The 57,244-nt window shown below is 70.7% G+C and carries 53 protein-coding genes and 1 pseudogene (2 of these 54 cut by a window edge); 35 read left to right on the forward strand and 19 right to left on the reverse strand.

The window, feature by feature from the left end:
* Positions 1-648: the 3' portion of a DUF427 domain-containing protein gene (locus tag ORV05_RS06920; RefSeq protein ID WP_268757609.1), read on the forward strand. Its footprint begins 108 nt before the window's first position; only the last 648 of its 756 coding nucleotides appear in the window; its start codon lies off the left edge, out of view; the stop codon is at positions 646-648.
* 66 nt (positions 649-714) lie between these two features.
* Positions 715-1,425: an MBL fold metallo-hydrolase gene (locus tag ORV05_RS06925; protein ID WP_268757610.1), complete on the forward strand. Its 711-nt coding sequence runs from the start codon at positions 715-717 to the stop codon at positions 1,423-1,425.
* Positions 1,426-1,539: 114 nt separating this feature from the next.
* Here the strand turns inward: ORV05_RS06925 and ORV05_RS06930 are convergent, their stop codons facing one another.
* From ORV05_RS06930 to ORV05_RS06945, 4 genes are all read right to left on the reverse strand, one after another.
* A complete protein-coding gene (locus tag ORV05_RS06930) occupies positions 1,540-2,646 on the reverse strand; it encodes a glycerate kinase (RefSeq protein WP_268757611.1) in 1,107 nt (368 codons plus the stop codon).
* Between the two features lie 207 nt (positions 2,647-2,853).
* Entirely contained in the window at positions 2,854-3,342 is a 489-nt protein-coding gene (locus tag ORV05_RS06935) for a hypothetical protein (protein ID WP_268757612.1), read from the reverse strand.
* Positions 3,339-4,094, reverse strand: a complete 756-nt coding sequence (locus ORV05_RS06940; protein ID WP_268757613.1) for an alpha/beta hydrolase — start codon at positions 4,092-4,094, stop codon at positions 3,339-3,341. Before ORV05_RS06940 ends, ORV05_RS06935 begins: the two co-directional genes overlap by 4 nt.
* 122 nt (positions 4,095-4,216) lie before the next feature.
* Positions 4,217-5,137 (reverse strand): MarR family transcriptional regulator, encoded by a 921-nt coding sequence (locus ORV05_RS06945; protein WP_268757614.1) that lies wholly within the window; start codon positions 5,135-5,137, stop codon positions 4,217-4,219.
* Positions 5,138-5,330: 193 nt separating this feature from the next.
* Here ORV05_RS06945 and ORV05_RS06950 point away from each other — a divergent pair, with 193 nt between their 5' ends.
* The 4 genes from ORV05_RS06950 to ORV05_RS06965 all read left to right on the forward strand — a co-directional run bounded on the left by ORV05_RS06950 (position 5,331) and on the right by ORV05_RS06965 (position 8,379).
* A complete protein-coding gene (locus ORV05_RS06950; protein ID WP_268757615.1) occupies positions 5,331-5,579 on the forward strand; it encodes a hypothetical protein in 249 nt (82 codons plus the stop codon).
* The gene (locus ORV05_RS06955) at positions 5,576-6,952 is read left to right on the forward strand and encodes a serine hydrolase domain-containing protein (RefSeq protein ID WP_268757616.1); all 1,377 of its coding nucleotides are present in this window, start codon (positions 5,576-5,578) and stop codon (positions 6,950-6,952) included. Before ORV05_RS06950 ends, ORV05_RS06955 begins: the two co-directional genes overlap by 4 nt.
* Before the next feature lie 126 nt (positions 6,953-7,078).
* Complete coding sequence (locus ORV05_RS06960) at positions 7,079-7,852, forward strand: lysophospholipid acyltransferase family protein (RefSeq protein ID WP_268757617.1); 774 nt, start codon at positions 7,079-7,081, stop codon at positions 7,850-7,852.
* Between the two features lie 20 nt (positions 7,853-7,872).
* The gene (locus tag ORV05_RS06965) at positions 7,873-8,379 is read left to right on the forward strand and encodes a polyadenylate-specific 3'-exoribonuclease AS (protein ID WP_268757618.1); all 507 of its coding nucleotides are present in this window, start codon (positions 7,873-7,875) and stop codon (positions 8,377-8,379) included.
* 170 nt (positions 8,380-8,549) lie between these two features.
* On the opposite strand, the gene ORV05_RS06970 is transcribed toward ORV05_RS06965, so the two are convergent.
* Entirely contained in the window at positions 8,550-9,638 is a 1,089-nt protein-coding gene (locus tag ORV05_RS06970) for a 3-deoxy-7-phosphoheptulonate synthase (RefSeq protein WP_268757619.1), read from the reverse strand.
* 257 nt (positions 9,639-9,895) lie between these two features.
* Between ORV05_RS06970 and ORV05_RS06975 the strand changes: the two genes are divergently transcribed.
* Positions 9,896-10,921, forward strand: a complete 1,026-nt coding sequence (locus tag ORV05_RS06975; protein ID WP_144593273.1) for a 6-phosphofructokinase — start codon at positions 9,896-9,898, stop codon at positions 10,919-10,921.
* A 52-nt stretch (positions 10,922-10,973) separates the two neighbouring features.
* Here ORV05_RS06975 and ORV05_RS06980 read toward each other — a convergent pair whose 3' ends face one another.
* Complete coding sequence (locus ORV05_RS06980) at positions 10,974-11,798, reverse strand: group II truncated hemoglobin (RefSeq protein WP_268757620.1); 825 nt, start codon at positions 11,796-11,798, stop codon at positions 10,974-10,976.
* A gap of 35 nt (positions 11,799-11,833) precedes the next feature.
* Here ORV05_RS06980 and ORV05_RS06985 point away from each other — a divergent pair, with 35 nt between their 5' ends.
* Positions 11,834-12,184: a winged helix-turn-helix transcriptional regulator gene (locus ORV05_RS06985; RefSeq protein WP_268757621.1), complete on the forward strand. Its 351-nt coding sequence runs from the start codon at positions 11,834-11,836 to the stop codon at positions 12,182-12,184.
* 18 nt (positions 12,185-12,202) lie between these two features.
* On the opposite strand, the gene ORV05_RS06990 is transcribed toward ORV05_RS06985, so the two are convergent.
* On the reverse strand, positions 12,203-12,781 hold the full coding sequence (locus ORV05_RS06990) for a TetR/AcrR family transcriptional regulator (protein ID WP_268757622.1): 579 nt from the start codon (positions 12,779-12,781) through the stop codon (positions 12,203-12,205).
* Between the two features lie 91 nt (positions 12,782-12,872).
* Between ORV05_RS06990 and ORV05_RS06995 the strand changes: the two genes are divergently transcribed.
* The 8 genes from ORV05_RS06995 (at position 12,873) to ORV05_RS07030 (ending at position 21,991) form a co-directional block, all read left to right on the forward strand.
* Positions 12,873-13,754, forward strand: coding sequence for an SDR family oxidoreductase (locus ORV05_RS06995; RefSeq protein ID WP_268757623.1), 882 nt, complete (start codon positions 12,873-12,875; stop codon positions 13,752-13,754).
* Positions 13,755-13,983: 229 nt separating this feature from the next.
* Entirely contained in the window at positions 13,984-14,649 is a 666-nt protein-coding gene (locus ORV05_RS07000; protein ID WP_268757624.1) for a DUF2461 domain-containing protein, read from the forward strand.
* Between the two features lie 67 nt (positions 14,650-14,716).
* On the forward strand, positions 14,717-16,141 hold the full coding sequence (pyk, locus tag ORV05_RS07005) for a pyruvate kinase (protein WP_144589083.1): 1,425 nt from the start codon (positions 14,717-14,719) through the stop codon (positions 16,139-16,141).
* A gap of 35 nt (positions 16,142-16,176) precedes the next feature.
* On the forward strand, positions 16,177-17,085 hold the full coding sequence (tesB, locus tag ORV05_RS07010) for an acyl-CoA thioesterase II (protein ID WP_144589081.1): 909 nt from the start codon (positions 16,177-16,179) through the stop codon (positions 17,083-17,085).
* A gap of 283 nt (positions 17,086-17,368) precedes the next feature.
* The gene (locus ORV05_RS07015) at positions 17,369-18,220 is read left to right on the forward strand and encodes a helix-turn-helix domain-containing protein (protein ID WP_268759726.1); all 852 of its coding nucleotides are present in this window, start codon (positions 17,369-17,371) and stop codon (positions 18,218-18,220) included.
* A 67-nt stretch (positions 18,221-18,287) separates the two neighbouring features.
* A complete protein-coding gene (locus tag ORV05_RS07020; protein WP_268757625.1) occupies positions 18,288-18,479 on the forward strand; it encodes a DUF397 domain-containing protein in 192 nt (63 codons plus the stop codon).
* A gap of 165 nt (positions 18,480-18,644) precedes the next feature.
* Positions 18,645-18,836 carry a hypothetical protein gene (locus tag ORV05_RS07025; protein ID WP_268757626.1) on the forward strand — a complete coding sequence of 64 codons (192 nt, stop codon included), beginning with the start codon at positions 18,645-18,647 and terminating at the stop codon, positions 18,834-18,836.
* 104 nt (positions 18,837-18,940) lie between these two features.
* Positions 18,941-21,991 carry a helix-turn-helix transcriptional regulator gene (locus ORV05_RS07030; RefSeq protein ID WP_268757627.1) on the forward strand — a complete coding sequence of 1,017 codons (3,051 nt, stop codon included), beginning with the start codon at positions 18,941-18,943 and terminating at the stop codon, positions 21,989-21,991.
* A 57-nt stretch (positions 21,992-22,048) separates the two neighbouring features.
* On the opposite strand, the gene ORV05_RS07035 is transcribed toward ORV05_RS07030, so the two are convergent.
* The gene (locus tag ORV05_RS07035) at positions 22,049-23,653 is read right to left on the reverse strand and encodes a succinic semialdehyde dehydrogenase (protein WP_268757628.1); all 1,605 of its coding nucleotides are present in this window, start codon (positions 23,651-23,653) and stop codon (positions 22,049-22,051) included.
* Positions 23,654-23,747: 94 nt separating this feature from the next.
* On the opposite strand from ORV05_RS07035, the gene ORV05_RS07040 reads away from it, so the two are divergent.
* Entirely contained in the window at positions 23,748-24,119 is a 372-nt protein-coding gene (locus ORV05_RS07040; protein ID WP_268757629.1) for a hypothetical protein, read from the forward strand.
* A 60-nt stretch (positions 24,120-24,179) separates the two neighbouring features.
* Positions 24,180-24,515, forward strand: a complete 336-nt coding sequence (locus ORV05_RS07045; protein ID WP_268757630.1) for a hypothetical protein — start codon at positions 24,180-24,182, stop codon at positions 24,513-24,515.
* 50 nt (positions 24,516-24,565) lie between these two features.
* Here ORV05_RS07045 and ORV05_RS07050 read toward each other — a convergent pair whose 3' ends face one another.
* Positions 24,566-25,351: a hypothetical protein gene (locus ORV05_RS07050; protein ID WP_268757631.1), complete on the reverse strand. Its 786-nt coding sequence runs from the start codon at positions 25,349-25,351 to the stop codon at positions 24,566-24,568.
* Between the two features lie 223 nt (positions 25,352-25,574).
* Complete coding sequence (locus ORV05_RS07055; RefSeq protein ID WP_268757632.1) at positions 25,575-26,174, reverse strand: TetR/AcrR family transcriptional regulator; 600 nt, start codon at positions 26,172-26,174, stop codon at positions 25,575-25,577.
* Between the two features lie 99 nt (positions 26,175-26,273).
* On the opposite strand from ORV05_RS07055, the gene ORV05_RS07060 reads away from it, so the two are divergent.
* The 7 genes from ORV05_RS07060 (at position 26,274) to ORV05_RS07090 (ending at position 31,871) form a co-directional block, all read left to right on the forward strand.
* On the forward strand, positions 26,274-27,422 hold the full coding sequence (locus tag ORV05_RS07060) for an acyl-CoA dehydrogenase family protein (protein WP_268757633.1): 1,149 nt from the start codon (positions 26,274-26,276) through the stop codon (positions 27,420-27,422).
* 26 nt (positions 27,423-27,448) lie between these two features.
* Positions 27,449-28,591 carry a CaiB/BaiF CoA transferase family protein gene (locus ORV05_RS07065; protein WP_268757635.1) on the forward strand — a complete coding sequence of 381 codons (1,143 nt, stop codon included), beginning with the start codon at positions 27,449-27,451 and terminating at the stop codon, positions 28,589-28,591.
* Between the two features lie 203 nt (positions 28,592-28,794).
* Entirely contained in the window at positions 28,795-28,962 is a 168-nt protein-coding gene (locus tag ORV05_RS07070; RefSeq protein WP_186382629.1) for a hypothetical protein, read from the forward strand.
* A gap of 315 nt (positions 28,963-29,277) precedes the next feature.
* Complete coding sequence (locus ORV05_RS07075) at positions 29,278-29,760, forward strand: helix-turn-helix transcriptional regulator (protein ID WP_268757636.1); 483 nt, start codon at positions 29,278-29,280, stop codon at positions 29,758-29,760.
* Between the two features lie 189 nt (positions 29,761-29,949).
* The gene (locus ORV05_RS07080) at positions 29,950-30,864 is read left to right on the forward strand and encodes a lysozyme family protein (protein ID WP_407652775.1); all 915 of its coding nucleotides are present in this window, start codon (positions 29,950-29,952) and stop codon (positions 30,862-30,864) included.
* Positions 30,865-30,889: 25 nt separating this feature from the next.
* Entirely contained in the window at positions 30,890-31,303 is a 414-nt protein-coding gene (locus ORV05_RS07085; protein WP_268757638.1) for a hypothetical protein, read from the forward strand.
* Between the two features lie 208 nt (positions 31,304-31,511).
* Positions 31,512-31,871 (forward strand): DUF3817 domain-containing protein, encoded by a 360-nt coding sequence (locus tag ORV05_RS07090; protein WP_268757639.1) that lies wholly within the window; start codon positions 31,512-31,514, stop codon positions 31,869-31,871.
* Here the strand turns inward: ORV05_RS07090 and ORV05_RS07095 are convergent.
* From ORV05_RS07095 to ORV05_RS07115, 5 genes and pseudogenes are all read right to left on the reverse strand, one after another.
* On the reverse strand, positions 31,837-32,661 hold the full coding sequence (locus ORV05_RS07095; RefSeq protein ID WP_268759727.1) for a spermidine synthase: 825 nt from the start codon (positions 32,659-32,661) through the stop codon (positions 31,837-31,839). The two genes, ORV05_RS07090 and ORV05_RS07095, sit on opposite strands and share 35 nt — an antisense overlap.
* A gap of 99 nt (positions 32,662-32,760) precedes the next feature.
* Positions 32,761-33,144: pseudogene (gene speD / locus ORV05_RS07100) on the reverse strand (adenosylmethionine decarboxylase); the annotation flags it as partial.
* Positions 33,044-34,174 carry a type III PLP-dependent enzyme gene (locus ORV05_RS07105; protein ID WP_268757641.1) on the reverse strand — a complete coding sequence of 377 codons (1,131 nt, stop codon included), beginning with the start codon at positions 34,172-34,174 and terminating at the stop codon, positions 33,044-33,046. The pseudogene speD and the gene ORV05_RS07105, both read right to left, overlap by 101 nt.
* Before the next feature lie 12 nt (positions 34,175-34,186).
* Positions 34,187-35,782: a solute symporter family protein gene (locus ORV05_RS07110; protein WP_268757642.1), complete on the reverse strand. Its 1,596-nt coding sequence runs from the start codon at positions 35,780-35,782 to the stop codon at positions 34,187-34,189.
* A 5-nt stretch (positions 35,783-35,787) separates the two neighbouring features.
* Positions 35,788-36,201, reverse strand: coding sequence for a DUF485 domain-containing protein (locus tag ORV05_RS07115; RefSeq protein WP_268757643.1), 414 nt, complete (start codon positions 36,199-36,201; stop codon positions 35,788-35,790).
* A gap of 846 nt (positions 36,202-37,047) precedes the next feature.
* Here ORV05_RS07115 and ORV05_RS07120 point away from each other — a divergent pair.
* The 5 genes from ORV05_RS07120 (at position 37,048) to icmF (ending at position 46,458) form a co-directional block, all read left to right on the forward strand.
* Positions 37,048-41,181 carry a sensor histidine kinase gene (locus tag ORV05_RS07120; RefSeq protein WP_268757644.1) on the forward strand — a complete coding sequence of 1,378 codons (4,134 nt, stop codon included), beginning with the start codon at positions 37,048-37,050 and terminating at the stop codon, positions 41,179-41,181.
* The gene (locus ORV05_RS07125; RefSeq protein ID WP_144590690.1) at positions 41,178-41,621 is read left to right on the forward strand and encodes a roadblock/LC7 domain-containing protein; all 444 of its coding nucleotides are present in this window, start codon (positions 41,178-41,180) and stop codon (positions 41,619-41,621) included. Before ORV05_RS07120 ends, ORV05_RS07125 begins: the two co-directional genes overlap by 4 nt.
* Positions 41,622-41,628: 7 nt before the next feature.
* A complete protein-coding gene (locus ORV05_RS07130; RefSeq protein WP_268757646.1) occupies positions 41,629-42,456 on the forward strand; it encodes a DUF742 domain-containing protein in 828 nt (275 codons plus the stop codon).
* Positions 42,437-43,051, forward strand: coding sequence for a GTP-binding protein (locus tag ORV05_RS07135; protein ID WP_144590688.1), 615 nt, complete (start codon positions 42,437-42,439; stop codon positions 43,049-43,051). The genes ORV05_RS07130 and ORV05_RS07135 overlap by 20 nt, the downstream gene beginning before the upstream one ends.
* Positions 43,052-43,119: 68 nt before the next feature.
* Complete coding sequence (gene icmF, locus ORV05_RS07140; RefSeq protein ID WP_268757647.1) at positions 43,120-46,458, forward strand: fused isobutyryl-CoA mutase/GTPase IcmF; 3,339 nt, start codon at positions 43,120-43,122, stop codon at positions 46,456-46,458.
* 148 nt (positions 46,459-46,606) lie between these two features.
* Here the strand turns inward: icmF and ORV05_RS07145 are convergent, their stop codons facing one another.
* The gene (locus tag ORV05_RS07145; protein WP_268757648.1) at positions 46,607-47,317 is read right to left on the reverse strand and encodes a class I SAM-dependent methyltransferase; all 711 of its coding nucleotides are present in this window, start codon (positions 47,315-47,317) and stop codon (positions 46,607-46,609) included.
* Between the two features lie 116 nt (positions 47,318-47,433).
* Here ORV05_RS07145 and ORV05_RS07150 point away from each other — a divergent pair, with 116 nt between their 5' ends.
* A complete protein-coding gene (locus tag ORV05_RS07150) occupies positions 47,434-48,261 on the forward strand; it encodes an LLM class F420-dependent oxidoreductase (RefSeq protein WP_268757649.1) in 828 nt (275 codons plus the stop codon).
* The gene (locus ORV05_RS07155; protein WP_268757650.1) at positions 48,258-49,073 is read left to right on the forward strand and encodes an LLM class F420-dependent oxidoreductase; all 816 of its coding nucleotides are present in this window, start codon (positions 48,258-48,260) and stop codon (positions 49,071-49,073) included. The genes ORV05_RS07150 and ORV05_RS07155 overlap by 4 nt, the downstream gene beginning before the upstream one ends.
* A gap of 1 nt (position 49,074) precedes the next feature.
* Here ORV05_RS07155 and ORV05_RS07160 read toward each other — a convergent pair whose 3' ends face one another.
* On the reverse strand, positions 49,075-50,031 hold the full coding sequence (locus tag ORV05_RS07160; protein WP_268757651.1) for a serine hydrolase: 957 nt from the start codon (positions 50,029-50,031) through the stop codon (positions 49,075-49,077).
* 116 nt (positions 50,032-50,147) lie between these two features.
* Complete coding sequence (gene kstR, locus ORV05_RS07165; RefSeq protein WP_268757652.1) at positions 50,148-50,789, reverse strand: cholesterol catabolism transcriptional regulator KstR; 642 nt, start codon at positions 50,787-50,789, stop codon at positions 50,148-50,150.
* Between the two features lie 91 nt (positions 50,790-50,880).
* Between kstR and ORV05_RS07170 the strand changes: the two genes are divergently transcribed.
* From ORV05_RS07170 to ORV05_RS07180, 3 genes are all read left to right on the forward strand, one after another.
* On the forward strand, positions 50,881-52,941 hold the full coding sequence (locus tag ORV05_RS07170; protein ID WP_268757653.1) for an acyl-CoA dehydrogenase: 2,061 nt from the start codon (positions 50,881-50,883) through the stop codon (positions 52,939-52,941).
* A 119-nt stretch (positions 52,942-53,060) separates the two neighbouring features.
* Positions 53,061-55,814, forward strand: coding sequence for a DEAD/DEAH box helicase (locus ORV05_RS07175; protein ID WP_268757654.1), 2,754 nt, complete (start codon positions 53,061-53,063; stop codon positions 55,812-55,814).
* A complete protein-coding gene (locus ORV05_RS07180) occupies positions 55,811-56,947 on the forward strand; it encodes an SWIM zinc finger family protein (protein ID WP_268757655.1) in 1,137 nt (378 codons plus the stop codon). The genes ORV05_RS07175 and ORV05_RS07180 overlap by 4 nt, the downstream gene beginning before the upstream one ends.
* Positions 56,948-56,968: 21 nt before the next feature.
* On the opposite strand, the gene ORV05_RS07185 is transcribed toward ORV05_RS07180, so the two are convergent.
* On the reverse strand, positions 56,969-57,244 hold the 3' portion of the coding sequence (locus ORV05_RS07185) for an alpha/beta hydrolase (RefSeq protein WP_268757656.1). The gene runs 966 nt beyond the window's last position; only the last 276 of its 1,242 coding nucleotides appear in the window; its start codon lies beyond the right edge, outside the window; the stop codon is at positions 56,969-56,971.

Consider the following 57,244-nt stretch of genomic DNA (forward strand, 5'->3'; position numbering starts at 1 on the left):
TGGGAGGTGCCCTACTACCCGACGTACTACATCCCGCGCGAGGACATCGCGGCAGGCGTGCTGGTGCCTTCGGGCAACACCCACCACTCGCCCAGTCGCGGGGACGGCAAGCTCGAGACGGTCCGGGTGGGGGAGCGGGAGGCCGCGGACGCCGCGCTGGAGTACGCGGACTCCCCGATCGAGGATCTGCGCGGTCACGTCCGGCTGGACTTCGCCGCGATGGACGCGTGGTTCGAGGAGGACGAGGAGATCTTCGTCCACCCGCGCGACCCGCACACCCGCGTGGACGTCCTCGCCAGCTCCCGCCATGTGCGGGTCGAGATCGACGGGGTGACGGTGGCCGATTCCCGCAGCCCCCGGCTGCTGTTCGAAACCGGCCTGCCCACCCGGTACTACCTGCCCAAGACCGATGTCCGGCTGGACCTGATCGAGCCCAGTGACACGATCACCCGCTGCCCGTACAAGGGCGAGGCGGAGTACTACTCGGTGCGCATCGGTGATCGCGTGCATCCCGACATCGCCTGGTACTACCGGATGCCCCTGCCCGAGAGCCAGAAGGTGCAGGGCCTGGTGGCCTTCTACGACGAGAAGGTCGACGTCTACCTCGACGGCGTGAAACAGGAGCGCCCGAAGACCGTGTTCGGCTGAGCGCTCGAGGTCGGGATCCCGCACCGCCACGCGGACCACGTCGACGGCAGGCTCTAGTCTGCTGGCATGTCCGACCGCCTGTACTTCCGCCAGCTGCTCTCGGGGCGCGACTTCGCCGTGGGCGATCCGATCGCCACGCAGATGGTCAACTTCGCCTACCTGATCGGGGACCGCGAGACGCGGGAGGCGGTGATCGTGGACCCCGCCTACGCGGTCGGCGATCTGCTGGACGTGCTGGCCGCGGACGACATGCGGCTCGCCGGGGTGCTCGCCACGCACCACCACCCCGACCACGTCGGCGGCACGATGATGGGTTTCACCCTCCACGGGCTGGCCGAACTGCTCGCGCGCGAACCGGTGCCGGTGCACGTCAACCGCGCAGAGGCCGAGTGGGTGCAGCGTGTCACCGGCGTGTCGAAGACCGACCTGACCCCGCACGACCACGACGACGTGGTGCACGTGGGCGAGATCCCGATCCGGCTGCTGCACACCCCCGGGCACACGCCGGGCAGCCAATGCTTCCTGCTGGAGGGGCGGCTGGTCGCGGGCGACACGCTGTTCCTAGACGGCTGCGGGCGCACCGACTTCCCCGGCGGGGACGCCGAGGCGATGTACCACAGCCTGCGGCGGCTCGCGGAACTGCAGGGCGATCCGGTGGTGTTCCCCGGCCACCAGTACTCGGCCGCCCCGTCGGCGCCGCTTTCGTCGGTGCGGGAGAACAACTACGTGTACCGCCCGCGCTCGCTAGACGAGTGGAAGGCCATGTTCGCCGGCTGAAACACCGGCGGCCAGCCGGGCTGGGGCGAGCCGTGAAGGGCCCCTTCACGGTCGTATTTGCAGTCGTATTTGCTGTGAAGGGACCCTTCACGGCCAACGCCTGCCGCCGCCCGGTCAAAGCCAGTCGGCGGCGACGCGGGCGGCCAGCCGCTCCAGCAGCGGGGCCGTTTCCGCCATGCAGCGCGTGACGTCCGGCTCGAGGTCGGTCAGCGCGTACGCGGCGGAAAAACCGTGCTCCTGCAGGGTTTCCGGGGGCAGCGCGAGACGCCCGGCCATCGCGACGACGGGGATGCCGAGCCGCCGTGCGGCCTCGGCGACCCCGGCCGGGCCCTTGCCCCGCAGGGTCTGCTCGTCGAAGGATCCCTCTCCGGTGATCACCAGGTCGGCTCCGGGCAGCTTGGCCTCGAAACCCGTCATCTCCAGCACCACGTCGATTCCCGGCCGGAAGCGCGCGTGCAGGAGGGTGAGCGCCGCGTAGCCGGTGCCCCCGGCGGCACCGGCGCCCGGGGCGTCCGCCATCGCCGGATCGACCACGTCCGCGAAATGCCCGAGCGCCGAGTCCAGCAGAGCGACCTCCTCCGGCGTGGCGCCCTTCTGCGGCCCGTACACCGCCGCCGCGCCCTGCGTACCCAGCAACGGATTGTCCACGTCGCTGGCCACGATGATCTCGGCCTCCCGCAGGCGTGGGTCCATCCCGGTGAGGTCGACGTGCGCGAGATCGAGCAGCGCCTTCCCGCCCAGGGGGAGTTCGCGGCCGCCGTCGTCCAGCAGCTTGGCACCCAGCCCCCGTACCAGCCCGGAGCCGCCGTCGGTGCTCGCGCTCCCGCCCAGGCCCAGCACGATCCGCGTGCAGCCGTCGGCGAGGGCCCGGCCGATCAGTTCACCCACACCGACCGTGTTCGCCGTCAGCGGGGCGAGGACACCACCGGGAAGCAGGCTCAGTCCGGACACGGCGGCCAGTTCGACCACGGCCACCGCGCCCTGGCGTGCGTAGCCCGTGCGCACGCGCTCGCCGGTGGGGCCGGTCGCCTCGGCCGGGACGAACTCGAACCCGGCGGCCACCGCGGCCGCGGCCGTCCCGTCCCCGCCGTCGGCGATCGGGCAGGCCAGCGTCTCGGTCCCGGGCACCGCGCGACGCAGCCCGGCCGCCACCGCCTCGGCGACCTCCTTCGCGGGCAGCGATCCCTTGAACTTGTCGGGGGCGATGATCACACGAGCCATGCGAGGACCCTAGGACCTGTGTCGAAGGTGGCGGAACCTGACGCGGTCCCTCGCTGTGGGATCGCCTCCTCATGAATGCCAATTCACGAAGCGCTGGCAGTGCTGTTCTTGCGAGGAACCACGTCAGAACCCGCGGCGGTGCAAGCTGACGGCCCACCGCAAGCGGCTCCGCCGCTTGAGACACGCCCTACTAAGGGATCCCGGGTGTCACACCTGGGCTCCGTTGCTGGGATCGGCCCCGTCGGGCGGGCCCTGCTTGACCCGCAACAGGAGCAGTGCGAGCGCGATCACCAGGGAGAGGATGCCCAACGGGGTGCCCATGGTGGCGCTCAGCCCGATCAGCCCGGGCGCGATCAGCAGGAACAGGCCCACCAGGAAGAACAGCAGCACGACGAAGGCGCCCTTGCCAGGCCTGGGCAGCGGCGGCGGTTCCGGTGGCACGAAGTGCTCGTTGTCCTCGGCCGGATCGTCGCCGAGGACGACGTCGTCCCAGGGCGTTCCGCCGCCGCGCCAGGACGGGTCCCGGTCCGGCGGCGGGACGGCGCCTGCCGGGCGCGGCGGCTGGGGCGCTTGGGGCGGTTGCTGTGGTTCCAGCGTTTCCTCGTCGAACTCGCCGACGCCCTCCGCGCGCAGATCGGCGACGATCGCCGCGAACGCGGCATCCACGTCCTCCGGATCGGTGCCGTGCGAGCTCATCGGGATCCCACCTGCTCCTGTACGAACTCGACGCTGCGCTGGAAGATCAGCGGGGCGTCCTGGTCGAGCGTGGCCACATGGAAGCTGTTTTCCAGCACTACCTCGGTGAGCCACTCGCTGCGCACCCCGGAACGGATGAGCGCCGCGTTCACCGGTTCCACCACATGGTCCACGGCGGACCGGAACAACAATAGCGGCTGCGTGACTTTTGGCAGGTCGGCGCGGACGATCCGCCACAGTCGGGCGAGGCTCGCCGCGGCGCGCACCGGGGTCCGGCGATAGGCCAGTTCCGTCACGCCGGGTTTGGCGATGTCGTTGCCGATGGCGGCGACCGAGGGCAGCACCTTCGACAGCACCGGCAGCAGCTTGGCGTCCCACCGCAGCGTGGTGACCGAGGGGTTCACCAGCACCAGGCCGCGGATCTGCTCGCCGAACTCCTCGGCCAGCCGCAGGGCCAGGGTGCCGCCCATCGACATGCCGAACACGAACACCGAATCGCAGGAGTCGAGCAGGGCGAGCAGTTCGTCGCGCACGCAGGCGTACCAGTCCGGCCAGCCGGTGCGGTTGCAGTCCTGCCATCTGGTGCCGTGACCGGGCAGGAGCGGGCAGCGGACGGTGAACTCGCGCGCGGCCAGGTACTCGGCCCAGGGGCGCAGACTCTGCGGCGTGCCGGTGAAACCGTGGCACAGCAGGACGCCGATCCGCCCGGAACCGCTGTGGGTGAAGGGTTCCGCACCGGCGAGTACGGGCATGGTCGGCCGCCCTTCCGTGGACTTCGTCGATCAGGCAGATGATCCGGTTGTGCCGTCCATGGTCCCATGCGGGGGCCGATCCGAACATGCCCGGCGCACCTGCGGTGCCGCGCTGGTGTCACTCACGTCCCGAGTGCTTCGCGTTGAGCCGGGCTGAGGCGGTCCGTTCTGGCGATGAGGGTGTAGGTCCCGGGCCCGATGGTCCGCAGGGCGAGTGGATCGGCGATGGCCGGGCGACGGTCGATCGCCTCCAGTGCGGCGACAGTGCGGTCCGGAGGCCAGCCGAGTGCGGTGGCCAGCGTGGCGAGCGTGAGCGGCCGGCCGGCGTGCACGAGTGCGGCGAGCACGGTCAGTGCGTCGTGGGCGACGGCCTCGGCGACGAGGCTGTCGCTCATCTGTTCGCTGAGCCAGGCGAAGAACCGGCCCATTTCGCCGAGCCGGGCGCCAACGGCGGTTTCGGCGCCGAAAATCTCGATGCCCCGCTGCGCGGCCGCCGCGATCTCGCCGTGCGCGCCGGTGTCGGTCTGCCACGCGCGGAGCCAGACGCCGTCCCCGACGAAGTACCGCTCGCGGCGCCCACCGGGGTCCGGTCGGCGCACGACCAACTCCATGGCTTCGAGGTGGCCGATGGACTTGGACACCGACGCCGGGCTGACCCGGAGCCTGCGCACCAGATCGGCTGCGGTCAGGCCGTCGGCGTCCGCGGTGAGCAGGCAGACGAACACCCGCGCGGTCATCCGGGGCAGGCCGGTTGCGGCCAGCAGGGTCGCGAACCGCTCCACGAAGCCGCGCACCACCTCGGTCTGCCCGTCGGCCGTCGACTCGGCGGGGCGGGCCGTCTTGCGCCGCCGGGCACGATGGCCGGCGGCCTGCTGGGCGCGCTCGGCCAGGTAGGCGCCGGATGCGCCGTTCCGTGCCACCTCGCGGCTGATGGTGGACGTCGGACGGCCGAGCCGTCGGCCGATCTCGGCATACCCGAGCCCTTCGGCCAGCCAGGCCGCGATCCGCCGTCGATCCTCGTGGGTCAGCCTGCCTCCGGGCACTGGCGCACCTCTCCTCCTTGCGTTCACCCACAGTACAGTGCAACGACCGGTCGAGTGAGTTGCATTCATTCACAATTCTGTTGCAACGATTGGCGCTTAAGCTGTGGTTTTGTGGGCCAATTCGTTGACGCTAGTTGAAACGCAACGTAGCTTTTCCTCATTCGGAAATGAGGAGGACACGAGGATGCACGTCATGGCGCTGTCGACCGTCTCGGACGACGGCAGGTTCTGGAGCGGCCTGAAGCAGGCACACGCCGATCTCCCCAAGGGTGCCGAGTGGAAGGTGGCGGTCGCGAGCAAGAACGGGGCCAAAGCGGTCAACGTCATCACCCACGACTCCGTCGAGGGCGTTCGGCAGTTCTTCGAGACACACGCCGGCGCCTACGCGACGACGGAGTACTTCGAAGCGGACGCCGCGAACGCGGTCGGGCTCCCCCGATGAAGATCGACGTGCCGGGGATTCGCGCCCGCCTCGCCCGGTTCCTGACCGAGTACGGGATCCCGGGCGCCTCGATCGGCGTGCTCCACGATGGGGAGGTGGCCGAATTCGCGGTCGGCGTCAAGAACGTGGAGACGCGGGAACCCGTGACGACCGGCACCGTCTTCCAGTGCGGCTCCATGACCAAGACATGGACGGCGCTGGCCTTCATGCAGCTCGTCGACGAGGGGAGAGCCGACCTGGACGAACCGGTGCGAACCTACCTGCCCGGCTTCGCGGTAGCCGATCTCGAGGCGAGCGCCAAGCTCACCCCTCGGCATCTGCTGCACCACACCAGCGGTATCGAGGAGGCCTACGGCGATCCCGGCGAAGACGACGATGTCTACGAGCGCATGGTCGGCAACATCGCCGACGCGCCCCAGGTTTTCCCGCTGGGCCACACCCACGGCTACAGCGCGGCGCTGGGTTACGCGATCCTCGCCCGCATCCTGGAGGTGCTCGACGGTAAGCGCTGGGACGACGTCATGCGGGATCGTCTCTTCGATCCCCTGGGCCTGACCAGTACGAACAGTCGGCGCGAGCAGGTGGACGAGACCCGGGCCGCGACCGGGCACCTGATCCGTTCGCCGGACGAGGGCGCCATCGTCACACCGGTGGACCACCTGCCGCGTGCCTTCGGGCCCGGCGGCAACATCACCTCGACGACCGGGGAGGTGCTCTCGATGGCGCACGTCCTGCTCAGCGAGGGCACGGCGCCCGGCGGAAGGCGAATCGTGTCCGCCGAGAGCATCCGGGAGATGATGCGTTCGCGGGTTTCCGTGCCGGACCCGTACCTGTTCGGTCCGGAATGGGCGCTCGGTCTCATCGTGTGCGACTGGCACGGTGAAACCGTTTACGCCACCGACGGCAGCACGATCGGCCAGAACGCCCGGCTCCGGCTCCTGCCGGACTCGGACACCGCCGTCGTGATGCTGACGAACGGCGGCCCGCGGGAAAGCTTCTACCGCAAGGTGTTCAACGAGATCCTGACCGACCTCGGCGCGGCCACCATCCCGGACCTGCCCGCACCGGACCCGGCACTGGACCTCGACCCGTCCAGGTACGAGGGCGTCTACGAGCGCCCAGGTGCACGGTACGAGGTGTTCGCCGACGACGGAACGCTGCACCTCACCCTGGTCCTCGACCCGATGCAGGCACAGTTCCTCGGGAAACCGGACCGCATCGGATACGAGTTGCTCCCGGTGAGCGAGACGCATTTCCTGATGCCACCCGCGGATCCGCTGGAGGACACCCAGACCGTCGCGATCTACGGCTTCGCGAACGGAGCCGCCGGGTACCTGCACACCAACAGCCGGGTGCACCCGCGAACAGGGTGACCGCCCCGGCGATCTTGCGCGCTGTGACATCCCGCGCACGCCGTGCCCGCGGCGTTGTGCGGGGCGCCGCATCGTCCGTACGCTGGATCGGCGAGCCGATCCGGGCAGGTTGGAGGCCATGTCGCGGTGCTGTACCGGTTGTTGAAATACGTGCTCCTGGGCCCCTTGCTCAGGCTGCTGTGGCCCGCCAAGGTCACCGGCGTCGAGAACATCCCGGCGACCGGCGGGGCGATCCTGGCCGGCAACCACCTCGCGGTGGCCGACTCCTTCTTCATGCCCCTGCGCGTGCGGCGCCGGGTCACCTTCCCTGCGAAGTCCGAGTACTTCACCGAGAAGGGGTTCAAGGGACGGCTGAAGAAGTGGTTCTTCACCGGGATCGGCCAGATCCCGATCGACCGGTCCAGCGGCTCCGCCGCGCAGGCCGCGCTGGACACCGCGATCCGGCTGCTCCGGGAGGGGCACCTGCTGGGCATCTACCCGGAGGGCACGCGGTCGCCGGACGGCCGCCTGCACAAGGGGAAGACCGGTGTGGCGCGGATCGCGCTGGAGGCCGGGGTGCCGGTGATCCCGGTCGCCATGATCGGCACCGACAAGGTCAACCCCATCGGGTCCAAGATGTGGCGGCCGCACCGGCTGGAGATCCGCTTCGGCAAGCCACTGGACTTCTCGCGCTACGCGGGTCTTTCCGGCGACCGGTTCGTCGAGCGCTCGATCACCGACGAGATCATGTACGCGCTGATGGAGCTGTCCGGCCAGGAGTACGTGGACATCTACGCGGCGCGGGCGAAGGAACTCATGGCCGCCGAGGCGGCGGGCGTGCGCCCGTCGGTGCCCTCGCAGGCGGATGGGGCCGCCGAGTCGGCCGAGGCCGCGGGGGTCCCCAGGGCGAAGGCCCGGTAGCCCCGGCCTAAGGTGCTTCGGTGCGATTTTTCTACGACACCGAATTCATCGAGGACGGCGTGACGATCGACCTGGTGTCGATCGGTGTCGTGGACGAGCGGGGCCGGGAGTTCTACGCGGTCTCGACCGACTTCGACCCCGCCAAGGCAGGCCCGTGGGTCCGCGAGAACGTCCTCGACAAGCTGCCCTCGCCCGCCGACAAGGCGTGGCGCAGCCGGTCGCAGATCCGTGCCGACCTGCTCGAGTTCTTCGGCAAGCCGTCCGGCGGGATCGAACTGTGGGCCTGGTACGCCGCCTACGACCACGTCGCGCTCGCCCAGCTGTGGGGGGCGATGCCGGATCTGCCGCGCCAGCTGCCCCGGTTCACCCGGGACCTGCGGCAGCGCTGGGAGGACGTGGGCAAGCCGAAACTGCCCGCCCCGCCCGTCGACCTCCACGACGCGCTCGCCGACGCCCGCCACAACCTCGAACGCTGGCGCGTCATCGAAGCCGTCCGCCTCCGCAAACCCCTCCACCCCCTGCCCTGACCCCCGGCTCAGGGGGCCTGGCGTTCTTTGCTGTGAGGGGCCCCCTCACAGCCGTGACGACCGTGAGGGGGCCCCTCACGGCAGTCGTTCGACGGGGGAACGGCACTCCTGGGACCGGGGGCGTGCCCTCAAGGTGGCCTTGAGGGCATCACGCCCCAGCCTCCGCGCGTTCAGCCGCGCCGCCGGTCCACCGCTGCCGCCAGCGTGGTGAGGAGATCATCGGTGGTGGCCCAGTCGAGGCAGGCGTCGGTGATGGACTGGCCGTAGGTGAGTGCCGAGCCCTGGCCCAGCACGAGGTCCTGGCGTCCCGCTTCGAGGAAGCTCTCCAGCATCACGCCGACGATGCCGCGTTCACCGTCACCGATCCGCTGCGCGAGTTCCCCGGCCACCGCGGCCTGCCTGCGGTGGTCCTTGGCGCTGTTGCCGTGGCTCGCGTCGACGATCACCCGCTGCGGCAGCCCCGCCTTCGCCTGCCGGGCGAGCACGTCGCGCACCGTTTCGGTGTCGTAGTTCGGGCCCGCCGAGCTGCCGCGCAGGATCACGTGGCAGTCGGGGTTGCCGGTGGTGGTGATCAGTGCCGCGAGGCCGTCGGCGTTGATCCCCGGGAAGACGTGGCTGGCCGCCGCCGCCCGCGTCGCGTCGACCGCCACCTGCACGTCGCCCTCGGTGGAGTTCTTGATCCCGACCGGCATGGACAGCGCGCTGCACAACTGCCGGTGGACCTGGCTGGCCGCGGTGCGCGCGCCGATCGAACCCCAACTGACGGTGTCGGCGATGAACTGCGGGGTGATCGGGTCGAGGAATTCGCAGCCGACCGGCAGTCCCAGCGCGGAGATGTCGAGCAGCAGTTTGCGCGCCAGCCGCAGGCCGCGGTTGACGGCGTAGCTGCCGTCGAGCCCCGGATCGTTGATCAGGCCCTTCCAGCCGAGCGTGGTCCGCGGCTTTTCGAAGTACACCCGCATGATCACGTGCAGCCGGTCGCGGACGGCCTCGGCCTTGGCGGCGAGCCGCCGCGCGTAGTCCATGGCGGCCTCGGGATCGTGCACCGAGCACGGCCCGACGACGACGAGCAGGCGGTCGTCGTCACCGTTGAGGATGTCGACGGTGGCGGACCGGCCCTCGGCCACGGTCTTGGCGATGGCGGCGTCCATCGGGTGTTCCTGGCGCAGCAGGGCGGGGGAGATCAACGGGCTGACGCTGTGTGTTCGCCGGTTGTCCAGCGTGGGCAGCGTGTCGGCGGGGCCGGCGGTGAGCGGCATGGCGGGCGTTTCCTTTCGCGACCGGCCCGCCGTCGAAATCCACCGAGCCGGTCTGGTTCATCCGGCTCGAGGGTGGAAGGTTCAGCGCACGGCGGCTTTGCCGGCTGGCCCACCCAGGGCCGGCCCGCTAAACCAGAAATACCGCGGCATGAAAGCGACCCTACCAAAGCGCCCTCCGCTTTACCGATCAAGGGTGACCACGGCTACGCTGGGTCCGGGAAATGTGATCCAGGACAAGTTCGAAGGGGCTGAAACAGATGCGAGTGGGGGTGCTGACCGGTGGTGGTGACTGCCCCGGTCTGAACGCGGTGATCCGCGCGGTGGTCCGCAAGGGCATCGAAACCCACGGCTGGGAGATCGTCGGGTTCCGCAGCGGCTGGCGCGGGACGATGACCGGGGAGAGCCGGGTGCTCGGCCTGGCCGACGTCGAGGAGATCCTGACCCGCGGGGGCACCATCCTCGGTTCTTCCCGCACCAACCCCTACCAGGAGGAGGGCGGGGTCGACAGGATCCGGGCGGTGCTCGCCGAGCAGCACATCGACGCCCTGATCGCGATCGGCGGCGAGGACACCCTCGGCGTCGCGAAGAGGCTGACCGATGAGGGCATCGGCGTGGTCGGCGTGCCGAAGACGATCGACAACGACCTCGCCGCCACCGACTACACCTTCGGGTTCGACACCGCGGTGCACATCGCCACCGAGGCCATCGACCGGTTGCGCACCACCGCCGAGTCGCACTTCCGGGCCCTCGTGGTCGAGGTGATGGGGCGGCACGCGGGCTGGATCGCGCTGCACGCCGGGCTGGCCGGCGGGGCGAACGTGATCCTGGTGCCCGAGCGGCCGTTCTCGGTGGACCAGGTGGTCGAGTGGGTGGAGCGCCGGTTCGAGCGGATGTACGCGCCGATCATCGTGGTCGCCGAGGGCGCACTGCCCGAGGGCGGTTCGGAGGTGCTCACCAGCGGGGAGAAGGACGCCTTCGGGCACGTCCGGCTCGGCGGGATCGGCACCTGGCTGGCCGACGAGATCGCCTCGCGCACCGGCAAGGAGTCCCGTGCGGTGGTGCTCGGGCACGTGCAGCGCGGGGGCACGCCGACGGCCTACGACCGGGTGCTGGCCACCCGCTTCGGCCTGCACGCGGTGGACGCCGTCGCCGACGGCGACTTCGGGGTGATGGTGGCGCTGCGCGGCACCGACATCGTGCGGGTCAAGCTCGCCGAGGCGACCGCCGAGCTGAAGACGGTGCCCGCGGCCCGTTACGAGGAGGCCGAGGTCTTCTTCGGCTGAGATCGACGGAAACCGCCGCTTTCCCGGCGCGGGCCGGGAAAGCGGCGGGAACTCAGTCCGTCTTCGGGGCGGGCCGGGGCTGCCAGGGCGGGGCGGCACCCCAGTTCCACCGCGGCATCGGCTCGTCGGCCCCGGCCGGGGCGCCCGGCTGGGAAAAGAACACGGCGAGCCTGCTGCCCCATTCGAGATAGCCCGCGAAGGCCGCGCGGAACTCCGGATCGGCGGGCAGGCCGACCTCGTCGGCGGTGTCGAGCAGCAGCGAGACCCAGTGGCGGCGCTGCTCTTCGGTGATGCCGCGGCCACGGTGCTTGCCGATCATGTGCCGGTGGCCGCCCCGTTCGGTGCTGTAGCGGGTGGGGCCGCCGAACACCTCGGCGAGCCAGTCGGCGACGTGCCGGGGATGGTGCGGATCCATGCCGGCGAACACCGGTGCCAGCAGTTCGTCGGCGAGCACTCGCCGGTAGAACGCCTCGAACAGGCGGATCAGGGCTTCCTGTCCGCCTGCCCAGTCGTAGAGGGTGGGCAGGCGGCCGCCGCCTCCGGTCCCGGCGACCGCGGTCCGTTCGTAGTGGCGCATCTCCTCGATCCCGGAGACGTAGGGGCGGATCTCGGCGAAGAACCGTGCGAACTCCGGCCCGGAGCGGAAGCCCTTCAGGTGATCTTCCACCGAGGTCCAGGCGATGCGCAGAATGTAGTGGCCGGGGTCTTCGATGCAGCGGGACAGTTCGTAGTCGAGGCACTGCTCGGCCATCGCCAGCGCTTCGGCGGCGCGGGCGTAGGCGGCCTCGAACTCCGTTCGTTGTGGTCCGGACACGTGGTACCGGATGTACTCGACGATCACGCCGTCGATGGCAACACCGCGGCGGAAACCGGTCAAGTACGCACTTTTCGGTGCGTGGGGAGGGAAAACCGTTGGCGCGGAACTACTACTGCCCGGTGGAGCTGGCGATCGAGGTGATCGGCGGCCGGTGGAAGCCGGTGATCCTGGCGCATCTGAAGGAGGGTGTGCACCGGTACGGCGAGCTGCGGCGGCGCATGCCCGGGATCAGCGAGAAGATGCTCACCCAGCAGTTGCGCGATCTCGAGTCCGCGGGCCTGGTCTCGCGGCGTCCGGTGGAGGACGCGGTGCCCCGGGTGGAGTACCGGCTCACCGAGGAGGGCCTCGCGCTCGGACCGGCGCTGCAGGCGCTTTACGACTGGGGTGTCCGGCGCGCGGCCGCCACCGGCGTCACCTTCGCCCCACTGCCCGGCGCCGCGGTCTGACCCCTTGCTCCCGGGAGATCAGCCCAGCGTCGCGGTTGCCGCGCGAAGGTCCTCCAGGGCGGCGAGCGCATGGGGCGCGAGCCCTGTCGCGTCATCACGGTCGGCTTCGGTCCACTGCGCGTAGCCCCGCTTGAACGCGAGGACTCCCATCTCGGCAGCGAGGTGCGCGGTGGCGTCGGGGACCCCGCGGGCGACGAGCGCGGCTTTCATGGCGGCCGCGAGGCCGACGCTCTTGAGGGCGTCCCGCTCCTGAAGTTCGGCGCTGGCCGCCACGGCGGCCTTGAGGCGGGGGCCGAGCTCGCGGTTCATCGGTCCCATTTCACCCGAGGCCCGCTCGAGGCCGGCGGCGACCGCTTCAAGCGGGCTGGCGCTTTCGGGCGCCTCGGCGATCCCTTCGGCCAGCAGTTGGCCCAGCGTCTCCTGCCCGGCCACCAAGACCTCGCGCTTGTCGGAGAAGTGCCGGAAGAAGGTGCTCCTGGTGACCCCGGCGCGCTCGGCGATCTGCGCCACCGTCGTGGCGTCGTAGCCCTGTTCGGTGAACAGGTCGACGGCGGCCACGACGAGTCGTTCGCGCGCTCCTGGTTCCCATCGCGGCATGGGCCGATACTACAAGGTGATGGGACATGTGTTTCGTCACCCTGCTACCGTGGTGATGCGACAATAGTCCCGTCACTTTTCAGGAGAGTCCATGCACGTCTTCGTCACCGGCGGTACCGGCACCATCGGCTCCGCCGTCGTCGCCGAGTTGCTCGGCAACGGCCACACCGTGCTCGCGCTGGCCCGCTCGGACAGCTCCGAGCAGACCCTCAAGGACGCCGGGGCCGAGGTGCTGCGCGGAGGGATCTCGGACCTCGACGTCCTGCGGGCCGGGGCCGCGCAGGCCGACGGCGTCATCAGTCTCGCGTTCGGGCGCGACTACAGCAGCCCGGACGTGCTCGCGGCAGCCATCGCCGAGGAGAGCGCCGCGATGGCCACGTTGGGAGCCGCGCTCGTCGGCAGCGACCGCCCGATCGTCACCGTTTCCGGAACGCCTTGGGTGCCCGGCCGCGCCTCCACCGAGGCCGACCCGGTGCCGACCGACGGGCCGGTGGGAGAGCGCGGCCGCTCGGCGAACACGCTGCTTTCGCTGGCCTCGCGGGGTGTTCGCGCCACGGCTGTCCGCATGCCGCGCACGGTCCACAACGAGGGCAAGGGCGGATTCGCCGGCCTGTTGACCGAGCAGGCGCGCCGCACCGGAGTGGCGGGCTACCCGGGCGACGGCACCCAGCGCTGGCCTGCCGTGCACGCCCTCGACGCGGCCGTCCTGTTCCGGTTGGCCCTCGAATCGGCGCCGGCCGGAACGGCCTGGCACGCGGTCGCCGACGAGGGCGACGCGGTACGCGACATCGCCACCGTCGTCGGCCGCAGGCTGAACCTGCCGGTGCGGCCCGTGCCGGAGGAGAACTTCGGCCCGTTCGGCCCGATCTTCGCGATGGACCAGCCCGCATCCAGCGCTTACACCCGTGAAGCGCTCGGGTGGCAGCCGTCGCACCCCGGCCTGCTCGAGGACCTGGAGAACCTTCGACCCTGAAAACTCGCGCGGTTTAGGTCGTGTTTCCTAAGCGGCGGAGCCGCTTGCGGTGGGCTGGCAGCTCGCACCGCCGTGGGTTCTGACGTGGTTCCTCGCAAGAACAGCATTGCCGGCGACTCCTCTGATTGGCATTCATGAGGAGGAGATCCCACAGCGAGGGACCACGTCAGGTTCCGCTACCCGCACCGCCACGCAGATCCACTGCCAAAACAGGCTCTAGGCTGGGGCGGTGGAGTTCACGGGGTTCGGTGAGGGTGCGGTCGAGTTCTACGACGGGCTCATGGCCGACAATTCCCGGGCCTTCTGGGAGGACCACCTCCCCCTCTACCGCGCCGACGTCCGCGCGCCGATGGAGGCGCTGCTGGCCGAGTTGCTGCCCGAGTTCGGCCGCGAGTTCGGGGAGGGCAAGGTGTTCCGGCCCTACCGCGACGTCCGGTTCGCCCGGGACAAGAGCCCGTACAAGACGCACTGCGGCGCGGTGATCGAGCAGGGCCGGGGCGGCGGCGCCTACTACGTGGAGATCTCCTCCGCCGGCCTGCGGGCCGGGGGAGGTTGTTTCCACCTGGAGTCCGACCAGCTCGCCCGGTTCCGCCAGGCCGTGGACACCGAGATCCACGGCGGTGCGCTGGAGGGGATCCTGCGGCGGCTGCGGCGGTCCGGCTGGCAGCTTGCCGGCGACGTGCTGAAGACGAAGCCTCGTGGCGTCCCCGACGGGCATCCCCGGCTGGACCTGCTCAAACACCGCTCGCTGTACGCGGTCCGCGGCTGGGAACCGGACGACACGCTGCACGAGCGAGCCTGTCTGGACCGGGTGCGCAAGGCGTGGCGCCAGCTGCGCGAGTTCAACGAGTGGGCACGCGATCACGTCGGGGTGAGCGAGAAGCCCCGGCGATGATCGAGTCCTGACTCGATCACGGGATCGGTACAGACGTACGCGGGCAAAGGGTCTACGCTAAGAAAACGTGAGCCGACGCGCGAAGATCGTTTGTACGCTGGGCCCCGCGACCGCCACGGCGGAGAAGGTGCGGGCACTCGTGGACGCCGGGATGGACGTCGCGAGGATGAACTTCAGCCACGGCAGTCACGGCGACCACAAGCAGGTCTACGACCTGATCCGCCAGGCGGCCGCCGAAACCGGCCGCGCCGTGGGTGTGCTCGCCGACCTGCAGGGGCCCAAGATCCGGCTCGGCACCTTCGCCGGCGGACCGGTGGAGTGGCGCACGGGCGACATCGTGCGCATCACCGTCGAGGACGTGGCCGGGACGCACGACCGGGTCTCCACCACCTACAAGGGCCTGGCCCGCGACGCCAAGCCGGGCGACCGGCTGCTGGTGGACGACGGCAACATCGGCCTGGTGGTCAAGGACGTCCAGGGCCCCGACGTGGTCTGCGAGGTCACCGAGGGCGGCCCGGTCAGCAACAACAAGGGCGTTTCGCTGCCCGGCATGGACGTGTCGGTGCCCGCGCTGTCGGAGAAGGACATCGAGGACCTCGAGTTCGCGCTCGAGCTCGGGGTGGACTTCATCGCGCTCTCCTTCGTCCGCTCCCCGGCCGACATCGACCTGGTGCACAAGGTGATGGACCGGGTCGGCAAGGGCAGGCTCCCGGTCATCGCCAAGCTGGAGAAGCCCGAGGCGGTCTACAACCTCGAAGCGATCGTGCTGGCCTTCGACGGGGTCATGGTCGCCCGCGGCGACCTCGGCGTCGAGCTGCCGCTGGAGCAGGTGCCGCTGGTGCAGAAGCGCGCCATCCAGATCGCCAGGGAGAACGCCAAGCCGGTCATCGTGGCGACCCAGATGCTCGACTCGATGATCAACAACTCCCGCCCCACCCGCGCCGAGGCCTCCGACGTCGCCAACGCCGTGCTCGACGGCACCGACGCGGTCATGCTCTCCGGTGAGACCAGCGTCGGCCGCTATCCGATCGAGACGGTGCGCACCATGGGCCGCATCATCGAGGCCGTCGAAGCGGACTCGCCCACCGTGCCGCCGCTGTCCCACGTGCCGCGCACCAAGCGGGGCGTGATCTCCTACGCCGCGAAGGACATCGGGGAGCGGCTCAACGCCAAGGCGCTGGTCGCGTTCACGCAGTCCGGGGACACCGTGCGCAGGCTCGCGCGGCTGCACACCCGGCTGCCGCTGCTCGCCTTCACCCCGGAGGAGAGCGTCCGCAGCCAGCTCGCGATGACCTGGGGCACCACCACGCACATCGTGCCGAAGGTCGGCTCGACGGACCAGATGATCCAGCAGGTGGATCACTCGATGCTGGAGATGGGCCGCTACCAGCCCGGCGATCTGGTGGTCATCGTGGCCGGTTCCCCGCCCGGGACGGTCGGGTCGACCAACCTCATCCGGGTGCACCGGCTCGGTGAGGACGACCACGCCTGAGCGTCGCCACGGCGATCACCGCATAAGGTCTGCGTATGACTGAGCTCGCGAGGGATGCCGCCGCCGGTCTGGACGGCGCGGTGGGAGCGGGCGGCCAGGCGGTGCTCGACCACCTGGTGGCGCTGCTCGATCTGGAGAAGATCGAAGAGAACATCTTCCGCGGGGTGAGCCCGGCCCACTCCCCGGTGCGGGTGTTCGGCGGGCAGGTCGCGGGGCAGGCTCTGGTGGCCGCCGGGCGGACGGTGCCGAGCGAGCGGAAGGTCCATTCGCTGCACGCGTACTTCATCCGCGGTGGGGATCCGAGCGTGCCCATCGTGTACGAGGTCGACCGGATCCGCGACGGCCGGTCGTTCACCACGCGGCGGGTCACGGCGATCCAGCACGGCAAGGCGATCTTCGCGCTGTCGGCCTCCTTCCAGAAGGAGGAAGAGGGGCTGGAGCACGCCGACGAGATGCCGGACGTGCCCGGGCCGGAAACGCTGCCGACCTACCTGGAACGGTTGACGGAGTTTCCGAACCTGCCGGAGTTCCGCAGCCGTCCGCGGCCGATCGACGTGCGTTACGTGAACGATCCGCCGTGGGTGACCAGGGAGACGGGCAGGCCGAGTCCGCGCAACCAGGTGTGGATGCGGGCCGACGGCAAGCTGCCCGACGAGGAGTTGCTGCACGTCTGCGTGCTCACCTACGCCTCGGACATGACGCTGCTGGATTCGCCGCTGGCCCGGCACGGGGTGTACTGGGATCTCGACCGGGTGATCGGCGCGAGTCTCGACCACGCCCTGTGGTTCCACCGCCCGTTCCGGGCGGACGAGTGGTTCCTGTACGACACGACCTCGCCGAGCGCTTCCGGGGGCCGCGGTCTGGCCACCGGCCGGTTCTTCGCCCAGGACGGCACCTTGATCGCGACGGTGGTCCAGGAGGGGCTGCTGCGCGTGCGCCGCTGAGTGGTGGGAAGTTGCGGTCCGGAACCTGCTGGAGGTCGCGGGACAGCCGGCGCCTGCCCTGGGAAAGCGCGTTCCCCGTTCAGGATCCGTCCGAGAATGTGTGCATTTTGCAGTTTTTTGATTGCAGTCTGCATGCGCGGATCCACTGATGGGGCGAACTAACCCTTTCCGGGTGGTGAGCCACTGACCAAATAGCGAATCGACTGGTTAGATGGAGCGCATCGTCAACAAGCCGGGGGAAATGGGCAGCGTGGACCGAGTCGACCAAGACGGAGGTGCGACGGTGAAACGAGGTCAGGGGCCCACCATCCGGCGGCGGCGTCTGGCGAGCGAGCTGCGGCGCCTGCGCGAGGCGGCCGGCCTGACCATCGACGAGGTCGGCGAGAAGCTCGAATGCTCGGCATCCAAGATCAGCCGCATCGAGACCGGGCACGTCGGGGTCACCCCCCGCGACGCGAGGGACATGCTGGAGCTGTACGGCCTCACCGGTGACGAACGGGAGGCGCTGGTGCAGCTGGCGCGCGAGGCGCGCAAGCCGGGCTGGTGGCACGCCTACAAGGAGGTCTTCACCGGCACCTTCGTCGGCCTGGAGGCCGACGCCAGTTCGCTGAGGGCGTTCCAGGCGTTACTGGTGCCCGGTCTGCTGCAGACCGAGACCTACGCGCGCGCGGTGATCCGGGCCATGCGGCCGGATGCCGACGAATCCGACATCCAGCGGCGGGTGGCGGCGCGGACCGCGCGCCAGGCGCTGCTCGCCGACCCGAACCCGCCCGAATACTGGGCGGTGATCGACGAGGCCGTGCTGCACCGCGTGGTCGGCGGTCCCGAGGTGATGGCCCGGCAGGCGAACCGGTTGCTGGAGCTCGCCCGGCTGCCGCACGTGACGATCCAGGTGGTGCCCTTCGGCGCCGGGGCCCATCCCGGGATGGAAGGACCGTTTCTGATCCTCGGCTTCCCCGAGCCCGCCGATCCGGACGTGGTCTACGTCGACGCCACCTCCGGTGGATTCTTCCTGGAGCTGGCTCCGGATGTCCGGCGCTATTCCCTGATGTTCGATCATCTGCGTGCCGCGGCGCTGAAACCGGACGACTCGGTGTCGGTGATCGCGGCGGCCGCCGCCCGGTTTTCCGGCTGAGCCGCGGCCCCTCTCCAGACCCTCCCCATCGGAAATCCCAACACAGCGGCAAAGTAAGGAGCGGGAAATGGTGAACGTGGAATTCCCGGCCGGTGCCTGGCGCAAGAGCAGCCACAGCGGCGGCGGCAACGACTGTGTCGAGGTGGCCCTGTCCGCCCAGCGGGTCGGCGTGCGGGACTCGAAGAACCCCGCGGGCGGCGTGCTGAGCGTGTCCCCGCGGGGCTGGCAGGCACTGCTGGGCGCCGTCGGGCGCGGCTGAGGTAATCCCTCCCCTGAACCCCTTACGCCCGCTGAGCTGCGACTCCAGCGGGGTAAGGGGTCTTTTCGCGCCGGAAACCACGTGATCTTCCGATGCCGGTAAGGCCCCCTCAGGACGACTCTGGACTTCGCCGACAAGCGAGCAGAACAGAGAGAGGGACCTCAGATGCGAAACGACTGGATCTTCGACGCGGTGCAGGCCGAGGTGGCTTACCGGACCGAGCAGATCAACCGGGCCGCGCGGGCGGGCAGGCCGGCCCGTCGCCGGCGGTGGCGGAGGGTATCCGAAGTACGGGTGCCCGAACAGCGGAGTCCGGCGCCGGGTGAGGTGCTGATGACCCAGGCCGGAACCCGGTAAGGGGCCGGGTGGTGTGCCGGCGGCCGGGGAGCGGACCGGGTGTGGCGCGGTTCGCGGGGAGTGCGGTGAAAATCGTGCCGGAACTGTCGGTCGGGTAGGCGAGAATGCATCTCGTGCCCCGTCTAGGTTCCGGAATCCCGTTGGTCGCCCGCGTCGACGAGATGCGCAGGCTCCGTGCCGCCTTCAGCCGCGCCGAGCGCGGTGAAGCCGGCACGGTCCTGCTCGCCGGGGATGCCGGCGTCGGCAAGACCCGCGTGCTCGCCGAACTGGGCGAGTACACGGGCGGCCGGGGCGCGCTCGTGCTGACCGGGCGCTGCCTCGACGTGCGGGAGGGCGGCCTGCCCTACCTCCCCTTCGCCGAGGCGTTCGGCCCGCTGGCCACGGCCGAGGACCCGGTGGTCGTCGAGGCGGTGCGGACCCGCCCCGCGCTGGGCCGCCTGCTGCCGACGGCCCAGCCCGGGCCGCTGGTGAGCTCCGAGCTGGTGCCGGTCACCTCCTCGGAACCCGAGATGGCCCACCGGGCACGGTCCGAGCAGGACCTCGGCCAGTTGCAGCTGTTCGACGCCGTCCTCGGGGTGCTGGCCCGGATCGCCGAGCACCGGCCGGTGGTCCTCGTCCTGGAGGACCTGCACTGGGCGGACGGCTCGACCCGCAACCTGCTGTCCTTCCTGGCCACGCGGATCCGTGCGCAGCGGTTGCTGATCGTGGCCAGCTATCGCGGGGAGGACGTCCACCGGCGGCACCCGCTGCGGGGGCTGCTGGTCGAGCTGGTTCGGTTGCCCACCGTCACCCAGGTCGAGCTGCGCCCGCTGTCCCCCTCGGACGCACGGGCCTTCGTCGAGGCGCTCGCCGAAGGGCCGCTGTCACCCGAGACGATCGCCAGCGTCGTCGAACGCTCCGAGGGCAACCCGTTCTTCGTGGAGGAACTGCTGGCCTCCTGTACCGAGGGCAGCGACCTGCCCGCCGAACTGGCCGAAGTGCTGCTGGCGCGCCTGGAACGGCTGTCTCCCGACGCCCGGCGCGCGCTGCGGGTGATCTCCGTGGCGGGCGAGGGCGTCTCGCACGCCGCGCTCGCCGACGTTTCGGGCATCGGCGAGAACGAGCTCGACGAGGCGCTGCGGGAAGCGGTGCAGCATCACGTGCTGGTGGTCGAGGACGGCGCCTACACCTTCCGGCACGCGCTGCTGCAGGAGGCGGTCTACGGCGATCTGCTGCCCGGTGAGCGGATCCGGATGCACGCGGCGTACGCGGCGCGGATCATGCGCACCCCCCAGGGGCGCGGTCACGACGCCAAACTGGCTTACCACAGCCTGCAGAGCCGGGACATGACCACCGCGCTGCCCGCCCTGCTGCGGGCCGCGGACGAGGCCGAGCGGCTCGGCGCCCCGGGCGCCGCCCTGCGGCATGTCGAACAGGCGCTGGAGATCTGGCACGCGGTGCCCGAATCGAGCCATCCCGAGGGCGTGGACGAGCTGCGGTTGCTGCACGAGGCCTCGTACTTCGCCGGCACCTCCGGCGAGCCGGAGAGGGCCGTGGCCTACGCCCGCTCGGCGGTGCAGGAACTGCGGCCCGACTCCGACGTCGAGCGCGCGGCGAAGACCTGGCGGCGGCTGGCCGAGGCCCTGATGAACGTGGAAGGCACGATCGACGAGGCGGTGGCGGCGGTCGGCCGCGCCTGGGATCTGGTGGCCGAGTCCGAGCCGGGCCGCACGCGGAGCTGGGTGCTGGCCACCCGGGCGGCGATCCTGCGCGGGGTGGGGCGCCGGGAGGACGCCCTGGAGAGCGCGCGCACCGCGGTCGCCGACGCACGGGCCACCGGGACGGCGGGGGCGGAGGCCTCCGCGCTGATCACGCTCGGGGGGCTGGCCGACAACGCGGCCGAGTTCGAGGAGGCGCGTGTGCGCCTGCTCGAAGCCGAGCGCAAGGCGCGGGAGGCCGACGCGCCGAACGTCGAGCTGCGGGCGTTGTGTTTCCTCGGCAACTCCTATGAGGACCAGGGCGAGATCGACCGGGCGATCATGGTCTACCAGCGGGGTATCACCCGTGCCGAGGAGACCGGTCTGACGTGGAGCGCCTACGGCCTGGAAATGCGGTCTCGGCAGTTGCAGTTGCGGTACTTCAGCGGTGACTGGCCGGCCGAGTCGGCCGCCGGCGCCCCGGCCCGCGGGGTGTCCAGCGCGCTGGCCGCCCGCATGACCGCCTCTTCGCTGCCGATCGTGGTCTCGCGGGGCCGGTTCACGATGGCTGCGAAGCTGCTCGTCGAACTGCGCCCGCACTGGCGGGCCGAACCCCTCACCGCGCTGGCCGCGGGCGCCGCAGGTTCGGAACTGGCCTACTGGCAGGGCGACTACCCGGCGGCGATCCGGCGGGCCGAGGAGGTCAGCGACTTCCTGCGCGTGTTCGGGCTGGACTACCTGCTCAGCGAGATCCGGCTGGGTGCCCACGCGCTGGCGGGCGCGGTCGCGCAGGCCGCGGCGGCCCGTCTGCGCGGGGACGAGCCCGAGGAGCGGGACGCGGTGGCCACCGGCGAGCGCCTGCTCGAGCAGGTCCATTACGCCGCGGCGAACGGCCGCCCCCGCGCGGGGAAGCTCGGGCCGGAGGGCCGGGCGTGGCTGGCGCGCGCCGAGGCGATGGCCTCCGGTCTGGGCGGGAAGGCGGATCCGGCGCGGTGGGAGGCCGCGGTGGAGGCCTTCGGCTACGGCGCGGTGTACGAGCAGGCGGTGTGCCGCTGGCACCACGCGGAGGCGTTGCTCGCCGCGGGCGAATCGGCGCGGGCCGCCCGCGAAGTGCGGGAAGCGCATGAGGTGGCGGAAACGCTGCGGGCCCTGCCGTTGCGGGACGCGATCCGGTCGCTGGCGCGCCGGGCCCGGATCGACCTGCCGGGCCTGACCGAGGCGACGGGTGCGACGGCGGCGGCCGAGTCGGCGCAGTCCCGGGTGGACCCGCTGACCGAGCGGGAGCGGGCCGTGCTGGAGCGGGTGGCGCTCGGCCGCACGAACCGCCAGGTGGGGGAGGAGCTCTACATCAGCGAGAAGACGGTGAGCGTGCACCTTTCCCGCGTGATGGCGAAGCTCGGGGCGACGCGGCGGGCCGAGGCGGTCGCCATCGCCTACGACCGGGGCCTGCTGGCGAAGCCGTCCGGCGCGGCGGTGTGAGGCAGGGGCCGCACTTCGATCCCGTTGGGGGAGAGAAGTGCGACCCCGGCGCCGGCGTCAGCGGATGCGGCGCAGGAACCGCAGTCCGGTGGTCATGCCGACGGCCCACAGCTTCGGCGGGACGAAGCGCGGCGGCCGCAACCGCAGCCCGCGCTGCAACGCGATGGACTGCGACTCGGTGTACTTGAGCAGTCCCTCGGCGCCGTTGCGCCTGCCGAAGCCGGATTCCTTCATCCCGCCCATCGGCAGGGCCACGGTGCCGAAGGTGGCCGCGTAGCCCTCGTTGACGTTGACCGTGCCCGCCCGGAGGCGCGCCGCGACGGCCCAGCCTTCGGCCTCGTCGCCGGTCCACACGCTCGCGTTGAGCCCGTAGACGGTGCTGTTGGCGCGGGCGATGGCGTCGTCCACGTCGGTGTAGCCGTAGATCGCCACGACCGGGCCGAAGGTCTCCTCGGCGAACAGGGCGGCGTCCTCGGGCACGCCGGTGAGCACGGTGGGTTCGTAGAAGAGCGGTCCGAGGTCGGGGCGGGCGCGGCCGCCGGTGAGGACCGTGGCACCCTTCGCCCTGGCGTCCTCGACATGGGCCGACACCGCGGCGAGCTGGCTTTCCGAGGTCAGGGAGCCCATGTCGGCGGCGTAGCCGAGCTCGCCGCCCAGCCGCAGCGCCTCGGTCTTCGTGACGAAGGCGCTGGTGAACTCGGCCCGGATGCTCTCGTGCACGTAGATCCGCTCGACGGACACGCACAGCTGCCCCGCCGAGGAGAAGCACGCGGTGACCGCCCCGGCGGCGGCCTTGGCCACCGGCGCGCCGGGCAGGATCAGCATGGGGTTCTTGCCGCCGAGTTCGAGGGAGTAACCGGTGAGGCGGTGCGCGACCTTCCCGGCGAGCGCCTTGCCGGTGGGGGTGGACCCGGTGAAGCACAGGTAGTCGGACTCTTCGGTGAGGGCGTCGCCGATCCGGGAGCCGCGGCCGAGCACGATGTGCCAGATCCCGGACGGCAGCCCGGCCTCCTCGGCGAGTTCGTGCAGCCACAGCGCCGACAGCGCGGTCTGATTGTCCGGTTTCTGGACCACCGCGTTGCCCGCCGCGAGCGCGGGCAGTACGTCCATCGCGGTCAGGGCGAGCGGGTAGTTCCACGGCGAGATGATGCCGACGACGCCCTTGGGGTGCCGTAGCTCGGCGGCCTTGGTGAGCACCGGGATGACTCCGCCGACCCGGCGGGTGCCGAGGATCCGTGCGCTGTGCTTGCCGTAGTAGCCGGCGACGAGCGCGGTCGCGCTCACCTCGTCGAAGGCGTCGAGGCGGGCCTTGCCCGCTTCGAGCTGGACGATGTCGAGGATCTCGTCCTGGCGCCGCAGGATGAGTTCGGCCAGGCGGGCGAGGACGCGCTGGCGTTCTCGCGCCGGGCGCGCCGCCCAGATCTGCTGGGCGGACCTGGCCTTGGCGAAGATCGCGCGTACGTCGGCATCCGTGGCCTGGGGCAGGCTCGCGGTGAGCAGGCCGGTGAACGGGGCGGTGACCTCGGTCGGCGCGGAGTCCTGGCCACCCGATGCCCGCCGGACGAGCTGGGCGGCCCTGGCCGCCGTGGGCGCGCCGACGACCCCGCCGATCGTGGTGGGCCGGTGCGCTTCCTGCTCGCTGGTCGGGGTTGTGCTGGTCATGAAGCCTCCGTCGCGCAGCTACGTTACCGAGGAGTAATCCTCTCAGGCTTCCCGCCCTCAGCACCAGAGCAGGGGGCCCCGCGCGGGTGCCCTCGTGACGATCCGGCAGACGTCGAAGCTGACGTTGAACAAGACGGTGGCGAGCCCGGTGCGTGCGTCGGATTCGTTCGACCTGTCGGTGACTTCCCCGGAAGGCACGACGGTGGGGTCGGCGACGACGGGTACCGCGGCGACGGCGACGACGGGCACGTTGACAGTGCTGCCGCGGGCGAACGGGAGTAGTTACGTCCTGAGTGAGGCGGCGACCGCGGGAAGTACGACGGCTTTGCCATCCGGCTCCGGGACGATGAAGGCGGTCTCGCCGAAGCCCGGCGATGATATTGCGTGCACGGTGACGAACAGTCCGTTGCCCGCCGATTTGGGCATTGTCAAAATGGTGTCGCCGAGCCCCGGTGCGGCAGGGTGATGCGGTGACCGACACCCTGGTGGTGACCAACCACGGGCAGGGGATTCTTCGGGTTACACGGTGACCGACCAGGTACCCGCGACGAACCTGCGGGCCGGCACCCCGGGCTGCACCCTGACGGGCAGCAACCTGTCCTGTGTCGGCGGTCTTCTTCCGGTGGGGCAGAGTGCCACGATCACGGTGACGGGTACCGCGACGGGTCCGTTGGGTTATGTGACCAACACGGCGACGGTGACCGGGAACGAGCCGGATCCCAATACCGGCAACAACTCCGCCGGTAGCACGGTGGAGATTGTGGACGTTCCGGTGTTGCCGGTCGGGATGGCGGCCGGGGTGGTCGGTCTGTCCGGTCTCGGTTTCGGGCTGCGCCGCCGTAACCGGCACAGCGCGTCCTGAACTCCGTGAACTCGGTGGCGTTGCAAGAAACCTTGCAGCGCCACCGGATCTCATTTGTCTCCGGGCTCCTTCGGCCGGGGGGAGGGCCGCGGCGGTGCGGGTGGTTCCGGCTGTGCCGGAATCCCCGCCTGTGGAGTCTTGTCCACAGAGGACGCGGGCTCTTCTGGCCCGGCTTCCGCCGCCTTGGGCAGGACGAGCACCGTCGACAGCAGGGCGAGGGTCGCGCCGATCGCGATGAGCCAGAAGCCGAGCCCGGCGTTGTAGAGGGTCTGGCTGGCCGCGGTCTCGGTCGGGTCGGCGCCCTGGTAGCTCAGGGTGGATTCCACGTCCATCGCGAGCATGACCGCGGCGGCCACGGCCGCCGCGGAGGCCGCGGTGAGGGTGACCCTGGCGGCGCCGCCGCCCCGCCGGACGGTCAGCAGGGTCACCACGGCCCCGGCGAACAGCGCCCCGGCGATGACGCACAAGGGGATGCCGTACAGCGGCACGTGGCTCGCGGCGTAGTACTGCGCCGCCGCGCCCTGCGGCGGAGGGATGATCGTCCGATGCCAGGGTGTGACGAGCATCTCCCGCACCTGCTGTCCCAGGAAGAGCTGCCGCATTTCGGCGGTCGGGTAGAAGGTGCCGACCGCGAAGAGCGCGGCGGCCAGCACGGCCAGCACCGCGGCGATGAGCGGTGCGGGCCCGCCCCTCATCAGCGCCGCGCGGGCCGGGGGGCGCTCCGATCGCTGTTGCGGCTGGGGCGGCTGGGTTTGTTCGGGCTGCTGCGGGTGTGGTGACTGCGCCTGGCGTGGCTGCTGTGGCTGTTGTGGCGATGCGGCAAAGGGTGCGTTCATCGCGGGGCTCCTTCCGCCTGCTGCGTGCCCCTGGATACGGTTCCCGGTGCACGCGGCGTTTACCCGCGCCCGCGAGTCAGAACTTTTCGTAAGTAAACGTCACCGGCCGCGCCCCGGCGGGTCTCCCAGGTGGAGCGGGCCGGCCCGTGTGAGGGCCGGGCCGGCCCGCCCGCGACCCGTTCTCCACCCGGTTCCGGCGATGGCCCGCTGGTGGCCGATCCGCTCAGCCTGCCTGTTGTTTCGCGACGCGCTTCCATTCCTCCAGCAGTTGCTTGCGCCGGGCGGGCGCACCGCCGAGTTCGGCGTCGAGCGCGAGGCCCCGCATGAGGTTGACGGTGAGCCAGAACAGCGTTTCGGTGCGTTCGGGTGGCAGTTCCGAGACGATCTCGAGGATGCGTTCCAGCGCCATCCGGCCGAGTGCGCGGTCGACCGGGCGGATCGCCGCCCGGAGCGCGGGATCGGTGCGGGCGGCCACCCACAGCTCGGTGGAGGCCGTGGCGAGCGTGCCCGAGTAGCCGTGCCACAGCATGTCGACGGCCGCGGGGATCGCGTCGACGCCGTGCGGCAGTTCGTCCAGCGACACCGCCAGAGCGGCCATGCGCCTGGTCGTCAGATGTTCGACCGCGGCGGCCATCAGCTCGGCCTTGTCCGCGAAATGGTGCTGCGCCGCCCCCTTGGAGACCCCGGCCCTGGCGCAGATCTCCTGCATGGAGGTGCGGGCGTAACCGAGTTCGACCAGGCAGTCGATGGTCGCGTCGAGCAGGGCCGTCCTGGTCTGCTCGCGCCGCTGCGCCTGGGTGCGGTGTCCTCGGACCTCGGCCACTGCGGTTCTCCCGGTGCTCTTTACCGGCGGTGAAGCCGGCTGTACATTCCACGTGGAACTTACCTTCCATCCGTAATGTTTTCTAGAGGAGGCCACGCCGTGCCACTGCAACCCCCGAAGAGCGCCTGGGCCAGGGACCTGGACGACTTCCGTGAGCTGGCCAGGACGTTCTGCCAGAAGGAGCTCGCTCCCAACGCGGAGCGGTGGGCCGAGCAGAAGCAGGTGGAGCGCGAGCTGTGGAACAAGGCGGGTGAGGTCGGGCTGCTCGCCCTGTCCATCCCCGAGGAGTACGGCGGCGGTGGCGGCACGTTCGCGCACGAGGCCGTGCTCTTCGAGGAGCAGGCCCGCGCCGGTGACGGCGCCTGGGGTGTCACCGTGCACAGCGGCATCGTCGCGCACTATCTGCTCCACTACGCCTCCGAAGAGAAGAAGCGTGAATGGCTGCCGAAGTTCGCCAGCGGCGAGATGGTCGGCGCCATCGGCATGACCGAGCCCGGGACGGGATCGGACCTGCAGAACATCAAGACCCGCGCGGTCCGCGACGGTGACCACTACGTCATCAACGGCGCCAAGACCTTCATCACCAACGGCGCACTCGCCGACCTGATCGTGCTGGCCGTCAAGACCGATCCCGAGGCCGGTGCCGCGGGCGTCTCGCTGATCGCCGTCGAGACGGACACCCCCGGTTTCCGCCGCGGCCGGGTGCTGAACAAGGTGGGCCTCAAGGGGCAGGACACCGCGGAACTGTTCTTCGACGACGTACGCGTGCCCGCCGCGAACCTCCTCGGGGAGAAGGAGGGGCAGGGCTTCATCCAGATGATGCAGCAGCTGCCGCAGGAACGGCTGATCATCGCGGTCACCGCGGTGGCCGGGATGGAGGCGGCGATCGACCAGACGATCGCCTACACCAAGGACCGCACCGCGTTCGGCCGCCCGATCTTCAACTTCCAGAACACCAAGTTCAAGCTCGCCGAGATGGCCACCGAGGCGGCGGTCGCGCGGGCCTTCCTCGACCAGTGCATCGAGCGGCACCTCAACGGCGAGCTGGACGTGATGGGCGCGGCGATGGCGAAGCTGTGGTCCACCGAGCGGGTCAACAAGGTCATCGACGAATGCGTGCAGCTGCACGGCGGTTACGGCTACATGATGGAGTACCCGATCGCCCGCGCCTGGACCGATGTCCGGATCTCCCGGATCTTCGGCGGCACCAGCGAAATCATGAAGGAAATCATTTCCCGCAACCTCTGAAACTCCGAAACTCGAAGGGGTAATCGATGAAGCCTGGGCCGCTGAGCGGGCTCAAGGTGGTCGAACTCGCCGGGCTCGCCCCGGCACCGTTCGCCGCGACCATGCTCGCCGACCTCGGCGCCGAGGTGATCCGGGTCGACCGGGCCACGCCCGGCGCGGACGTGCTCGGCATCGCGGGCGACCCGCTGATGCGCGGGCGCCGGACGATCGGGGTCGACACCAAGAAACCCGAGGGCGTCGAGATCGTGCTGCGGCTGACCGACCGGGCCGACGTGCTGATCGAGGGTTTCCGGCCCGGCGTGGCCGAGCGGATGGGGCTGGGCCCGGAGCAGGTGCGGGGCCGCAATCCGCGCCTGGTCTACGGCAGGCTGACCGGCTGGGGGCAGGACGGCCCGCTCGCGCCCGCCGCCGGTCACGACATCAACTACGCCGCGATCGCCGGGGCGCTCGAGCCGATCGGGCGGGCGGGTGAGCGGCCGGTACCGCCGCTGAACCTGGTGGCCGACTTCGCCGGCGGCGGCATGCTGCTGGCGATGGGCGTGCTGGCCGCGCTGTTCGAGCGGGTCGCCTCGGGGCGGGGGCAGGTGGTGGACGCCTCGATGGTGGAAGGGGCGGCGCTGCTGACCACCCAGCTGCACGGGATGCGCGCGGCCGGGATGTGGCCGGGCGAGCGGGGCACGAACATCCTCGACGGCGGGGCCCCGTTCTACGACACCTACGAGACCGCGGACGGCAAGTACGTGGCCGTCGGCGCGATCGAGATGCGGTTCTGGGGTGACCTGGTCAAGGTGCTGGGCCTGGCGGGCGAGGACCTGCCCCTGCACATCAACGCCGACGAATGGCCGCGCCTGCGGGAGATACTGGCCGGGGCCATCGCCAAGCACACTCGGGACGAGCTCGTCGCCATGGCCGAGGGCACGGACGCGTGCCTGACCCCGGTGCTGAGCCCGTGGGAGGCCGCCGGGCACCCGCACAACGCGGCCCGGGGGACCTTCGTCGAGATCGGCGGGGTGGTCCAGCCCGCGCCGGCGCCGCGGTTCGACCGCACGCCGCCGCAGGTGCCGCACGCGCCGCACGAAAAGGGTGCCGACACCGAAGCGGTGCTCTCCGAACTCGGCTATGACGCGGCCGGTATCGAGGCTCTGCGGGCTTCAGGCGTGATCGCCTGAGCCGACGGGCCAGGTTGCCGCGCGTGTCCGCGAGACAGATCAGGAGGAGATCATCTAGGGTGCAGTGGGCCCGATGCGGCGACGGAAAGTGAGGGACCACAGCCAGACGGGTGAAACCCTGTCGAAAGCCGCTCGTGCCAGGCACTATGACGCATATCGGGTGCGTGCCGGGTGACGGCCCGCTCAACGATCGGACGGAGCGTATGTCGGCGAAAACCAAGAAGATCCTCATCGTCGCCGTCGTCGCGCTCGTGCTGTTCTTCCTGATCACCAGACCCACCCAGTCGGCCGGGGTCGTGCACAACGCGCTCGGCTGGCTTCGTGACGGCGCGGAGGCGATCGTGACGTTCGTCCGCACCCTCTTCTCCTGACCCAAGACGGACCGGCCCGGCGTCGCCCCGAGCGGCGCCGGGCTTCGGCATGCCCGGTAAAAGTCGCTACGAAAAGTAACTTTTCCCACATCTCGGCGGACTTGATTCGACCATCCGGGTGGATCGCGGGGTCTAAACCCCTGGTCGCGGAATTCGGGGCCCGGAAGGTCTGGCGCAGCGGCTCTACGTGGCTCTACCGTGCTCACATTGCGTGACCGGGTGGTTCTGGCCAGCCGATCCGGCCGGGCACGCGCGATCACTCGATCATCGCGGTTCGCAGTCAACACTTGTCAGTTGGGGCACAAGGAGGCAGGGATGACCGGAGATCCCGGAGTCGATGCGGTGATTCGGCAGTGGGCGGCCGAACGGGAACAGACGGCCGAGGAGAAGGAGATCGACCGGATCGCGTCCGTCTGGCTCGCCGAGCTGCCGCAGCAGGCGCCGGGAATTCCCGGCCAGCGCGCCCGGACCGGAGCCCGCCGGTGGTCCCCGGTCGAATCCGCCGACCCCGACTACCTTGACGCGATGCGCAGGAGGCTGCCCGAGGTGCCGCTCGACCTGCTGGTCGCCGCGGCGGGGTGGTGGCAGATGGTCGGTGACGTCGCCGAAGCAGAACAGTGGTGGGACGCCGGGATCAGCCCCCTGGACCAGCGTGCCCTGGACTACCGCGCGGCCGGTCTCACCCCGGCCGACCTGGGCCGCAGGCTCGGCCCGATGACCGTCTTGCAGCACCTGCGGCGCGGCAGCGCCCCGGCCTGGTGCGTGGCCCGCCTCGCCCGGCAGCAGCGCGCCGGCTGAGCCCGTTGCGGCGATTCGCGTAACGTACGCCGGCGTGCGGTCGTTGGTTCCGCAGCAGGGGCGCGTCGCCGGAGGGGCTGAATCTTGGGCAGTGAGCAGGCCGAGCAGGAGGTTGCCGACATGCTCCCGGCCGCGGTGGAGGCGGCGGCCGGGCCCGGACCGGAACCAGAACCCGAACCGGAACCCCGGGTGGAACCGGAATCCGGATCCGCCGCGGAACCGGCGGCGGAAACCCCGGCTGCTCCGGCGGACGGCGGCCGTCCGGCCCGTGGGCGGGCCGGACTGGCGGTACTCGGCAGGGTCGGCATCGTGCTCGCGGTGCTGACCGTGGCGGGCGGCGGGATCTGGGCCACCAGCCGGGCGGGCAGCCCCCAGGCGAGCCCGACCACCACCGAAATCCCGGCACTGCAGGTCAAGGCCGCCGACGTGGCCCCCGGCTCGACCGCCCCCGTCGACGCGACGGTCAACGGGGCCCAGATCGTCACCGGGCAGCAGTCCCAGCCGCAACAACAGCAGCAGCAACAGCAAGGGAAGCGGCAGGGCAAGGATCTCCTGTCGCTGTGGGCCGACAAGGTGTCCGACGTCACCGGCATCCCGGTCCGCGCCCTGATCGGCTACGGCAACGCCGAACTGGTGTTACGGGCCAGCCAGCCCTCGTGCCGGATCTCCTGGGCCACCCTGGCCGGGATCGGCCGCATCGAGTCCAACCACGGGCAGTACGGCGGGGCCGTGCTGCAGGCCAACGGCTACCCCTCGAAACCCATCATCGGCGTCCCGCTCGACGGCACGCCCGGGGTCAGGGCGATCGGTGACACCGATCACGGCCGCTTCGACGGTGACCCGTATTACGACCGGGCGGTCGGTCCCATGCAGTTCATCCCCAGCACCTGGGCGCGGTGGGGTGGCGGCTACGACCCGCAGCAGATCGACGCCGCGGCGCTCGCGGCGGCGAAGTACCTGTGTGCGGGGGGCCGCGATATGGCCAGTCCGCAGGGCTGGTGGCAGGGGATCCTGTCCTACAACAACTCCGTGGACTACGCACAGAAGGTGTTCGGGCTCGCCGATTCCTACGCCAAGGCGGCCCAGGTGGTCCGGATGTCCTGAACACGGGAGTGCTAGCGTCGAAGGCGTGCCAGCCGGGTTCCTCACGCCACGCCGCCTGTTGATCGGTGTGCTGTGCCTGATCAGCCTTCTCGGGTCGGTCGGGCTCGCCTGGTGGCAGTGGGACCGCTTCGAGTCGGCCAGCGGCACCTTCCAGAACCTCGGTTACGTCCTGCAGTGGCCGCTGTTCGGCCTGTTCCCGCTGTTCCTCGTGTGGCGGATCCGCCGCCTGCGCCGCGAGGCCGCGGCAGAGGACGCCGCGAAAGACGCCGGGGAGAACCCGGGCAACCGTGCCGAACCGGACGGGAAGCCGGTCGCCACGGTCCCCGCGCCCCGGCCGGTGCGGCCCGTCCCCGCCGTCCCCGAGGAAGAGGACGAGGAACTGGCCGCCTACAACCGCTATCTCGCCGAGCTGAACGCGCGAGCCCAACAGGAAAGCTAGATGCTGTTTCGAGGTGATTTGCGTGGCGGTGCGGGTGGCGGAACCTGAGGCGGTCCCTCACTCCGGGATCTCCTCCTCATGAATGCCAATTCACCACGTCGGAGCTTTCCTCGCGAGGAACCGCCTCAGAACCCGCGGCGGTGCAAGCTGACAGCCCACCACAAGCGGCTCCGCCGCTTCGAAACAACTTCTTAGAAAGGCAACACACATGGTGAGCACGGAAGAACGCGACGGTTCCGCGAAGGTCGCCGCACCGTCGCTGCGCCTTCGGGGACCGCTGCTGCGCTACCGGGTCCTGGCCTACACCACCGGTGTCGCCCTGCTGTGCCTGACCGCCGCGTTCATCCTGAAGTACGCCGCCGACTCACCGGGGATGATGCGGTGGGCCGGCGTCACGCACGGACTCTTCTACATGGTGTACCTGGTGCTGGCGGTCGACCTCGCGCTCAAGGCGCGCTGGTCGATCAAGGGCACCGTGCTGGTACTGCTCGCCGGGACGATCCCGTTCCTGTCGTTCGTGGCGGAGCGCAAGGTCACGCACCACGTCCAGGCAGGCCGGAAGCTCTGACCAGCCGCGGCGGCACCGTGTTGCCGCGCAGCGCGTCGGCGTCGATGGTCTCCGGACGGTAGGGCAGGGCGGTGAGCTTCGCCGCGAGGTCCGGTTTCGCGTCGTCGGCCCGCGCGGACAGGAACGCCCATTCGTGCTCGTCCGACCCGTAGTACAGGACGGTGCCGAAGGCCTCCTTGAAGCGCCGCCACGCGGTGATGAGCGTGTCGTTGCGCCACATCGTCGGGCAGCCCGCCTGGCAGGAAACCACTCCGCCCGGGGCCAGCAGACCGGCGCACCGCTGCAGGAATTCCGTGCCGTACAGGCGGTTGTGCTGCGCTTCGGGGTCGTCGTTCTCGTCCGGCAGGTCGATCACCACGACGTCGTAACCGGGTTCGGCCTGCGCGAGGAACTCCCAGCCGTCCCGGTAGTGCACGCGCACCGGGCCCTCGCCCCGTTCGGCCGCCGCCAGTTCTTCCGGCGTGTAGCCGTAGGGGAGGTTTTCCGCACAGGCCCGCACGGTGACGCGGTCGATGTCGACGTGGTCGACCACCTCGGCGCCCGCGGCCACCGCCAGCTGGCTGGCCACGCCCTCGCTCGAGCCGATGATCAGCACGCGCCGGATCCGGTCGGCCAGCAGCATCGCCGGGACCATCAGCGCCTCGTGATAGGTGAGCTGGGTGGCCTCGGTGCTCTGCCGTTCGCCGTCGCAGAACAGCGAAACTCCTTGCGCGGTCCGGCCGATGAGCAGGTTCTGGAAGTCGGTGCGCGTCTCGAGGATCACCTCCGAGACGTCCCAGGAACGGGTCAGCCCGGTCCCGACCGGTTCGCTGACCCGGCGGTTCCCGCGGCCGCGGGTGGTGGTGCTGCTGCGGACTCCGCCGGCCTTGAGGGCCTCCGCGAGCAGGCGCACCGCCAGCTCGGGATCGGCGCGCTCACCGCAGGTGAACACGTCGGCGAAGGCGGTGCCGAGCTCGGGGTAGGTGTGCAGCGACGCATGGGACTCGGCCAGCAGCGCCAGGGTGGTCACCCCGTGCGGCTCGAACCGGTGTGTCACCACCTGGCACACGGTGGCGCCGGCTTCGGTCACCACGGAACGCAGGGTTTCCTGCAGGAAGGCGGCGTCGTCGAGCAGGCGCGCGTCGATGCCGTCGAATTCGGCCAGCACGTGGCGGCCGGAGAAAGTACCGATTTCAGTCAAGGCAGTAGGTCCGGAGAGGTTCGATTCCGTTGAAGGACACCGAAGAGTAACTGGTGGTGTAAGCGCCGGTATCGAGGATGTCGAGTTGGTCACCGGGACGCAGGGCCAACGGCAGTTCGTAGGGGGTCCGCTGATACAACACGTCGTCGCCGTCGCAGGTCGGACCGGCCAGGATGACCGGGCCCACCGGACCGCCGGGACCACCGACCGGCTCGAACCGGTAGGGGATGGCCTCGTTCTCCGTTTCGGCGAGACCGTTGTACCGGCCGATGTCGAGGTAGACCCAGCGGTGCTCGCCGCGCTGGGCCACCAGCACCACCTCGGTCCTGATCAGGCCCGCTTCCGCCACCACCGCGCGCCCCGGCTCGAGCACGATTTCCGGTGCCCCGCCGGGGAAATGCGCCTGGAGGCCGGCCCGGATGGTGGCGGCGTAGGCGGACAGGGGAGGGGCCGGTGCGCGGTATCCGATGCCGAAGCCGCCGCCCACGTTCAGCCTGCGGAGCCGGATCCCGTGCCCGGCCAGTTCGGTGAACACCTTGGCGGAGGCGGCGATCGCGGTGTCCCAGGCCGCGGGCTCGGTCTGCTGGGAGCCGACGTGGAAGGCCAGCCCGGCGGGGTCGAGGCCCTGTCCGGCCGCACGGCGGAGCAGGTCGACCGCTTCGCCGGGGGAACAGCCGAACTTCGCGCCGAACGGGGTGGCCGAGGCAGGCCCGTCCACGCGAAGCCGCACCGAGACCGAGGAGCCCGGGGCGCACCGCGCGAGGTGTTCCAGATCGGCTTCGGAGTCGGTGGTGAAGATGCGCACGCCCCGCTCGAACGCGAAAGCGATGTCCGCGGGCTTTTTGATCGGGTTGCCGTAGGACAGGCTCTCCGGCGCGGCCCCCGCTTCGAGGCAGGCGGTGATCTCCGCCGGGCTGGCCACGTCGAAAAGGCCCCCGGCGGCCAGCACGGCGCGCAGCACGGCCGGTTGCGGGTTCGCCTTGACCGCGTAGTACAGCCCGTGGTGCGGGAGTTCGGCGGCGAACTCCCGCACCCGGGCGGTCACCACCGCGGGATCGACGACCAGGCAGGGGGTGGGGGGTGCGTGTTCGGTGAGGAACCGATGGATCCGGTGGTGCGTCACGGCACCAGCGTGTCAGCCACCGATCCCGGTCATCGCGCGGACCTCCATTTCGGCCTGCTTGGCCGGGTCCTCCTCGCCCTTGCCCAGGAACGTGCCGATGAACCCGCACAGGAACGAGAACGGGATCGACACCAGGCCGGGGTTGGTCAGCGGGAACCAGTGGAAGTCCACGCCCTTGACGATCGAGTCGGGCGCGCCGGACACCACCGGCGAGAAGATCACCAGCACCACCGAGGCGATCAGCCCGCCGTACATGGCCCACAGCGTGCCGTTGGTGTTGAACCGCTTCCAGAACAGCGAGTAGAGCAGCGTCGACAGGTTCGCCGACGCGGCCACCGCCAGGGCCAGCGCGACCAGGAAGGCCACGTTCTGCCCGTTCGCGAAGATGCCGCCCAGGATGGCGAGCACACCGATGATCAACGCCGTGCGCCGGGCGACCCGCACCTCGTCCTCGGGTTCGGCTTGACCGCGCTTGAAGATGTTGGCGTACACGTCGTGGGCGAAGGAGGCCGACGCGGTGATGGTGAGCCCGGCGACCACGGCCAGGATGGTGGCGAAGGCGACCGCGGACACGATGCCCAGCAGCACCGTCCCGCCGATGTGCAGGGCCAGCAGCGGCGCCGCCGAGTTCTCGTGGCCGGGCGCTGCCTTGATCTCGTCGCTGCCGACCAGCGCGGTCGCGCCGAACCCGATGACCAGCGTGCACAGGTAGAAGACGGTCACGCAGGCCAGGGCCCAGGCCACCGAGCGCCGGGCCTCGTAGGAGTTCGGCACCGTGTAGAAGCGCATCAGCACGTGCGGCAGGCTGGAGATGCCGAGGACGCAGGCCAGTGCCAGTGAGACGAAGTCGAGCTTGGTGATCCCGCTCTTGCCGTACTGCACACCGGGCTGGAGCACGTGTTCGCCGAACGGGCTGTGGTAGGCGGCCTGCGACAGCAGGCCGGACAGGCTGAAGCCGAACTTGCCGAACAGGAACACCGTCATCAGCACCACGGTCAGCAGCAGCATGATCGCCTTGATGATCTGCACCCAGGTGGTGCCCTTCATCCCGCCGACCAGCACGTAGAGCACCATGATCAGGCCGACCACCACGATCACGATGGCCTGCCCGAGCCGGCTCTGCACGTTGAGCAGCAGCGCGATCAGCGCACCGGCGCCCGCCATCTGGGCGAGCATGTAGAACAGCGAGATGACCAGCGTGGAGGTGGCCGCGGCCGCGCGGACGGGCCGCTGCCGCATCCGGTAGGCGACCACGTCGCCCATGGTGAACCGGCCGGTGTTGCGGAGCAGCTCCGCGATCAGCAGCAGGTCGACCAGCCACGCCACGAGGAAGCCGACCGAGTACAGGAAGCCGTCGTAGCCGTTGACGGCGATCGCACCGGCGATGCCGAGGAACGAAGCGGCGGAAAGGAAGTCGCCGGACAGCGCGATTCCGTTCTGGCGCCCGGAGAAGGCGCTGCCCGCCGCGTAGTAGTCGGACTGGGACGATCCGCCGGTGCTGGCGCGGTACACGACGTACAGCGTGATCGCGACGAAGACCGCGAAGACGCCCAGGTTGAGCAGGGGGCTGGAACTGGCCGTAGAGCCGGCCGCGAGGACGGTCGCCATGGTTTTCAGCGGACTCCTGCCTGCTCGCGCACGTGGGCCACCTGCGGGTCGATGTGCTTCTTGGCCCAGCGCAGGTAGCCGGTGCAGATCGCCACGGTGGAGACGAACTGGAGCAGCCCCATCACCATGCCCACGTTGACCTCGCCGTACACCTTGATGCTCATGAAGTCGTGCGCGTAGGCCGCGAGCAGCACGAACACCAGGTACCAGGCGAAGAACAGCGCGCTCATGGGGAAGACGAAGCGGCGGAAACGTGACCGCAGCCGGGTGAACTCCTCGCTCCGCTGGATCGCGACGTAATCGTGACCACGGGGCTTCCGGAGAGCGGTGGTGTCACTGTCCCCGGCTTCGAACAGTGCCGGTTTTCCACCGCTTTCTCGGGCGTTCCCCGTCGCGGTTGTCTGGGCGACGTACGGCAAGGCTACCTCCGCGAACTGAGCGAACCTGGGGGCGCACATGCTAACCACGCAGGTGGATGACGCTCTCAGCAGCCCGTTCGCTCTGTGAGCGAACCGGGAGACTTCAACCGTTGTTATCCCCGAAACGGCCCAAAATATCTCCGCCATTTGGCAGATGGGTCACGCTGCGTAATTGACAACGGAGGTGGTCTGGACTTTCCGTTACTCCGGCAGTGCTCCGGCCGATCGCTCCCTATGATGGAAAAGCGCTGGCCGCGCCGGATATTCCGTGGGGAAGCGACCATTATGCGGGGTGCCCCGGAAAAGACACGAGATCGGGCGTTATTCTCCCGTGGCCACCAATCGGGGGGTACGGTCCGTACGTGTTTGACGGGCGGCCCCGCCCAGGTCTGGGCTATGTGGGTGAAGGCGAGCCGGGCAGGTCCCGGTCCGGCGGTAACCGGCATGGCGCTTTCCCGGGCGTGATCACCGCACCGTCGCGCCAACTCGTCCCGGCCATCGGTATTTCCGCAGGTCGGAGGCGCTTTCTTTGGCTGGATCGAGATCCGCTCGATTGGTGTACGCTTCCTTGGCCACGTTGACGCACTGTGATCGAAGGTAACCGGTCTTGTCCCAGCCATGCTGCACACCGCATGATGCACGGACGTCAGGGTCGCCGAGATCGTGGACAGTGCTGTCGGCCGGGACCGAGCACTTACAGCAGGACATCGCAGTCGTTCCACCCGTGATGAGGAGAATCATGCGGTCGATGCGGAGCACCGCCGGGCAGCGCCCGGCCGCCCGCGGGTGGTCGGCGCGCGCAAGCCACGGACGCGCACTCACGACGCCGGACAGGGAGTCACTTTCGTGACCGATGCAGGACAGGGCCAAGTGCCTGTGGGACAGCTTCTCGGTCAGCAACCGCGACCACCGTCGAAATGGGGCAGTATCGCGCGGTGGCGCGACTGGAGCATTTCGGTCAAGCTCGCCGCGGTGACGCTGGTCCCGATCATGATCGCGCTGGTGCTCGGTGGGATCACCATCGGCAACCAGGTCGCACGGTCCAACAACTACGAACGCATCGGCCGGCTCGTCACGCTCAGCGCGGACGTGCGGGCGCTGGTCGACGCGCTGCAGCGGGAGCGGACCGAGACCGCCCGGCTGCTCATCCAGGGCACGGTCGGCAGCACGCCCGAGCTCGATGCCGCCCGTGCCGCGGTCGACAAGGCGATCGCCCCGATCAACACCGACACCGACCGCGTGACCCAGCTGGACAACAGCGTCGCCGCGCCGGGCAGCGCGAGCAACAACGCGCTCGCCCGCCTCGGCGAGGTGCGGCAGCACATCGCGGCCGGTCAGGTCGACTCGATCCAGGCGCTGGACGCCTACTCGGCGATGACCAGCGCACTGCTCACCCTGGACACCTCGCTGGTCGCGGGCATGAACGACGACGCGGTCAGCGACAGGGCCAACGCCCTGCACGCCCTCCAGGTCGCCAAGGAAGAGGTGTCCACCTCGCAGGTGCTGATGGCCTACGGCATCTCGCGCGGTTCCCTCACCCCGACCCTGCTCAACCAGCTCCGCACCGCCGAGGTGCGGCTCGCCGACCGGCTGGAGGCCTTCCGCGCCTTCGGCACCGGCGCGCAGCAACAGGACTTCGACCGGACCGTCACCGGTCCCGACTTCGACAACCGCGGCCGCATGGCGAGCAGCGTGCTCGCCGCGCAGGGCGCCGGCGGGAACGCGTTCAGCGGAATCCAGGCCGACCAGTGGGCCAGCTCCTCGACCGCGGTCGTCAACGGCCTCCGCGCGGTCAGCGGCCGGATCGGCGACGAGGTCGGTAGCGTCTCGAGCGAGCTGGTGGACTCCTCCGGCACCGACGCGGGCCTGCTGGCCGTGCTGCTGTTCGGCGCGCTCGTGGTGACGGCCGCGGTGGTCTTCCTGATCACCCGCCAGCTGCTGCGCTCGCTGCGGATGCTGCGCAGGAGCGCACTGGACGTCGCCGACCGCCAGCTCCCCGAGGCGGTGCAGAACATCCAGGAGGGCCGGGAGCAGAGCGCCGCGGTCCAGCCGGTCGCGGTCGGCACCACCGACGAGATCGGCGAGGTGGCCAAGGCCTTCGACGAGGTGCACAGCCAGGCCCTGCGACTGGCCATCGAACAGGCCGGCATGCGGACCGCCTACAGCAGCGTGTTCATCAACCTGTCGCGCCGCAGCCAGAGCCTCGTGCAGCGTCAGCTGCAGCTGATCGAGCGGCTGGAGCGCGACGAGGAGGACGCCGACCAGCTCGCCACCCTGTTCCAGCTCGACCACCTCGCCACCCGGATGCGGCGCAACAACGAGAACCTGATGGTGCTCTCGGGGGCCGAGCCGGGACGCCGGTCGGGCCAGCCGGTGTCGACCACCGACGTGCTGCGCGCCGCGGCCTCGGAGATCGAGCAGTACCAGCGCGTGGTGGTGCAGACCCCGCCCGACGCCCGCATCATCGGGTACGCGGCGAGCGACCTGATGCGCCTGGTCGCCGAGCTGCTGGACAACGCGACCGCGTTCTCCGCGCCGGAGACCCAGGTGACCGTGTCGACCCGGGTTTCGGACGACCGCGGCCTCTTGATCGACATCATCGACAAGGGCATCGGCATGAACGAGTCCGAGGTCGCCGAGGCCAACGCTCGTCTGCACGAGAACGGCACCATCGATCTCGCGACCTCCCGCCGGATGGGCCTGTTCGTGGTCGGGCGCCTCGCCGGGCGTCATCACATCGGCGTCGAACTGCACGGCGGCAAGGACATCGTCGGTGTCCGCGCGACCGTGACGGTGCCCGCCGAACTCGTCATGGGCCTGCCGGAGCAGACCGCCGTCCTGCGGCCCGAACCGGCTTACCCGACCGAAGAGATGCCCCGTCGTCGCACGGTCAACGGCAGCGGCAAGCCCGCCCCGCTGACCAGCCTGGCGGGCACCACCTCCGGCACCCTCGGCGACGGTGCGGCCGCGCCTAACCCCTGGTCGCAGAACGGCCACTCCGGGGTGCTGCCCATGCGGCCGCCGTCGGACCTGGAGGTCTCCGGTACCGCGTTGTTCAGCCCCGTCCCGGCCGACGACGAGTCCGGTGCGGCGGTGTCGCCGCTCCTCCCGCCCGCCCCGGCCGGGCCGGCGGCGCCCGCCTCGAGTGAAATGCCCGGTGGTAAGGACCTGTTCGCCGCCAACACCGACGCCGGTGCGCTGACCGAATGGTGGAGCACGGCCGCCGTGGTGGAGCCGAAGCCCGCTCCTCCTCCGCCGCCGGAGGAGCCCGAGCTCACGCCGATTTTCGACGAGACGTTGTCCGCGTGGTTCCGCGCCGAGAAGCCGCCCGCGGCCCCGGAAACGCCATCCGCCAAGGATGAGGCGGAACGGGCCGACGAGTCCGTTGCGTCCACGAAGGTGCCCGGCGAGTCCGGTGATTCCGCCGCGACCGCGGCCGACGGCGATTCCGGGGCGGACTCCGGCGCCGCCGAATCCTCCTCGGCGTGGGCGTTCGCCGCCGACGAGAGCTGGCGCACCGTCCAGGAGGTCTCGAAGAGCGAGGTCACCAGCTACACCGAGGCCGGCCTGCCGCAGCGCCGCCGCGGTAAGCAGCTGATGCCCGGCAGCGCCACGCCGAGCGCCCCCGCGCCGTCCGGCCAGTCCGAAGAGGACCCCGCGCCGCTGATCCCGGTGCGGGACCCGGCGGATGTCCGGGGCAGGCTCAGCAGTTTCCAGCGCGGAGTGAAGCGCGGCAGGCATGCCGCGCAGGAGCAGGGCAAGTCGGCCACCACCGCGCAGAAGGCGACGGCCGGTGGGCCCGTGCCGGTCAGTGCGGCGGAGGAGACCTCGTCGATCCCGCAGATCACCGAGGCGGTCGTCAGCGGCCGGGACGAGGTCCAGGCCGCGGAGCAGGCGCCGGTCACCGGCAGTGGCCTGCCCCGCCGCACCCCCCGGGCCGGGGGTATGCCGCAGCGCGAGCCGGTGGACGAGGCGTCCACCGTCGCGAGTGGACTGCCCCGGCGCACGCCGGGTTCGGTGGGCAGCCCGCCCCCGCACGAGACCGCGGGCGAGAGCCAGGCCGCCCAGGCGGGCCTGCCCAGGCGCACGCCGGGCGCGGCCACCGGGACGGAGCCCGCCGTCCCGGGTGGACTGCCGCAGCGGACGCCGGTTCCGGCGAGCGGTATGCCGGGCCTGCCGAGCCTGCCCGGCCTGCCCGGAACCTCACCGCGGGAAGCCGCCGAGGAGGTTTCGGCCCCGGGCGGTCTGCCCCGCCGCACTCCCAGCGGCGCGAGCGGAATGCCGCGCTGGAGCGCCCCCGAAGAACCGACGGCCCAGCCGGCCGCCGAGGGTGGTCTGACCCAGCGCACCCCAGGCTCCGGGAACGGTCTGCCCCAGCGGCAGCCGCGCCCGGTGAACGAAAACCCCCTACCGCAGCGGCAACCGCGGCCGGTGAACGAGAATCCGTTGCCGCAGCGGCAGCCGCGGCCGTTGGGCGAGAACGCCCTGCCGCAGCGGGAACCCGTCGCCGAAACGGCCGTGCCGCAGTACCAGCCCGGTGCGGAGAACCCGTTGCCGCAGCGGCAACCGCTCGCGGACCGGCAGCGGTCCGCACCGGTGGAAGGTCCCGCGGAATCCTCGGGGGCCTTCCTGTGGCAGAAGCCGCAGCTGGACGAGCCGGTGGAGCGGGAGCCGGAGAATCCGGCTACCGCCACGGGGTCGTCGTGGTCGTTCGCCACCGACGACAGCTGGCGAACCGTACAGGCGGTGTCGCAGTCGGCCCCGTCGGGATTTACGCCGGCGGGCCTGCCACGCCGCCGGCGTGGTGAGCAGCTCTTGCCAGGGAGTGCGTCTTCTCCGGGCGCGCCGGGGCCCCGAACCCAGCGTGACCCGCAGGATGTGCGCGGTAGGCTGAACAGTTTCCAGCAGGGTGTCCGGCGTGGACGGCACCAGACTGCTCAGGCTGCCGACTCCGAACACGAAACCATGGAGGGTGAATGACCTCGCCGCAGCCCCAACAGAACCAGTTCGGATGGCTGGTCAATGAATTCGCCGAGCGTGTGCCGGGTGTGGCACACGCGGTGGTCGTGTCCGCCGACGGCCTCCTGCTGACCGCGTCGAACCGGCTGCCACTGGACCGGGCCGACCAGCTCGCCGCGGTGGCTTCCGGCATCATCAGCCTCACTCAGGGCGCCGCGCGGTGCTTCGAGGCCGGAGCGGTCAACGAGACCGTGGTCGAGATGGAACTGGGGATCATGGTCCTGATGTCCATCAGCGACGGTTCCTGCCTGGCCGTGCTGGCCGCACCGAACTGCGACATCGGTCAGGTCGCCTACGAGATGACCATGCTCGTGGACCGCGTCGGCCAGATCCTCACCCCCGAACTGCGGGCCCAGCTGCAGGGCTCCGGGGGTGCCCTGATCGGCGAACCGGTGGGATGATGCCGCGATGAGCACGGATTCCGGGAGCGGCTCTCCGCCGGAAGACGGGGACGACGCCACCTTCGCGGACGTTCTCAACGGCTTCACACTGGATTCGAGGCGCAGCCGCCGGAAACGGAAGCGGGACAAGGGGGCCGAAACCGAGCCCTCGGCCGCCTCGCAGCCGGAGCAAGCGGTGGACCACCCGCAGACCGGCTACGCCACGGGTGAGTACAGTGCGGCGGGGTACGGCAGTGGTGGATACGGCACCGGTGAGTACGCCACCGGTGAGTACGGCACCGGTGAGTACGCCACTGGTGAGTACGGCACGGTGGGGTACGGTTCGGTCGACTACGACCGGATGCTGCCCTCGCCGGAGTACGCCCCGCCACCCGGACCGCCCGGTTTCGCCGAGCCAGGTCGTGAAACCGGGTTCTTCGAGCCCGCGGTGTCCAACAGCGGGCCGATGCTGCCGGAACGGCCGGAACCCGAGCTCTTCGACGACGCGGCCTCCGTCGTGCGCCCGTACGCCCTGACCGGCGGGCGCACGAGGGCGAACTACGCGCTCGAACTGGAGACTTTGATCTCCGTGAACAACGCCGCCGCCGCCCGCGTCGACGCGGGCGAGGTGGTGCAGATCGAGCATCGCTCGATCATGGAAGAATGTCGGACACCGCGTTCGGTCGCGGAGGTCGCGGCACTGCTGCGAGTCCCGATCGGCGTGGCCAGGGTGCTGATCAGTGATGCGGCGGATGCGGGTTTGATCACCGTGCACAAGACCGTGTCCGGCAAGGACAACGCCGAGGCGCATTTCATGTTGATGGAAAGGGTGTTGAGTGGACTCCGTCGGCTTTAAGGCACCGCGGCCGGCCGCGCCGCAGACCATGACCTCGGCCAAGATCGTGGTCGCCGGTGGGTTCGGTGCGGGCAAGACGACCTTCGTCGGGTCGGTGTCGGAAATCGTGCCGCTCACTACCGAAGCGATGATGACCGACGCCAGCCGGGGTATCGACAATCTCGATGCCACGCCGAACAAGGCCACCACCACGGTGGCCATGGACTTCGGCCGGGTGTCGCTGGATCGCGACCTGATCCTGTACCTGTTCGGTACACCGGGTCAGCAGCGGTTCTGGTTCATGTGGGACGACCTGGTGCGGGGTGCCATCGGCGCGGTGGTGCTCGCCGACACCCGGCGGCTGGCCGACTCGTTCGCGCCGGTGGACTTCTTCGAAGACCGCAGGCTGCCGTACATCATCGGCGTGAACACGTTCGACGGGATGCTGCACCACGACCTCAACGACGTGCGTGAGGCGCTGGCGATCGACCCGAGCGTGCCGATCGTGCGCTGTGACGCCCGTGACCGCGAGTCGACCAAGCAGACGCTCATCACGCTGGTCGAGTACGCGATGCGGCAGTGGATCTCGTTGCGGGCGGCCAGCGGAACCCGCTGACCGGGTGTGGCTGCGCTCACGTCGATACTCGGGTTCAAAACAGTAGGAAGTCCGAGTATTTTGGAGCCATGAACGCTCCACTGCACAAGCGCGAGGCGGTGACACCTCAGGTGCCCGCGGAGCGCTCTTCCGGCAACGGCGGCGCGACGGCGGCGGGGGGCCCCGCCGATCGCGGCGGGGCCCTCTACCAGGCGCGGCACCCGGTCCGGTTCGTGACCGCGTCCAGCCTGTTCGACGGGCACGACGCCTCGATCAACATCATGCGCCGGATCCTGCAGGCGCAGGGTGCCGAGGTGGTGCACCTGGGGCACAACCGGTCGGTGGACGAGGTCGCCACGGCCGCGATCGCCGAGGACGTCCAGGGCGTGGCGATCAGTGCCTACCAGGGCGGTCACGTCGAGTACTTCAGCTACCTCGTCGAGCTGCTGCGCGAGCGCGGGGCCGGGCACATCCGGGTCTACGGCGGTGGCGGCGGTGTCATCGTCCGCGAAGAGATCGAACTGCTGCACTCGCGGGGGGTCGCGCGCATCTTCTCCCCCGAGGACGGCATGGCCATGGGCCTGCCCGGGATGATCAACCTGATGATCCGCGAGTGCGACCGGGACCTCGCCGCGGACTCACCCGGTTCGGTGGAGCAGCTCCTGTCCGGGGACGTCCCCGCGCTGGCCAGGGCCATCACCCAGCTGCAGGCGGGCGTGCTGCCCGAGGACTGGAAGTCGGCCATCGCCGACGCGTCGAAGACCAGGTCCGTGCCGGTCCTCGGCATCACCGGCACCGGCGGCTCCGGCAAGTCCTCGCTCACCGACGAGCTGATCCGGCGGTTCCGCCTCGACCAGCAGGACAAGCTGCGGATCGCGGTGCTCGCGGTCGACCCGACGCGGCGCCGCGGCGGGGGTGCCCTGCTCGGCGACCGGATCCGCATGAACTGTCTCGACGGATCGTCGGTGTACTTCCGCTCCCTGGCCACCCGCACCACCGGCGGCGAGATCCCGGACGGCCTGGACGAGGCGATCCTCGCCTGCAAGGCCGCGGGCTACGACCTGGTGATCGTGGAGACCCCGGGCATCGGGCAGGGCGACGCCGGGATCGTGGAGCACGTCGACTACTCGCTGTATGTGATGACTCCCGAGTTCGGGGCGGCCTCGCAGCTGGAGAAGATCGACATGCTCGACTTCGCCGACGTGGTGGCCATCAACAAGTTCGAGCGACGCGGGGCCGAGGACGCGCGTCGCGACGTGGCGCGTCAGCTGGTGCGCAACCGCGAGGCGTTCGGCGCCTCCCCGGAGGACATGCCGGTCTTCGGCACCAGCGCCGCGAAGTTCAACGACGACGGTGTCACCGCGCTGTACCAGCACCTGCGGGACAACCTGGCGGAGCGCGGGCTGCCGGTCTCGCCCGGGACCCTGCCCGCGGTGCGCGGCAAGACCTCCACCGGCGCCGGCACCCTCATCCCCGGTTCCCGCGTGCGCTACCTGTCGGAGATCGCCGACGCGGTGCGTGGATACCACGCCCGCACGCGGGAGCAGGCCGAGGCGGTCCGCGAGCGCGACCAGCTCGCCGCGGCGAAGGCCGCGCTCGAGCGCGCGGACGCCGACGTCACCGCCATCAGCGAGCTGCTCGACGAGGCGGAGTCCCGGGTGGACACCGAAACCCGGCGCCTGCTCGAGGAGTACGCCGAGCTCGCCGAGCAGTACCGCGGTGAGGAACTGGTGTTCCGGGTGCGCGACAAGGAGCTGCGCACTTCGCTGTGGCGGGAAACCCTGTCCGGCAACCGGGTGCCGAGGGTGGCGCTGCCGCGCTACACCGAATCCGGCGAGCTGCTGTCCTTCCTGCGCCGTGAGAACCTGCCCGGATACTTCCCCTACACGGCGGGCGTCTTCCCGTTCAAACGGGATGGTGAGGACCCGGCGCGGATGTTCGCGGGCGAGGGCGACGCGTTCCGCACCAACCGCCGTTTCAAGTACCTCTCGGCGGAGTCGGAGGCCAAGCGGCTGTCCACCGCGTTCGACTCGGTCACGCTCTACGGGCACGACCCCGACACCCGGCCCGACATCTACGGCAAGATCGGGACCTCGGGGGTGTCGATCGCGACGCTGGAGGACATGAGGGCGCTCTACGAAGGTTTCGACCTGACCGCGCCGACCACCTCGGTGTCCATGACGATCAACGGGCCGGCGCCGACGATCCTGGCGTTCTTCCTCAACACGGCGATCGACCAGCGGCTGGACGCCTTCCGTGCCGAGCACGGCCGCGAGCCGACGCCGGAAGAGGCCGCCGGGATTCGCGAATGGACGCTGCGCACGGTGCGCGGCACCGTGCAGGCCGACATCCTCAAGGAGGACCAGGGGCAGAACACCTGCATCTTCTCCACCGAGTTCTCGCTGCGGATGATGGCCGACATCCAGGAATGGTTCATCGAGCACGGGGTGCGCAACTTCTACTCGGTGTCCATTTCGGGCTACCACATCGCCGAGGCCGGGGCGAACCCGATTTCGCAGCTGGCGTTCACGCTGGCCAACGGGTTCACCTACGTCGAGTCCTATCTGGCGCGCGGCATGCACATCGACGACTTCGCGCCGAACCTGTCGTTCTTCTTCTCCAACGGGATGGACGCGGAGTACTCGGTGCTGGGCCGCGTGGCACGGCGGATCTGGGCGGTCACGATGCGGGACCGCTACGGCGCGAACGAGCGCTCGCAGAAGCTCAAGTACCACGTGCAGACCTCCGGGCGTTCGCTGCACGCGCAGGAGATGAGCTTCAACGACATCCGGACCACGCTGCAGGCGTTGTGCGCGCTGTACGACAACGCGAACTCGTTGCACACCAATGCCTACGACGAGGCGATCACCACGCCCACCGAGCAGTCGGTGCGCCGCGCGATGGCCATCCAGATGATCATCAACAAGGAATGGGGCCTGTCGGGCAACGAAAACCCGCTGCAGGGCTCGTTCGTCATCGACGAACTGACCGATCTGGTCGAGGAGGCCGTGCTCACCGAGTTCGACCGGATTTCGGAGCGCGGCGGCGTGCTCGGCGCGATGGAGACCGGGTACCAGCGCGGCAGGATCCAGGACGAATCGATGCTGTACGAGCGGCGCAAGCACGACGGGTCCCTGCCGATCGTGGGCGTCAACACCTTCCGTAACCCGTACCCCGAGGCCGACGAGGTCGAGGTGGAGCTCGCGCGGGCGACCGAGGAGGAGAAGCAGTCGCAGCTGACGAGGCTCGCGGACTTCCAGCAGCGGCACCGCCAGGATGCGGAGGAGGCGCTCGCCAAGCTGCGTGAGGCGGCCACGCGAGGCGAGAACCTGTTCGGCGTGCTGATGGAGGCCGCCCGCGTGTGCTCGCTCGGCCAGATCACCGAGGCGTTCTTCGAGGTGGGCGGCCAGTACCGCCGCAACGTCTGAGCCCTGCCGACCCGCGGCCGCACTTCTTCCCCCGAAGGTGCGGCCGCGGGTGCAAATCGGATTTCGCGTCTTGAAGCGGCGTCAGCCCGCCACGCTGTCGGCTTGCACCGCCACCCGCACCGCTGCCCAAGCCACTCTGATGTACGCCCTAGGGGAGCCGGGTCGCGGTCAGTTGCCAGACGGGCATGCGGTACCGCCCGCGGTCGTCGGTGGGGATCTCGTCGAGGGCGGCCGGATCCGGTGGTTCGGGAAGCGCTTCCCTGATCTCCTCCATCACCTGACGGGTGAAGGCGGTGGTGTAGGAGGCCGGTCGCAGCCGCGTGATCCGCCAGCCCCGGCCGAAGGTCGTGCGCAGGTTCTCCTCGCCGATGGCGCGCGGTCCCGGCAGTACCATCTGTTCCCTGAGACAGAACAGGTGCAGGGTGGCGCCCGGACGGCAGGCGCGGTGGAGTGCGGCGGCGTAGCCGGGCTGCTGCTCGTCGCTCAGGCAGTGGTACAGGGCGCTGTCGAGCACGGTGTCGAACTGGTTGTCGAAGCCGTCGAGGCGGGTGGCGTCGCCCACCGTGAATTCCGCCGTGAGTCCCCGGGCCCGGGCTCGCTCGCGGGCGCGCTCGACGGCGGTGGGGGCGAAGTCGACCCCGGTCACCCGATAGCCGCGCGAGGCCAGGAACAGGGCGTTCTCGGCGAGGCCGCAGCCCACGTCGAGGACCTCGCCGCGGATCTCGCCGTCGTGTTCCAGTTCGACCAGCGCGGGCTGCGGCTCCCCGATGTCCCAGGGCACCAGCCCGGCGGCACCCACGACGGGCTTGCCCTGGTAGACCTGGTCGAAGTCGATCCCCGGTGCGTCCGGTGTGCTCATCCGTGTCTCCCCAACTAATTCAACAGTCGATGAGATCGATCTTTGCCCCGCACCCGGCCGGGTGTCAACGGCCGCCAGGGGGAATAGCCTGACCGAGGGAGAAGTTGGCCGCTCATATGAAGTTCGGAATCGCCACCTTCGTCACCGACGAGAGCATCCGGCCGGACGTCCTGGGGCGGGTACTGGAGGAACGCGGCTTCGACTCGCTGTTCCTGGCCGAACACTCCCACATCCCGGTGAGCCGCGAGTCGCCCTATCCGGGCGGCGGTGAGCTGCCACGCCGCTACTACCGCACGCTCGACCCGTTCGTCGCGCTCACCGCCGCCGCGGCCACCACGTCGCGGCTGCTGCTGGCCACCGGGGTCGCCCTGCTCATCCAGCGGGACGTCATCCACACCGCCAACGAGGTCGCCAGCCTCGACCTGGTCTCCGGCGGCCGCGTGCTCTTCGGCGTTGGCGCCGGCTGGAACCGCGAGGAGATGCGCAACCACGGCACCGATCCGCGCACCCGCGGTGCCCTGCTGGACGAGCAGATCCAGGCGCTGAAGGAGATCTGGAGCCGCGACGAGGCCGAATTCCACGGCAGACATGTCGACTTCGACCCGATCCACCTGTGGCCGAAGCCGCTGCAACGCCCCCACCCGCCCGTCTACGTCGGCGGAGAGAGCCCGGCCGCGTTGAACCGGCTCGCGAAGTATGGCGACGCCTGGCTGCCCCGGGCCGGGACCGAGCCGGCCGAGCTGCGCCGCGTGCGGACCTGGCTGGCCGGGCAGGGGCGGCCGGACGTGCCGTTCACCGTCTTCGGGGCCTCCGCCGACGAGCGCCTCCTCGACGGTTACGCGGAGGCCGGAGCCGACCGCGTGACCTTCCTCCTGCCCACCCTGGGCGAGGCGGAGACGCTGGCGCACCTGGACGAACTGGCGAAGGTGGTGAGCGGCCGGTGAAGATCGGGATCTCCACCTTCGTCACCGACGAGAGCATGGCGCCGGGACCGCTGGCCAAGGCGATCGAGGACCGGGGTTTCGACGCGCTCTTCGTCGCCGAGCACTCGCACATCCCGGTCCGGCGGGAGACGCCCTACCCGCTCGGGGGTGAGCTGCCCAGGCCCTACTACCGCGCGGCCGACCCGTTCGTCGCGCTGACCGCCGCCGCGGTGGCCACCACGGACCTGCTCCTTGGCACCGGGATCAGCCTGCTGATCCAGCGGGACGTCATCCACACCGCGAAGTCCGTGGCCAGCCTCGACCTGCTCTCCGGTGGCCGGGTGATCTTCGGGGTGGGCGTCGGCTGGAACCGCGAGGAGATGCGCAACCACGGCACCGATCCGCGCACCCGCGGTGCCCTGCTGGACGAGCGGATCCGGGCGTTGCGGGTGCTCTGGACCGAGGAGGAAGCGGAGTTCCACGGCTCCCACGTCGACTTCGGTCCGGTCCGCCAGTGGCCGAAGCCGGTCCGGGTCCCGCCCGTGTATGTGGGTGGCAACAGCGCGGTGGCCGCCGCGAGGGCGGTCCGCGTCGGCGACGGCTGGCTGCCCAACGGGCTGGGCGAACCCGGGCGGATCGCGGAACAGATGGCGATGCTGGGGGATTCGGGGCTGCCGGTCACTGCCGCCTCGCTTCCGCCCGAGCCGGAACTGGTGGCGGCCTACGCCGAGGCCGGGGCCGAACGCGTGACCTTCGCGCTGCCTACCGCGTCCGAGGCGGACACGCTGCGGCGGTTGGACAAGCTCGCCGCGGTCGCCGGAACGTTCGCGTGAGTCAGGCGGCGACGAGGGACGCCAGTTGCGCGGTGCCCGCGGTGAGGGCGTCGTCGAGGGAGCGGTAGTAGGCCTCCGGTGCCGACGTCAGCACGATGACCACGTACCGGGAGTCCTTCCCGAGTAGCCCGGTGGTGTTGTAGCAGGCGGAGGAGCCGCTGCTGCCCCAGCCCTGCTTGATCGCCCAGGTGGTGCTCGGCAGGCCGTCGGGGATGCCGAAGAACTGGTCGGTGCCGTCGGCGGCGGTCCTGCTGGCGTGATACAGGGCGTTGTACAGCAGGTCTCGTGCCGATGACGGCACCTGGTCCATCAGGTAGCGGTAGACGGTGACCATGTCCTGCGCGGTGATCTGCGTGTCACCCCACCGTCCCGGGTCGTCCGGCGGTTTCGTGGCGGACAGGCCCATCAGCTTCACGTCGCGCGTGACGATCGAGCCGAAGCCCCCGTCGACCCACAGCGCGCTCGCCAGGTCGTCGTCGCTGGTGGACAGCATCCGGGTGATCTGGTTCTGGGTCGCGCTGTCCGGGAGAGCCCAGTGGCCGCGGGCGAGCACGTCGATCGCGATCAGCAGCTTGACCACCGACATGCTGGCGAAGGACTGGCCGGAATTGAGACTGGTCAGGACCTTCCCGTCCCGGCGGTCGTAGACCTCCATGCCGACCTTCGCGCTGGAGACCTTCTGCTGGACGGCCTGCTGGACCAGCCTCGCCACCTCCTCCGGCTTCGGGTCCGGTGAGGAGGGCGTGGAAGCGCTTTCCGCGGGGGTCTCCGTCGGGGCGACGGTCGGGGGCGTCGTCGCGGGCACCGTCGGAGGCGCCGTCGTGTCCGTCGGGGAGGTGGTCACGACGGCGACGCCGACGACCTCCCGGGACTCCTTGGTCACCGTGAAGACGGCCATCACCGCCGCCCCGGTTATCACCGCTGTGAGCACGGCCAGACCGGCCGTCGCGCGCTTCATGGCCGGAAAACGCCACGCTCACCGGCATCTGTTGCAGATTTTCCTGATGTACAGGGGATGCTCAGGTTTCCGACAGCCCGGGCACAGCCAAGATCACGGTTCGCGACGGATCGGTGTCACTCCGTTTTGGACGAGTCCAGCAGCAGGTGCACCGACAGTTCGAGGCGGTTCGCCACGTCGGCCGCCGAGGCGCGCCGGGTCACCCAGGCGACCAGGTTCGCCATCCACACGTCGGCGATCAGGTGGAAGACGTCGCGGTCGTGCTCGGTCGGTTCCTCGATCCGCATGGCCTTGGCGAACATGTCCTCCAGCAGCTTGCCGACCTGTTCGACCTCGGCGGCGGCGCTGGTGTCGGCGAACATGAACGCGCGCACCATCGCCTCGGTCAGGTGCGGGTCCCGCTGCATGGTCCGGGTGTTGCGGTTGAGCACGAAGATCAGCCGCTCGCTCGGCGTCTCGCCCGGGATCGCGCTGCGGTCGAGCTTTTCCCTGGCGCGTTCGAACTCGCGAGCCAGGCCGGAGACGAGTAGGTGGATCTTGGAGGGGAAGTAGCGGTAGAGCGTGCCCAGCGCGACCTCGGCGCGCTCGGCCACCGCCCGCATCTGCACGGCGTCGTAGCCGCCCTTCGAAGCCAGCGCGAGCGTGGCGTCGATGATGCGCCGCCGCCGGTCCCGCTGTGCCGCGGAACCCAGCTCGTCGCTGGGGAGAGCGCCCATTCCGGTCCTGGACTGGGCGGGTGCCTTCGATTTGCCGGCCATCGACCTCTCCGGAACTTGTTCCATCCTTGGTATCTAGCTTACCTAACGGATTTCTTCCGGGAAAATTGAAACACGTTCTATAGTGGTCCGCATGTCGATCGCGGTGACCGCGGAGCAGCGGGCGTGGGCGGAATCGGTGCGGGCGTGGGCGGCGGGAGGACGCGGCGAGCTCGCCGGCACCGGGCTGTTCGGGCTGGCCCTGCCCGAAGAACTCGGCGGGGACGGCGGGACCGTCGCCGATCTCGTGGCGGGGCTGGAGGAGGTGGCGGCGGCCCTCGTTCCCGGCCCGGTCTTCGGCACCGTCCTCGCCGGGCTCGTGCTGGCCGGGCGCCCGGATGCGCCGGTGGCCAGGGAACTCGCCCCGGCGCTGGCCGAAGGCAAGGCCCGCGTCGCCGTCGGATTCGGCACCGGCACCGTCACCGCGACGCGGGGCGAGCCGGGGCTGATCCTGCGGGGCCGCACCGGTCCGGTGCTCGAGGCGGACGAGTCCACCCACCTGCTGCTGCCCGCCGCGTTCGAGGGCGGCACCGTCTGGTGTCTGCTGCCGCCCCGCCCGGTTGAGGACGCCGCCGCGCTGGACTTCTCGCGCCACCTCGGTTTCCTCGATCTCGACGGGGTCGAAGTCGACCGGTCGTGGGTGCTCGGCGATGCCCCGGTCGAGGATCTCGCCGCGACACTGGCCGCCGCCGAGGCCGCCGGCATCGCCGGCTGGTGCGTGCGCACCGCGAGCGAGTACGCCAAGGTCCGGGAGCAGTTCGGCCGCCCGATCGGATCGTTTCAGGCGGTGAAACACCTGTGCGCGGAAATGCTGTGCCGGGCCGAGTTCGCGGCGGCTCTGGCCTGGGACGCCGCGCGGGCCGCCGCGGACCCCGCGGAGCACGCCTTCGCCGCCGCGCTCGCCGCGGCCGGGGCGCTCGACGCCGCCGTCGACAACGCCAAGGACTGCATCCAGGTCCTCGGCGGCATCGGGTTCACCTGGGAACACGACGCACACCGTTATCTGCGGCGTGCGGTGTCGTTGCGGCAGTTGCTCGGCGGCTCGGGGCGCTGGCGGCGCCGTGTGGCGGAACTCGCGCTGTCCGGCGCGCGACGGCGGCTCGGCCTCGAACTCGCCTCCGACCCGGAGGTCCGCGCGACCGCCGAGGCGATCGCGGCGCTCCCGCCCTCGCGGCAGCGGATCCGGCTCGCCGAAACCGGCTACCTCATGCCCCACTGGCCGAAGCCGTACGGGCTCGACGCCGGGGCCGAACGCCAACTGGTGATCGACGCCGAACTGGAGCGGGCCGGTGTCCGCCGTCCCGATCTGGTGATCGGTGCCTGGGCCGTGCCCACCATCCTCGAGCACGGCACCCAGGAGCAGCGGGACCGGTTCGCCGGGCCGACCCTGCGCGGCGAGATCACCTGGTGCCAGCTGTTCAGCGAGCCCGGCGCGGGATCGGACCTGGCCTCCCTGCGCACCAGGGCGACAAAAGTGGACGGTGGCTGGCGGCTGTCCGGGCAGAAGGTATGGACCTCGGTGGCGCGCGAGGCGGACTGGGCGATCTGCCTGGCCCGTACCGACCAGGAGGCGCCCAAGCACAAGGGCATCACGTATTTCCTTGTCGACATGCGGACTCCCGGCATCGACATCCGGCCGCTGCGCGAGATCACCGGCGACGCGGTGTTCAACGAGGTCTTCCTCGACGACGTGTTCGTCCCGGACGCCATGGTGGTCGGTGAGGTGCACGGCGGCTGGCGGCTCGCACGCACCACGCTGGCCAACGAACGGGTCGCGATGGGCAGTGGCTCTTCCGTCGGCGAGGCGGTGGAGGGGCTGCTCGCGACGGTGACCGAGCCCGACGCGGCGGTGCTCGACCGGCTCGGCGCGCTGGTGACGGAGGGTTCGGCGTGCGCACTGCTCGACCTGCGGGCCACCCTGCGGCGGCTGGCCGGGCAGGACCCCGGCCCCGAGTCGAGCGTGCGCAAACTCCTCGGCGTCCGGCACCGGCAGGCGTGCGCGGAGGCCGCACTCGACCTGCGCGGCCCCCTCGGCGTCGTCGAGGCCGAGGCACAGCACGAGTTCCTGCTCACCCGGTGCCTGAGCATCGCCGGCGGCACCACGCAGGTGCTGCTCAACGTGGCCGCCGAACGCCTGCTCGGCCTGCCCCGCTAGCTCCCGGGGCACGGACGCCGGAGGTGCCGGAGCGGGGGACGTTTGCTCCGAATCATTCGGAGCAAACGTCCCCCGGCGCGGGCACGGCCCCGGGCGGGTCCGGGATCTATGGTGGGCGGGTGGAGCTGACACCCGGCACGCAGGCGATCTTCGTCCCCTCGGATCCGCCGCGCGAGGGCGTGTTCGCCTGCTGGGGCGAGGGTGACGGCGACACCCCGGTCGAACTGGTGCTGCCCGAGGGCAGGAAGTTCCGCCGCACCACGGTGCACGCCCGCGTGCTCCCGCTGCGCGAGGCGATCCCGCCCCTGCTGAACCTCGCCGAGCCCGCCGGTCCCGCGCTCACCGCGTGGTCCGCGGCCGTCTCGGCCGCGCTCACCCTGATCGCGCGGGGCAGGCTGCTGCCCGCCGTGAGCCCCGGTGGGATGGACTCCTGGCGCGTCGGCCCGCTGGAATCGGCGGACGAGAACCTGCTCCGCGAACTCGCCGCGGCCCTCCCGCCGGAAGCGCACGCGCTGCCGCTGTCCGGGCTCAAACGCATCCGGTTGCACTCACCGGAGTCACTGATCCGCGCCCTTTGGGACGCGACCGCGGACGTCCTCGTGCGCACACCGGCCGCCCGCGTCGCCGCCGGCGGACCCGCCTTCGCCGCCACCGAGCCCACCCTGCTCGGCGCCGCGGACGCCGAATGGCTCGCCGCCCGGCAACCGCCCGAGGCGCAGTTGCTGCTCCGCGTCGAGACCCGGGAGGGGGAGGCGCCGGACGACTTCGGTTTCGCCGGTGTGCTGGCCCTGCGCAGTGCCGCCGATCCGAGTCTCGTGCTCGACGCGGCCGCGCTGTGGCAGGCACCCGACGCCGTGCTGTCGCGCTTCGGCGAGCAGGTCGAGGCGCAGCTGCTGATCGGGTTGCGACGCGGTGCCCGCGCGTGGGCGCCGTTGGGGCGCGCGCTGGAGACCGCCTCGCCCAGCGAGGTCGCGTTCACCGACGAGGAACTTGTCGAACTGCTCGGCACGGGGACCGAGGCGCTGCGGGGCGCGGGCGTGGAAGTGTTGTGGCCCAAGGAAATGTTCGCCGAGAGCCTGCGGTTGCGTGCCGGGGCCACCCCCTCTCCCGGCAGCGAGGGCGAGGCCGCGTTCCGGCTCACCGATCTGCTCGCCTTCCGCTGGCAGCTGGCGCTCGGCGGCGAAACACTCACCGAGGAGGAGGTCGCCGCGCTGGCCGAGGCCAAGCGGCCGCTGGTGCGGGTGCGCGGCCAGTGGGTCCGCGCCGATCCGGACCTGCTGGCCCGGCTGCGGCGGCGCACGAACCGCACCCTCACGGTGGCGGAGGCGCTCGCCGCCGCGCTCACCGGAACGGTCGAAGTGGACGGTGAGGAGCTCGATTTTTCGCCGCCCCAGGCGCTTTCCGGCCTGCTCGAACGGTTGAAGGAAACCGTGGGCGCGGAGGCCGCGCAGGTCGTGCCGTCGCCGGAGCTGCAGGCGACGCTGCGTCCGTACCAGCGGGCCGGGCTCGCCTGGCTGGCCAAGATGACCGAACTCGGCCTCGGCGGCTGCCTCGCCGACGACATGGGGCTGGGCAAGACCATCCAGCTGATCGCACTGCACCTGCACCGGCGCGACCTCGCCGCCGGGCCCACCCTCGTGCTGTGCCCGACCTCGCTGCTGGGCAACTGGGAACGCGAGTTCGCCCGGTTCGCGCCCAAGATCCCGGTGCGCCGCTTCCACGGCGGCGGCAGGCACCTGACCGAACTCGCGCCGGACGAGGTGGTGCTCGCCACCTACGGGGTGCTCCGGCGCGACCGCGAGGCGCTCGCGGAGGTCCGCTGGGGGCTGGTCGCCGCGGACGAGGCGCAGCACGTGAAGAACCCGCTTTCGGTGACCGCCAAGGAACTCCGGCGGATCCCGACCGCCGCCCGGGTGGCCCTCACCGGCACCCCGATGGAGAACCGGCTCACCGAGCTGTGGTCCATCATGGACTGGACGACACCGGGTCTGCTGGGCGGTCTTGAGCATTTCCGGCGCAGTTTCGCCCGGCCCATCGAACGTGACCGCGATCCGGCCGCCACCGGGCGGCTCGCCGCGACCGTGCGCCCGTTTCTGTTGCGGCGCCGCAAAACCGACCCCGAGATCGCGCCGGAGCTGCCCCGCAAGACCGAGACCGACCGGTTCGTGCCGCTCACCGCCGAGCAGGCCACCCTCTACGAGGCGGTGGTGCGGGAAAACCTCGCCGCCATCCGGGAAGCGAAGGGTGTGCAGAGGCGGGGGCAGGTGCTCAAACTGCTCACCGAGCTCAAACAGATCTGCAACCACCCGGCCCAGTACCTCAAGCAGAACGGCCCGCTGACCGGCCGGTCCGGCAAGCTCGCCGCGTTCGAGGAACTGCTGGACGTCATCCTCGACGAGGGCGAAAGCGTGCTGGTGTTCAGCCAGTACGTGCGGCTGTGCCGCCTGCTCGAAACCCGGCTCGCCGAGCGCGGGCTTCCCGCGGAACTGCTTTCCGGCGCGACACCCGCCCGGCAGCGGGAGGACATGGTGCGCCGGTTCCAGTCCGGCGACATCCCGGTGTTCCTGTTGTCCCTCAAGGCAGGCGGGGTCGGCCTGAACCTCACCCGCGCCACCCACGTGATCCACTACGACCGGTGGTGGAACCCCGCGGTCGAAGACCAGGCCACCGACCGCGCTTACCGGATCGGTCAGGACCGGCCGGTGCAGGTGCACCGGCTGATCGCGGAGGGCACCCTCGAAGACCGGATCGCGGCCGTGCTGGAGGCCAAGCGCGGGCTCGCCGAGTCGGTCGTCGGGGCGGGCGAGGACTGGATCACCGAGCTGACCGACGATCAGCTCGCCGACCTCGTGCGGCTGGGGGAACAGCCGTGAGCCGCCGCACCTTCGGGGCCACCTGGTGGGGCCGGGCGTGGGTCGAGGCTCTCGAAGGCCGGGCCCAGCTGGACCCGAACCGCCTGCCGCGCGGGCGGACCTACGCCCGCAAGGGCATGGTCATCCTGCTGGAGGTGGCGCCGGGGGAGATCCGGGCCAAGGTGCGCGGCAGCTTGCCCACGCCGTACCGGGTCACCATCCGCACCCACCGGTTCACCTCCGCCCAGTGGGACACCCTGCTGGGCACTGTGGCGAGCCGGGCCGGGCACGCCGCCGCGCTGCTCGACGGCGAACTGCCACCGGAACTCGCCGAGGACGCCCGTGCTTCGGGGGCGGACCTGCTGCCCGGCCCGGGCGACCTGCTGCCCCGCTGCTCCTGCCCCGACCGCGCCGATCCGTGCAAGCATTCGGCCGCGGTGTGCTACCTCGTCGCCGACGAGGTCGACGCCGATCCGTTCGTCCTGTTCCTGCTGCGCGGGCGGGGACGGGACGAGGTGCTGGAGGAACTGCGGGCCCGCCGCCGCGACACCGCCGCGCCCGTCCCGCGGGTCGACCAGGGGCTGACCCCGCGAGCCGCCTTCGCCCGGCGCCCGGCCCCGGTCCCGGCGCTCCCGCCCCCACCCCGGCGGCCGGTGCGCCCGGCGGTGCCGGCAGGGGAGCCGCCACCCGGGTCGGCGCTGCGCTCCGACGTGCTGGGCGACCTGGCCGCCGACGCCGCGGTACGCGCCTGGGAACTGCTGAGGGGCACGTTCGACGAAGCACCGCTGAGCATGGAGGAGGACCTCGCGCGCCGCGCGGCGCACGGCGACGTCGCGCGACTCGCCGCGGCGGCCGGTGTACCGCCCAAGGAGCTGGCACGCTGGGCGGTGGCGTGGCGGGAGGCGGGCCGGGGCGGCCTTGCCGCGCTCCGGGAGAGCTGGCAGCCCCCGACCGGCGCGCTGGCCGAAGCCCGCGCCGAGCTCGACGAGGCAGAACTGCCCGGCGAGACGAAGGTGTGGCGCAACCGCCTGACCCGCGGCGACGTGCAGCTCCGTCTCGGGCGCGACCACCGCTGGTACCTGTTCCGCCCCGGCCCCGACGGCTGGCTCCCCGCCGCTCCCGGCACCCTCAACCCACTCGATGCCCTCTCCTGACCCGCCCCAGAGCCCTGGGCCTCACGGCCGCGCCGGCAGGGAGCGGAGGTAGGCCCATTCCAGGAAGCGCTCGACGCCGCGGACGACGTGGGCGCTGCGGACGGACGGGAAGATGTCGAACGCGTGCTGGGCACCCGCGAGTTCGGCGTAGGCGACCGGATTGGGTGAGGCCTGCCGCAACCGCCGGACGAACTCCCGCGCCTCCCGGACCGGGACCATGGTGTCCCGCGAACCGTGGATCACGAAGAACGGCGGCGCCTTGTCGGTGATGCGGTCCAGTGGGGAGGCGGCCTTGTA

Source organism: Amycolatopsis cynarae, from assembly GCF_026802195.1.
Classification (GTDB): Bacteria; Actinomycetota; Actinomycetes; order Mycobacteriales; family Pseudonocardiaceae; genus Amycolatopsis_E; species Amycolatopsis_E rhizosphaerae.

Coding starts and splice junctions, on each gene's coding strand:
- ORV05_RS06925 (WP_268757610.1), top strand. CDS start 715: ATGTCCGACCGCCTGTACTTCCGCCAGCTGCTCTCGGGGCGCGACTTC.
- ORV05_RS06930 (WP_268757611.1), bottom strand. CDS start 2,646: ATGGCTCGTGTGATCATCGCCCCCGACAAGTTCAAGGGATCGCTGCCC.
- ORV05_RS06935 (WP_268757612.1), bottom strand. CDS start 3,342: ATGAGCTCGCACGGCACCGATCCGGAGGACGTGGATGCCGCGTTCGCG.
- ORV05_RS06940 (WP_268757613.1), bottom strand. CDS start 4,094: ATGCCCGTACTCGCCGGTGCGGAACCCTTCACCCACAGCGGTTCCGGG.
- ORV05_RS06950 (WP_268757615.1), top strand. CDS start 5,331: ATGGCGCTGTCGACCGTCTCGGACGACGGCAGGTTCTGGAGCGGCCTG.
- ORV05_RS06955 (WP_268757616.1), top strand. CDS start 5,576: ATGAAGATCGACGTGCCGGGGATTCGCGCCCGCCTCGCCCGGTTCCTG.
- ORV05_RS06970 (WP_268757619.1), bottom strand. CDS start 9,638: ATGCCGCTCACCGCCGGCCCCGCCGACACGCTGCCCACGCTGGACAAC.
- ORV05_RS06975 (WP_144593273.1), top strand. CDS start 9,896: ATGCGAGTGGGGGTGCTGACCGGTGGTGGTGACTGCCCCGGTCTGAAC.
- ORV05_RS06990 (WP_268757622.1), bottom strand. CDS start 12,781: ATGCCGCGATGGGAACCAGGAGCGCGCGAACGACTCGTCGTGGCCGCC.
- ORV05_RS06995 (WP_268757623.1), top strand. CDS start 12,873: ATGCACGTCTTCGTCACCGGCGGTACCGGCACCATCGGCTCCGCCGTC.
- tesB (WP_144589081.1), top strand. CDS start 16,177: ATGACTGAGCTCGCGAGGGATGCCGCCGCCGGTCTGGACGGCGCGGTG.
- ORV05_RS07020 (WP_268757625.1), top strand. CDS start 18,288: ATGGTGAACGTGGAATTCCCGGCCGGTGCCTGGCGCAAGAGCAGCCAC.
- ORV05_RS07025 (WP_268757626.1), top strand. CDS start 18,645: ATGCGAAACGACTGGATCTTCGACGCGGTGCAGGCCGAGGTGGCTTAC.
- ORV05_RS07030 (WP_268757627.1), top strand. CDS start 18,941: ATGCATCTCGTGCCCCGTCTAGGTTCCGGAATCCCGTTGGTCGCCCGC.
- ORV05_RS07035 (WP_268757628.1), bottom strand. CDS start 23,653: ATGACCAGCACAACCCCGACCAGCGAGCAGGAAGCGCACCGGCCCACC.
- ORV05_RS07050 (WP_268757631.1), bottom strand. CDS start 25,351: ATGAACGCACCCTTTGCCGCATCGCCACAACAGCCACAGCAGCCACGC.
- ORV05_RS07065 (WP_268757635.1), top strand. CDS start 27,449: ATGAAGCCTGGGCCGCTGAGCGGGCTCAAGGTGGTCGAACTCGCCGGG.
- ORV05_RS07070 (WP_186382629.1), top strand. CDS start 28,795: ATGTCGGCGAAAACCAAGAAGATCCTCATCGTCGCCGTCGTCGCGCTC.
- ORV05_RS07075 (WP_268757636.1), top strand. CDS start 29,278: ATGACCGGAGATCCCGGAGTCGATGCGGTGATTCGGCAGTGGGCGGCC.
- ORV05_RS07090 (WP_268757639.1), top strand. CDS start 31,512: ATGGTGAGCACGGAAGAACGCGACGGTTCCGCGAAGGTCGCCGCACCG.
- ORV05_RS07110 (WP_268757642.1), bottom strand. CDS start 35,782: ATGGCGACCGTCCTCGCGGCCGGCTCTACGGCCAGTTCCAGCCCCCTG.
- ORV05_RS07125 (WP_144590690.1), top strand. CDS start 41,178: ATGACCTCGCCGCAGCCCCAACAGAACCAGTTCGGATGGCTGGTCAAT.
- ORV05_RS07130 (WP_268757646.1), top strand. CDS start 41,629: ATGAGCACGGATTCCGGGAGCGGCTCTCCGCCGGAAGACGGGGACGAC.
- icmF (WP_268757647.1), top strand. CDS start 43,120: ATGAACGCTCCACTGCACAAGCGCGAGGCGGTGACACCTCAGGTGCCC.
- ORV05_RS07145 (WP_268757648.1), bottom strand. CDS start 47,317: ATGAGCACACCGGACGCACCGGGGATCGACTTCGACCAGGTCTACCAG.
- ORV05_RS07150 (WP_268757649.1), top strand. CDS start 47,434: ATGAAGTTCGGAATCGCCACCTTCGTCACCGACGAGAGCATCCGGCCG.
- ORV05_RS07160 (WP_268757651.1), bottom strand. CDS start 50,031: ATGAAGCGCGCGACGGCCGGTCTGGCCGTGCTCACAGCGGTGATAACC.
- kstR (WP_268757652.1), bottom strand. CDS start 50,789: ATGGCCGGCAAATCGAAGGCACCCGCCCAGTCCAGGACCGGAATGGGC.
- ORV05_RS07170 (WP_268757653.1), top strand. CDS start 50,881: ATGTCGATCGCGGTGACCGCGGAGCAGCGGGCGTGGGCGGAATCGGTG.